The following is a 53,255-nucleotide window of genomic DNA, read 5'->3' as shown; positions in this document are numbered from 1 at the left end:
TCTCGGGCCAGGCACACGGATGACCTTGCGGATCGGCGACCGGCAGGCGCGTTGCGATTGGGAGGCGGCACCCCAAGATCAGGGCCTCACGGCCGGCGTCTCAAGCGGCAGCGGGGCGGCCCGGGTCGCGAGGTAAAGTTCGAGCGCGATGTATTCCGGCGCCCCGTACCCGAAGGGTTCGGCGCGCATGCCGGTGAGGCAGTTGCGCAGGCGTCGCTGTAATGAGCCGAGACCCTGCCATTCGAGGCGGTAGAGCGGATAGCCGGTCGGCTGTCCCTGTGGGATCACCGCCGCGCCGAGGCGGCGACCCCAATGATCGTCGTGACAGACCGCGCAGGACAGACCGAGCTGACCCTGACGCGCCTCGAAGAGCGCACGGCCTTCGGCCCGTGCGGGATCGAGCCGGACATCATCCGGTGGGGTCATCGGCAGCCCGCGGGACTGCGCGGCGATGAAGGCCGTGAGCGCCAACAGGTCGGGGTTCTCGTAGGCGAGAGGCTCTAAGCCCTGATGCTCGCCCCGGCAGGTGTTGACCCGGGCCTGAAGGTCGATGGGTTTCTGGGTCCGGGCGTCCCAGGCGGGGTAGCGTGTCGCGACGCCCCGCATCGTGGACAAGGCCTCGCCGTGGCAGCCGGCACAGGCGGGCCGGCCGGAAGGAGGCGCCTTCGCCCAGAGATCCTCCCCGTCCGCGACCGCGAGCATGCCGGGATTGGCCCCGTCGTCCCGCTGCATCGCCTGGATCTCGGGGCTCATCTGGTCGAAGCCCGAGTGTCGCTCGGCCGGTGGGATCGGCTCCGACCGCGCGACAGGGCTGGAGAGGAGCAGCCCCACGAGAGCCGTCGGCAGCAGGGAGACCGAGCGGCGCGGCACGGCGGTCTCAGGCCACGGTGATCGCCGCGGACTCGGTCTGATCGAAGCCGCCATCGCCGCGCCATGTGAAGCTGAAGCGGCCGCTGCGCGTCGCGATCCAGGTGAACGTCAGGTAGGGGTTGGCCGCCGAAGCGGGAAACAGCTCGGCCCGGAAGATCTCCTCGTCCTCGAAGCGGCAGACGAAGTCCGTCACGATATTGCGCGGCAGGATCCGGCCGTCGGCACCGGGGCGGAAGCCCGTCTCCATCGGGTGCGAGATCAAGGTCTTGATCGTGATCGTGTCGCCGGGCTTTGCGGTCTTCGGCAGGTTGATCAGCGTCCGGGCCATCGGGGTCAGCCCTCCAGGCAGGCGGCGAGGGTCACGATGGCATCCGCGCTCGCAGACCAGTAAGTCCCGTCGCTCATCTCGGCGATGGCGGTGATGCGCTGCGTGTCGGCGAGCCGGATGCGTGTCGAGACCTGCGCGCGGCCGGCGCCCGGCCGCAGGTGGACCGTGACGACGTTCGGCTGCGGATTCCTCTCGTTGAACACCCCGATCCGGCGCACGTGATCCTCGGGCGTCATCGCGCTCTCGACAGCGACAGACAGCGGCACCGTATTGCCGTTCTCCACCAGCGGCGGCAGGTCGAGGGTCACCCGGCCCGGCCGGATCGGGTTGTCACCCGCGAAGCGCCGGATGGCGGATTCGGTCGTTTCCGTGCGCGGCAGCGTCGCCGCGGCGGCGGGGCGCAGCGCGACGGCGAGCGCGGTGCCGACAGCCCCGGCGAGCACACCGCGCCGGTCCATCGAACGTGCGCTCCGTCTCCTGTGCCCGCTCATCGGCTTTCCTCGGGACCAGCCCCGCGCAACGTCGCCAGGAAGGCGACGATATCCTCGATCTCGGCCGCGCTCAGGATCGGGCGTCCCTGCCACGCCCGCCCCACGCGGGTGAGCCCTGTCAGGCTGTAATAGGGTGGCATGATCGTCTCCGGGTTCAAGGCCCGTCCGTCCACCAGCCGCAGGCGCAGTTGCCCCGAGCTCAGCCGCCCGCCGACGTCCGCGAGATCCGGGGCGAGGTTGCCCTGGAACCGCTCCTCCGGGAAGGGTCCGGTATGGCAGAGAAGACAGAGCCCGCGGGTCCGGTCCACGACGATGGCCCGGCCGCGCGCGGCATCGCCCGGCGCGCCCGTCAGGCTCTCAGGGATGGCGTCGCCGACGATCGTGATGGGTACAAGGCCCTCCCCGGCCCGTGCCGGCGGGGCGGCGACTGCCAGCACGAGCATGGCGGCCACGCGGCCTTCCCTCATCCGAACACGTCCCGGGTGATCGTCCGGTACCAGCTCTCGCCGCAGGCCGCCTCCTGCGCGCGCACCGTGTCGGGCGCGTCGAGGGGGCTGATGCCGCCGGCTCCCGGAACGTCCGCCAGGAGACCGTCGGTCGGGCGGAAGACGCCCGCGATCGAGATGCCGTTGCCCGGTGCGACGAGGCTCCAGCAGGTGTTGATGAGCTTCGGGCTCTCTGGCTCCCGTCCGGCCAGCAGGTCGATCACCGCCTGCGCGCAGACTTTGGCCTGCGCGTTCGCCGAGAAGGCGGATTTCGGCATTGCCCCCGCGATCGCCGCGTCGCCGATGACATGGATGCCCGGCACGAGGCGCGATTCGAAGGTCACCGGATCGATCGGGCACCAGCCGCTGCGGTCGGCGCAGCCGGCCTGCGCCGCGATGGGGCCGGCGCGCTGGGGCGGGATGATGCACGCCACATCGGCCCTGTACTCGGCGAAGTCCGTGCGAACGACCATCGCGGCGGCGTCGACGTCCGTGACCGCACCGCCCGAGGCGAGCGGCACGTATTCGAGCACGTCCGGGTACAGTTTCGCCCAGGCCGCCTCGAACAGTTTCTGCTTCGAGAACGTGTCCTTGGCGTCGAGCAGGACGAGCTTCGCCTTCGGCTTCCGGGTCTTCAGGAAATGGGCGATCAGGCTCGCGCGCTCGTACGGGCCGGGCGGGCAGCGATACGGGTTGGCGGGCGCCGAGATGACCACCGTGCCGCCCTCCGGCATGGCCTCGAGCTGGCGGGCGAGGAGCACCGTCTGCGCCCCGGCCTTCCAGGCATGGGGCATCACCTCTGCGGCCTTCGCGTCGTAGCCCGGCACCGCGTCGAAGCGCAGCGCGATGCCCGGCGAGAGGATCAGGCGGTCGTAGGTCAGTACTGTGCCGTCGCCGAGCGTCACCCGGCGCGCCACCGGGTCGACCGCATCCGCCATCCCCTGCACGAAGCGCAGTCCAGCTCGGCCGAGGGCCTCGTAACCGAAGGTCTGGGCCTCGATGCCGCGCAGGCCAACGACGACCGCGTTGCTGCCCGTGCAGGCGACATAGCGCTCGGCCGCCTCGATCAGGGTCACGTCGACGCCGCCCGCGGCGAGGCAGCGCGCCGCCGTGGCACCCCCGAACCCGGCGCCCACGACCACGACGCGCGGAGCTGTGCCACCGAGGGCCGGGCGCGCCAGCGCGGCGGCCGCGGCTCCGCCGATCAGGGCGCGGCGGGTCGGAGAGGGAGGAGCGCGCATCACCGCGATCCCTGCGCCGCGAACCAGGCGGCGATGGCCTGACTCTCCCGCGCGTCGAATCCCTTGGCGATGCGGTTCATGATCGTCGCCGGGCGCGCGCCGGTTCGGAAGGCATCGAGCGCGCCGACGATCTCGGCTTCCGGCCGTCCCGCGAGCACGCCCATCGCGGAGCCCTCGGCGTGGCAGCCGGTACAGGACGAGGCGCCGGGCGGCGGCCGCATCCCGGCGGCGCACGCGCCCGTTCCCCCCGCGAGGGCGGCGAGCAGCGCGAGCGTCGGCGTCATCGCCCTCATGCCCGGCGCAGATCCGTGTCCTTCAGTGGCAGCTGGCGAACGCGCTTGCCGGTCGCCGCGAAGATCGCGTTGAGCACGGCCGGCGCGGCGACCGCGATCGTCGGCTCGCCGACGCCCCCCCAGAAGCCGCCGGACGGCATCAGGATGGCCTCGACCGCCGGCATCGCGTCCATTCGCATCACGGGATAGCTGTCGAAGTTCGTCTGCTCGATGCGCCCGTCCTTGACCGTGCAGGCGCCGTAAAGCGCGGCCGAGAGACCGTACACGAAGGAGCCCGCCACCTGCGCGTCGATCTGCTGCGGGTTGACCGCGTGGCCGGGATCGGTGGCCGCCACGATACGGTGGATCTTCAGTTCGCCCTGGTCGGAGACCGAGACCTCGGCCGCGCCCGCCACGTAGCTGCCGAACCCCATCGTCTGGCAGATGCCGCGGTAGATGCCCTCCGGCGGCTTGTTGGCCCAGCCGATCCGGTCGGCCACCGCCCGCAGCACGGCCCGGTGCTTCGGGTGTTTGTCCATCAGCTTCAGCCGGAAAGCCAGCGGGTCCTGGCCGGCGGCGTGGGCCAGCTCGTCCATGAAGCATTCGAGATAGATGGCGTTCGGGTTCAGGTTCACGCCCCGCCAGAAGCCCGGCAGGATGTGCGGGTTGCGCATCGCGTGATCGACGAGGATGTTCGGGATCGTGTAGCCGATCGCGGCCTCCGGTCCTCCGGGGTTGAGACCTTGGAAAGTGACCGGGTCGCGACCCTCGACCATGCGTTGTGGCGCTATGGCGGCCAGGATCGACTGGCCGGAGATGCGCATGTGCAGGCCGGTCAGGTTGCCGTCCCCGTCGAGGGCGGCGCGCATCCGGCACTGGGTGACCGGGTGGTACCGGCCATGCGTCATGTCCTCCTCGCGGGTCCAGATCAGCTTGACCGGCGTGCCCGGCATCTCCCTCGCGATGAGCACCACCTGCCGCACCCAGTCGTGCGTGGCGCCCCGCCGGCCGAAGCCGCCGCCGAGATGGATCTTGTAGACCTCGCAGGAGGTGGCCGGCAGCCCGGCGGCGTCGGCCGTCGCGGCCAGTGCAGCCTCGCCGTTCTGCGTCGGTGTCCAGACCTCGCAGCGCTCCGGCGTCCAGAGCGCGGTCGCGTTCATCGGCTCCATCGTGGCGTGGTTCTGGAACGGCACGCCGTAGACGGCCTCCACCACTTTGGCAGCGCCCTTCAGCGCGCCGGCCACGTCGCCGGCCTTGTTGCCGACGAAGGCCTGCTCGGCGTCGAGCCCCTCGCGGAGGGTCGACGCGATGGTCTCGCTGGAAACCTGCGCGTTCGGTCCCTCGTCCCAGACGATCGGGAGGGCGTCGAGGGCGGTCTTGGCGCGCCAGAACGTGTCGGCCACCACCGCGACCGCGCTGTCGCCGACCTGGATGACTCGTTTTACGCCGGGCATGCCCGACACCGCCGCGGCGTCGAAGCTCTTCACGCTGCCGCCGGTGACTGGGCAGTCGCGGATCGCGGCGTTGAGCATGCCGGGCAGCTTGAGATCGATCCCGTAGACCTGGCTGCCGTCGAGCTTGGGCAGGGTGTCGAGCCGCTTCAGCGGCTTGCCCGCGATGGTCCAGTCCTTCGGATCCTTGAGCACCACGTCCTTCGGCGGCTCGATCCTGGCCGCCTCCGCGGCGACGGCGCCGTAAGTGATGCTGCGGCCGGAGGGGCCGTGGGTGATCACGCCCCGCTCGACGCGGCACTCGGCGGCGGGTACGCCCCAGCCCTTCGCGGCGGCGGCGACCAGCATGGTGCGGGCGGCGGCGCCGCCTCTTCGCACGTACTCGTGGGAATCGCGCACGCCGCGGCTGCCGCCGGTCGAGTAGTCGCCCCAGACGCGCTTGCGGGCGAGGTTCTGGCCCGGGCTCGGATACTCGGTGGTGACCCTGGCCCAGTCGCAGTCGAGTTCCTCGGCGACGAGCTGCGCGAGGCCGGTGAGCGTGCCCTGGCCCATCTCGGAACGGGCGATCCTGATCACCACGGTCTCGTCCGGCTTCACCACGACCCAGGCGTTCACCTCCGGCGCGGCGGGCGCCGCGTCGAGGGTTGCGGCCCGTGCGGGGAACGGGATGTGGAAGCCGAGGGTGAACAGACCGGCGCCGGCAAGCAGCGTGCGGCGGCTGGGGCGGGCGGCCTGCGGGGAGGCCTTGGATTCGCTCATCTGCTCTCCCCCCGTCAGCCGGACTGGCCGCGCTCGGCGGCGATCTTGATGCCCGCGAGGACGCGATTGTAGGTGCCGCAGCGACAGATGTTGGTGATCTCCTGACGGATCTGCTCCTCGCTCGGATGCGCGTTCTGCGCCAGCAGCGCCGCCGAGGCCATGATCATCCCGGGCTGGCAGAAGCCGCATTGCGGCACGTCGAGCTCGGCCCAGGCTTGCTGGACCGGATGGCGGGCATCCGGGGCCAGCCCCTCGATCGTGACGATTTTCTGCCCCGCCTCGATCGCCGAGAGCGGCACGGAGCAGGAGCGGACGGCCGCCCCGTCGATGTGCACGGTACAGGCGCCGCATTGGGCGATACCGCAGCCGTATTTGGTGCCGGTCAACCCGATCTGCTCGCGGATAACCCAGAGGAGAGGCGTATCGGGCTCGGCATCGACCTCACGCACGACGCCGTTGACGTTCAGTCGTGCCATCTGACCCCTCTCCCGAACGAGCATTATGTATCCAGTATCCCTAAAACGGGGGAGCTCTCAAGGGAGGGCTTGAGCGACCATCGGCTGCATCCATACGGCGCTCAGACATACCGCCTTCTGCGACCCAGATGCGCCAGTGTTCTCGAGGCCAAGGACGCGACCTCTCCTGCCATCGAACTGACTTCTGCTCCCTTGCAGAGGCCGCCCGCCAAGCGTGCAGCTCCAGAAAGGCGGCTTGATCAATCGCGTGACGTCTTGAACTTCTTGCAAAAGTCCCGGCCGCCTCTTGCGGGATCGGAACCGAGCACCGAGCCGCGCCCGCTGGCCTGAAGCTGTTCTCCGAACGGATAGCCGCAGACTCTCCCGGCCGCACGCCTCCGCACGACGGGGTCTTACGATGCTGCACGCACATCTGAAGCGCAGTATCCAACGTGAGACCAGATCCGCTTCCGGGATACCGGCGTTGATCGCCGAATGGTCGTGATGGGCGCCAAGCCGAATGTCTGGTCCTGCGTGTGCTGACGATCCGGCGTGACGCAGTCTGGCCGAGAGCCGCCGGTCCGCTTCGGAGAAGGTCGCCCGGAAAAGCGGACGGCCCCTATCGACCCAACTCGGACGCCTTCGATGACACAAGAGCTTCCCGGTAACGGATATGCTGCAACAGGCAGTTCCGGCTGCTCACGTCTCTCGCGGGATGAACTGGATCTCTGCCCCAAACGGGAAGTCGGCCCATGCAGTCTTCCTCATGGGCCGTCTCCGCCGTCTGTTCCTCCCCGGTTCTCCTCGCGACTGCGCGCGCAAGGCGGGTTTGCGGGCTCGGACAGGTGAGCGAGCAGGCGTTGGATGTTCGGGATGATGACGAACACCATCGCGCACACGATGATTGGAACGACGACTAGGTGTCGCTGCCAGATCTCCCAGTCGCGGGCGGCGGCCTGTGTCAGGTAGGCCAATCCGGTCACGATCGGATAGACGGCAGCGAAGACCAGCATGCAGAAGGTCAGGCGGCTCGCCTTGAAGGAGCGCGGCATGTCGGCTTCCACTCAGTAATCCGCGCTCGGCCGGGCCCGGAAGCGCTTATACCAGGCGTCCAGTCGCGGATGCCCTTGACCGAAAGGAAGGTCGAACCGTTCGCGCGCTGTCTGGAAGATCGTGAAGGCGGTGCAGTCCGCCACGGTTGGTCGGTCTCCGGCCAGGAATTGGTTCTCTTCGATCTCTCGCTCCAGAACGTCGAGCAGCTCCGACACGTAGCGATGCGCCCGATCGGCGGTCTCATTTGAGGGGTTCGGCTCCTTCGCGGGAAACGCGGCCGTCCGGTTCCAGAGCCAGAGCTGGCCACGGGCGACCAAGTCGCTTCCGAGCCGCTCCAGAGAGCGGACCCGCGCGCGCGACGCTCGGTCCGTGCCAATCATCGGCCTGTCCGGGTGGCACTCTTCCAGGTACTCGACGATGGCAGCGGAGTCCGTGATCGCAAGGCCGCTGTCGGTCACCAGGGTCGGCGCCCGGCCGGATGGATTGACGTTCAGGTAACTCGGCGAGCGATGCTCGTCATTCTCGTAATCGAGCTCGTAGCGCGGGACATCGATCCCCTTCTCCGCCAAGTAGATGATGACCCGGCGCGGGTTCGTGCCCTTTCGGAACTGGTACAGCAGCATTCTTCCGACCATCTCGCAGCGCAATGGTTACCCATGTATACCGCTAAGGTTTTCGCGAAAGACGGCACGCAGGTGTGCGTCAGGCACACGGAGGGTACCCATGGCCAAGACGCTGTACGGCCGCGACTATGAGGAGACAGAGCAAGGTCCACGACTGAAACCCTGCGCACCGCACGACGTACTGTCTCGGATGGGTGACAAGTGGACGATCCTGACGCTGTTGCTGCTGAGCATCGTTCCCGGCCATCGGCTGCGCTTCTCGGCCATCAAGAATGGCATCGAGGGCATCACGCAGCGCATGCTGACCGTGACCCTCCGGAACATGGAAAGAGACGGCCTTCTCGTGCGGCACTACTTCCCCGAGGTCCCGCCGCGCGTCGAGTATGAACTGACGCCCATGGGCACGAGCCTGCTACCGGCTTTGGAAGGCTTTACAGGTTGGATACGGGAGCATTGGCCCTTGATCGTCGACGCCCGTCGGTCCTTCGACAAAGCTCAAGGTTTGGAGCACCAGGCTGCACCAAAGGAGATGTTATAGCTCATAGGCTCGTCAAGCGTGCTCGGCCGGGAAGCATGTGGCCGGACATTCTGAGCTCTTGCGAAGGGTTGGAAGCGAGCACGGGAACCTTGCCCATTCCACGCGTCGCTGCCCGAAAGCGGGTCGGCTAAGATCCACCCCGAGCGGCCAGTCCGACACCGACCCACCGAAGTCATAGGCGTCGGTTGGGGGCCAGCTCGAGAGCGGACGCGCCGTGAATCTGCGCGGCACGCTGATCCGGATCGGTCGAGTAGGCTTGAGCCGTTCCCTTCTGCCTACGCTTCGCGGCGTAGAGTGCCGCATCAGCGTGGCGCAGGAGCAAGTCTCGATCTTGTCCAGCCTCTCGCGACCACGCGAGGCCGATCGTTCCCGTCACCCGCGCGATCTGACCCTGGCCGTCCACGACGATCTCGAGGTCGTGCAAGAGACGCTGCACCATCGCAGTCAGGTGCGCCCTGTCGCACGCGGCAGGTGCCAGGATCGCGAACTCGTCGCCACCCAGCCGCGCCGGAAAGCAGCCGGCGTAGCAAGGTGCACGCAACCGCTCGGCCACGCGGCGCAGAACGTCGTCGCCGGTAGCATGCCCGAGGCGATCGTTCACGCTCTTGAAGCCGTCGAGGTCGATCACGAGGACAGCCACGTCGACGTCCGAAGAGCGCGCCTCACGCAGCCGTCCGTCGAGGACACGATGAAACTCGGCCCTATTGGCCAGTTGTGTCAGGTCATCGGTGCGGGCCTGATGGCGGAGACGCTTCTCTAAGCCGTGCCGCTCGGTGATATCCTGGATCAGGCCGATGAGGGCGACGGGCCTGCCTTTGACCAGCTCGATCTCGCAGGAGCATCGCACGCGACGGGCATTGCCCTTGGCTGTCACGAAGTCGGCGTCCATCTCGAACGGCTCGCCCGTATCCAGCACGCGCCCGACGGCCGCGCGGAACAGGGCACGATCGGTCTCCGGAAAGAAGTTCATGATCTCGCCAGTCGGCACACCGCTGCTGACCGGCAGTTCATGAATGGCGAACACGCCGTCCGACCATGAGGTTGTCTGCTTCTCGATATCGTAGCGGTACGATCCCATGTCGGCCATGCGCTCCGCCTGCTTGAACTGCCGGCGTTCGCGCTCCAAGCCGTCCACGGCCAGACGGCGCTCCTCGGCCGCTTCAGCAGCGCGTAGGGCCACGGCACGAGCCTCGATCAGGGCCTCCGCGATGCAGGCCAACTCGGCGAGCACCTCGAGGTCGGTAGACGTCGGCTCGCGGGGCTGCTCGTCGAGGACGCAGAGCGTACCGATCGTGATCGCGTCGCCATCGGAGCGCCGGACGCGAACTGGCACACCGGCGTAGTAGCGGATCTTCGGAGCGCTCGTGACAAAAGGACTCGCGGCGAACCGGGGGTCGAGTCTCGCGTCCGCCACGGTGAGCGGCTCTTCGGTCTCGAACACGACGGGGCAAAAGGCCTGCGCACGCGGAGTCTCGGCTGCCAAAGGGCCGCACCGCGCCTTGAACCACTGGCGTTCCGGGTCGATCAGAGTGATCGACGACATGCCTGTACCGAGCATGCGCTGTGCGAGCTGGGCGAGCGCGTCGAACTCTCGCTCTGGCGGCGTGTCGAGGAGAGCAATCTCGGTCAGCGCCTGTTGGCGAAGCGCCTCGCGCTGCGCGTTCGACGTGTTCCCCTGCAGCACAATCGACCTCGTTGACGCCATGAGGCTGTCCTGCGGTACAACAAGAAGGTTTAATCGAGCGTAAGGCAACTCAACCTTTCACGAGGCCCGGGCGGACCAGTGGGACCGCCACAGTCCGGCTTGTACGAAGGGGGCGTCTCCCTCGTAGAACGGGCTGACAGCCTCCTGAACCGAAGCAGATGGGGTGGATGGCTCCCGCTCCAACTGAGGGCATCTGAGTGCCGAGATGTGGTCGCTGTCGAAGAAGCGGCCATGCAGATGCAGGAGCCACTCCCATGGAGATCACTACCGCCGGCATCGATCTGGCCAAGAGCGTCTTCCGAGTTCATGCCGTCGATGCAGTTGGGAATGTCGTCGCTCGCAGAGCCTCGAGGCGGGCGCAGGTCGTGCCGTTCTTCGCCAAGCTGCCGCGATGCTTGGCGACGATCCCCGGTGTCGGCATCGTCTCGGCGACGGCGCTGGCCGCCTCGGTGAGCGAGCCCGAGCGCTTCCGCTCCGGTCGGCAGTTCGCGGCCCTGCCGGGCCTGACACCTCTGCAGAACTGCAGCGGCGGCAAGGAGCGACTGGGTCGGATCTCGCGCATGGGCGACCGCTCCCTGCGCCGCCTGCTCGTAGTCGGCATGACCTCCCTGATCCGGCGCGAAGGCAATGCTGACCTCGGTCGACCCGCGGCTGCCGGCGCTGCTGCAGCGCGAGCCGGTGCGCGCGGTGACTGTCGCGGCGGCCGATCGCACGGCGCGGGTCGCCTGGGCGATCATGACCCGCGGCGGCGCCTACCGCGCACCAGCGGCTACGGCCGCCCGACAGCGCGCAGAGGAGACTTTTTCACGTTGCGAGGACGATGAGAGTTGATGGCGAACCGGACAGACCGGGAGCTGGGACATCCCGCCGAACGTCCAGGGCGTCATAGCCCGCAAAGCAGAGTGGGAACCCAGTTCGCGGATATCATCAGGGCCGGCACTCAACGTGAACGACTGTATCAACAGGCCGGACACAAGACTGCACACGGCCAACGCGTCAGAAGCTCGATTCGCCACTTGCAACGCGCGAGCCATCCACGCTCCTAGAGGGTTCAGGGCGCCCGAAAACTCGCGCTCAGCTTGGACCAGTCCGGTGAGTCAGGGATACTACGCCCGCAGATTGAGCCGATAGCGATAGGCATCGCCTCGGAACAGGCCTTCCACGTACTCGATCATCACCGAGTCCTGGTTGTAGCTGTGGCGCTTGATCAGCAGGCACGGGAGGGGCTGCTCGAAGGCAAAGGTCTCGCACTCGTCCGCCGTCGGCATGGTCGCCTCCACCGTCTGCTCGCAGCGCACAAGACGGCCGCCCGGGTGCTCGTTCAGGAAGGCGTAGACGGAACCGGAGAGGTCGCCGGTCTCGAGGGCGGGCACGGCGCGGATGTTGTACCAGGCGACCTCGCGCGACATCGGCACACCGTCGCCGGAGCGAACACGCGTCAGACGCAGGAACGGGGCCGTCGAGGGCAGGCCGAAGATCGATGCGATCGAGCGGTCCTCGGTGACCGCCCGATCGAGGATGCGCGAGGATGGGATCTTCCCCAGCTCCCGCATCTCCTCCGTGAAGCCCTTCAGCCGGTCCATACCCGGGCGCACGGGCTCGGGGGGACGGCGCACGAGGAAGCCGTAGCGCCCGCGCGGTACGAGCAGCTCGTTGTCGCTGAGCTCAGCATAGGCGCGTTGGACCGTGACGCGGCTGACTCCGAGGCCGTCGGCGAGTTGGCGCTCGGCCGGCAAAGTGACGCCCGGTGGCAGCGAGCCCGACAGGATGAGTTCGCGTAGCTGGCCCTCGATCTGCCGGTACAGCGGCATCGCCGTGTCGGCGCGCAGGCGGAGGAGAGAGAGCACCGAGGGACGCTCGCCTTCCACGAGGTCCGCCTCAACCACACCCTTTATCGTCCGATTTTTGGGGCGCACGTCCGATCGACCTCCGGTACAGATGCTTACATTGTACAGGTTCGGAGCGCTCCATGCGCCTCTTCGTCATTGGAAGCTTTGTGATTGCCTGCTCGGTCAAGGTCGCGCGGCTGCCGCAGGCGGGCGAGTCCCTCGATGGCTTGGCCTTCCTGGCCGAACCTGGCGGCAAGGGCTTCAACCTCGCGCTCGCTACGCACCAGCTCGGCATCACGGTGGACGGACTTTTCGCCGTCGGCACGGACGTGTTCTCCCCCATGGTCCGCGCCACCTTCGCGCAGGTCGGATTCTCCGAGGATATGCTGGTGCCGCATGCCGGCTCGACGGGCGCCGGCGTCGCGTTCGTCGACTCCGCCGGCGAGAACTGTCTAGCGGTCTGCCTCGGGGCCAACCTCGCCCTCGGTGCGGAGGACGTCCGAGCCGTCGCCGCCCGTCTCGGGCGAGCGGACCTCGTGGCGGCGACGTTCGAATCGCCGGACGTCTCCATCCGAGCGGCCTTCGCTCTCGCTCGGATGTCGGGCATCCCCACTCTGCTGAATCCGTCCCCGATGCGCCCCATCGACCCGGCAATCCTGGCCGATACCGCGATCCTTGTCGTCAATGCGGTCGAGGCCGCCGGCCTCGGCCTCGGAGCCCCCGACGCCATCTCTGACGCCACGGCCGCGACGCCGGCCATTGCCGCCCTGCTCTCCGGCGGCCTCAAACTGCTGGTGGTGACCCTGGGAGAGCGTGGCGCGATGGCGTTCCGGGCTGGACTGCCCCCCCTACGCCAGCCGGCCTTCGTGGTCACGGCGGTCGATACGGTCGGCGCAGGGGACGCTTTCACGGCCGGGCTGATCGCGGGCCTACTCGCAGGAGAGCCCCTCGACGCGACCCTGCGGCAGGCTGCGGCCTGCGGTGCGCTGACGGCCTGCCAGTTCGGGGCCTTCGAAGCCTTTCCAACCGCGCAGGTGTTGGCCGCCTTCCTCAACGACGTCGAAATGTGACTCACGCCGCACCGAGGCACTTCGTCGTCTGCCCACTGAAGAGCGCGAGCGACGTGACGATACTCAGCAATTCGGCCTGCCGCTTCGTCCCGGTCTTGTTGAAGATCGAGTTGAGTTGGGTGCGGACGGTGCTTGTCTGGACGCCAACGCTCTCGGCGTAGCTCTGCAGACGTAAGCCTCCGGCGAGCGCCTGGAGCAACCGCGCCTCCGCCGGGGTCAGGTCGAACAGCATGTTCAGCAGGCCGTCGTCTGGAACTGCCCGCGCGCCGACATGCACGAGAACGAGGAGCACCGCCGAGGCACCGAAGACGTCGCCGGGGCGCTGCTTCAGGCGCATGATATGAGCGATCTGAGGACGGTGATCAGAATAGCTGCGCACCGGCATTGTCTGCGCCGCGCACCGGCCGCCAACGACGTTGCCGATCGCGTCCTGCAACAGCTTGCTGTTGATCAGGCTCTTGAATAACTGGCCGCCGTGCTGGCCCGCGGGCAGGATCTCCTCCCGCTCCTGCAGACGGGCATTCATGGTCAGCACCCGACCCGAAGCCGACAGAACGGCGGCGGGGAGCCCGATCTGGCTGAGCGTCGTGGTCGTGACGCGGCCGCGCTCGCAGCTGAACTGGGCGCTGAGTTGGCAAGCACGCACGAGGTGGGGCCGCAAGGCGTCGAGTCCGGGTAGGACGGAGGCCTCATGGGGGCCGGTTTGAGCCCGCCGTTCGGCGGTGACGATCGCGATGTCGCCTGTCGAGAGGGGGATCGTTGTGCCCACCTGCCAGAACGGCCTGTCGCCTTCGCGGGTCCAGCCCTCGTAGGAGGCCGGCACGAGGTCGACGTCGCGCACGAAACCCGTATGGGCGTCGGTGCGCCATGGCGCCATGCGACCGCTGCTGCGTCCGGCGGTCGGGCCGCTATGAAGACTGAGGCGCTGCGCCAGGGCCGATGAGGCAATCCAGCGGGACATCCCAGCGGGGGGCAGCACCGTAAGCACAGCGCCGTCCGAGTTTGCCATATCGCCGATTGACTGGAGGACGTCAGGCCAGAGTTCCGGCGTGCCCGCAGCCTCGTAAATCCGGTCGATAAGCGCTTCCCGCATTGGCACGTCCCGCGACGATTTTTCTGACCGCGATAAGACCAATATCAGTCCAAAACCGACACCTGCATCCTTCAAACAGATGATGCCGTCTGCGAGGGACGGCGCGCCGGGGGCGTTTCCGACGGATTCACCGTTCTAGAGCCCCGGAGACGCGGCGACGACAGAGCCTCCCGGATCAACGGCGCCGCGGCGTAAACACTTGGAGCCACTGTGCTTTCTCGCTCGGCTGGGACGCAGGCGGCGAGCTTGGCGCAGCGCCGGCGGCGCCATCCGCCGAACAGAGGATGATAGGGTTCCAGCTATCCCTAGTGTGTCAACGCAAGGGAGGAACAGCCATGAAAACAATCGTCACCACCGTCGTGGTCGTCTTGTTCTGCACGGGTGCCCGGGCCGACGAGCTGAACGACATGCCGGACATCGCGTGTGCCCAAGCTTCTTCGGCCGTGGAGCGCGATCACATTGGGTGCCCGGGCACCGACAAGGCGGCGGCGGGGTCCCGGGCGGCTGCCTCGCCCCTCGAACGCGCGGAAGACGACTAGGTGAAGTCTCGGTGTCATGAACGTCATCGCCACGGCTCTGCTCACCGGCGCGAGTCTTGGTCTGTCCATCGCCGCGCCGATCGGGCCGACGAGCTTACTCTGCGTTCAGCGAACACTGTCAGGGGGCTTATCTACCGGCCTCGCTACCGGGCTCGGTGTCGCCACCGTGCATCTGACATACGGAAGTCTCATAATGCGCTGGGGCGCGGACCTAGCGGAGGTGTGGTCGAACGGAGCCGTGCTCTCCCTGATCTCAGGGGCAGTGCTACTCGCCCTCGCGGTCCGGGTGCTTATCAGCGTCTCGGTGCTGCATGAGCGCAGTGAGTGCCGCGACACCCTGGCGGTGAGCTACGGAAGTGCGGTCGTGCTGGCCGTGGCGAATCCAGTCACCCCCGTGCTGTTCCTGGCCGCGATGCCGGCATTCCTCGAGCGCGGGACCGCACCATTCCCGGTTCTGGCGGCTGGCGTCTTCTTCGGCTCGTTCGGCTGGTGGGTGGTGCTCAACACCGCAGTGTCCCTGTTCCGGCGCTGTGTGACCAGCCAGGTTCTAAACCAGATGAACAAGGCCGCCGGCGTTCTTCTCGTCCTTCTGGCGTTGAGCTTGCTCGTTCGGGGACTGGATGGCGCCGCGGCAGACCGTTCGAACAGCGCGAGCATGAGCGGAGTGTCAGGTGCGGACGGCCGAGCGCCGGGTTCGCCTGCCGGGAGACATCGGACGTCTGGACGCCGGTGAACTGCAGCGTGATCAACCACCTCGTGCCTGAACTCGCCACGGCGCGTTGACGGCGAGATCGAGCTGGCCGGGTAACTGGTCTGCCCGACCGGCTGAGGCTGGACAGGCATCAGTCCCGGTACTGCCCGTACTCGACCCGTTCGAGCCAATCGACCACCTTGCCATCGACGGCCTCCTGGATGGCGATGTGGCTCATGCCGTCGGTCGCGGTCGCGTTGTGCCAGTGCTCGACGCTCGGCGGGATCCACACCACTCGCCGGGACGGATCTCCCGCTTCTGGCCGCCGCGTTCCTGAACCCAGCCGACGCCGGCGGTGACAATCAGGGACTGGTCGAGCGGGTGCGTGTGCCAGGCCGTGCGAGCGCCCGGCTCGAAGGTGACCAGGGCACCCGCCGCGCGGGTGCTCTCGGTCGAGGAGAACAGTCGATCGACGCGTACGGACCCGGAGAAGCTCACCGGGTTGCCTGACCTGCCCCTGTGCGGGGGTCCGAGTTCAAAGTTAGTTCAGGGTCAAGGAGACGTTCTGCGTGGATGTCGGCATCTCGAAAAGCGGCCGTCTCACGCAGCCCTGACATCGTTCAGACGCCGAACGCGGAAGCGGTGTGGCCGCAGGCGACTAACCTTTGAGGCACGTGCTCATGAACGCTTTGCGTTCGGTACCCTTGAGGCTCTTGGCCGACGCATCTGCGTTGCAGTTCTTCATCTTCGCCTGTTGCGGCGTCAGCTCCTTGGCCGGCGCGGCGCTCTTTCCCGCGAGGCAATCCGCCATGAAGCTCTTGCGAGCGGCGCCCGACAGCCGTTGCGTCCCAGCGTCCACGTTGCAGGATTTCATCCGATCCCGCTGAGCGGTCTGAGCCGCCGAGGGTGCGGGGGCTTGAGCTCGGACGGACACCGTGCAGGCGAGGACGAGGGCCGAGGCGAGAGCGAGCGTACGCACGGTGGAGGACCTCCAGTGATGCAGCCGAACGTAGCGACTTGCGGTTGCACCAGCCAGAACCAGCGCCGAGTCTGTCCCATCAATTCGCGGCGAGGACTCGTCACCGCCGTCGTCGAATGGTCACGGGGCTATGCCTTCGTTCGACGAGCCCGATGTCTCCTGAGGTCCTTGTGCGCTCTGTCATCTGCGCAATCGCCGGCATCGCGCTCGTTCTCACCGCACCGGTCAGCCCCGCTACGGCCGAGCCGGCCGCGGATCCGCTGGCGACGGCCGCGCGGGTCGCCGCGGAGGGCCTCGCCATCGGTTCACCTTCCGGCGCAGGCGGCGATCCGCAGACCTCGGTCGCTCAGCCCGTGTTCTCGGCCGGTCGCGCGGCGGAGGTCACGACCTCGTTCCAGCCCCTGCTCGGGGCTGCCGGCGATCCCGGCGGGTACCGCGCCTTCCTGGAGAGCCGCGGGATCACCTTCGGCCTGATCACTGTGGCCGAGACCTACCGCAACCTGCGCGGCGGCCTGCGGCGGGGCTCCACGGGTCTGACGCTGCTCGATCTCGACGTCGATGTCGACCTCGACACTGTCGCCGGGTGGAAGGGAGCCACGGCCCACGCCACCGTCTACCAGATCCAGGGGAGCGGAGCCTCCCGCACCCGCGTCGGCAACCTCATGACGGTCAGCGAGATCGAAGCCCTGCCGGCGTCGCGGCTCTCGGAGCTGTGGCTGGAGCAGAGCCTGTTCGACGACAGGCTGTTCCTCCGTGTCGGCCAGCTCTCCGCCGACACCGAGTACATGGTCAGCCAGACCAGCATCCTGTTCACCAACGGCACCTTCGGCTGGCCGGAGATCTTCGCCGCGAACATGGTGGATGGAGGGCCGGCCTATCCGCTCTCCGCGCCGACCGTCCGCCTGAAGTACGTGCCCACGCCGGATCTCTCGTTCCAGGCGAGCGTGATCGACGGCACGCCCGGCGGTGGCCATCCCCGCTCGGGGATAGACCCGCAGCGCCGCAATCCGAACGGTATCCGCTTCCCCGTCTCCGGCCCACCGCTTGTCATCGCGGAGGTCGCCTACGCCTACAACACCCGTCCGGGTTCCGAAGGCCGGCCGGGCACCGTCACGCTGGGAGGTTGGCACCGCTTCGGCCGCGTCGACGCCCTCACGCCGGATCCGATCAGTGGCCTCGACCGGAGGGTCTCGGGCAATTCAGGCATCTACGGGCTCATCGACCAGACGATCTACCAGGAGCCGGATGATCCCAACGACGGCGCCAGCGTCTTCCTGCGTGCCTCAGCCTCGCCGGGGGACCGCAATCTCGTGGATCTCTACATCGACGGTGGCATCGCCTATCGCGGCCTGATCCCCGGCCGGTCTGACGACACGCTCGGCCTCGCCGTCGGCATCACCCGCATTTCCCCGGCGGCACGGCGGCTCGATGCGATCGCCGCCCTCCAGAGCATGACACCCGCACCCCGCCGGAGCGCCGAGATCTTGCTCGAAGCGACCTATCAGGCCGTGCTCGCTCCCGGCATCGCCCTGCAGCCGACGGTGCAGTACGTCGCCCATCCGGGTGGCGGGATCGCCAATCCTCGCGATCCCGACGGCAAGCGGGTGCGCGGCGCCGCGGTGTTCGGCCTGCGTGCCATCACCCGCTATTGAGGTGAACGCGGCCCGCGTGCTCGCTCACACAGGGCGTCGGACGACAGGCGCCCCGCGTCGCGGGCGTCCCCCGATGCGTTCCGGTCCGAGGAGGAACGCGGCGGTTCGGTGCGAGCTCACGTCCGCGGGAACGACGCGTCGCGCGCAGGAACCGCCGGTGTGGCCGTGGCATCGGAACGTCCCATCGTCTGACGGGTTTGTGAGCCGGCCGAACGGGTGAGGTGAAGGTAGCGGTATGGCATCGATCAGGGAGATCGCAGACACGCTCAGGAAGATCGCGGCGCCAGGCATGAAGCCTAAGGCGATCCGGTCCGCCATCCGTGAACGACATCCGGAGGCGAGCAAGAAGGAGATCGTTCGCGCCGCGTTTCACGCCGTGACAGAAGCGCCGGCCACTGCGGAAGGCGCGACCGCGGAGCTTCACGACTTCGCGCTGGCTGAGCGCATTGCGGAGGACAACGCGGACGTGGTTTTGAAAGTGAGCAAGCGCAAAAGGAAGAAGCGCTCGTCGGCCGCATCGGAGCGATCGCAGGCGCATTGAGCGCTGGATCCGCCTCGTGCCATTCCCTGCGCGAACATCGGCCGCTCAGCGCGCCGGACGTGCAGGTAACGGAAGCGTCCAGCTCCCGGAGCCCCCAGAGATGAGCCCCGATGAATGTGGCCGCCGTGTCCGGACCACGCGGCACCCGCTGGCGACCACGGCTCCGTCGAGCCGGTGTCGTCGAGGAACGCGCATCCGCGCTGGCCAACTCGGGCTTCGATGACGGCGACCATTCCAAGGCCACTGGTTTCGACGTCAAAGATTGCGCGACGGCCACCGAGATCGGTCCGCACCCATCTCGGGCCCATGTGAACGACGACCCGTCGCGCTCCGGAACGCTGGCCCGCGAAGGACCGTGCCAGGGTGTTCAGGGCCGCTTACGTTCGCCCTGTAGCTCCCCCACCCTTCACCGCGGTTCTCCGGAAGCGACTGACCGCTATTCTTCTGTTCCTGCAGCGTCTCGTCGAGAAGCTTAGCCGCATCCTTGTGGTGGAATTGCGTGGCGCAGGTTTCAGGGTGCCGTCGCGGGCAATCTCGTAGTGCTCGACGGCCTGCGCACAGGGCGCCAGCACAGCATCGGCAGTCGGGCCATCGCCGCTGGGGCGACAATCCTCCCAGTGGTAGCCCTGTATTCGGATCGATGTCGAGAGATGCCCCTTCACAAGTCCGCTCAAGTCATGTGCCACCGGGCAAAATCCCTTGAGGAACCAGTTGAAGGCAGGCGCCGATCGTGTTTTCCCTCCAAATTTGTCTATTTTCTATCGGACGCGGCGCTGAGCCAAAGTTGCCTCAGAGCAATGGTTCGGAATTAACCAATAATGGGCTGAACATATGGACGCAACGATCCGCCGGATGACCGCGGGGCCCGTTCAGGACATCGAGCCCATCGTCTCGCGCATCAATCCGGGCACGACGCCCGAGATCTCTCGGGCGAGAAATCCTACCGGGCCGATCGTGCTGGACAAGCGCCGGCCAGCCTCACCGTGCAGGAACACGCCCCACAGCGCGGCGGTGACCGGATCGACCCCGCGGGCAAGGAGTCCGACGACCAGGCCGGCGAGAACGTCACCCGAACCCGAAGTCGCCAAGCCGACGCCGCCTCCCTCGTAGAGCCAGTGCCCGCCCTGCGGGTCCACGATCCACGTCGTGGCCCCCTTCATCACCACTACCGCCCCGAGCAGGTCGGCGGCCGCGCGGGCCGCGTTGAGGGGGTCGACCTCGACCTCGTCCCGGCTCCGGTCCAGAAGCTGCGCCATCTCGCCGGCATGGGGCGTGATCACCGCGCGCTTGCCGCTCGCCTTGACCTCCTCGGCACGGGCCGCCAGCCCGCACACTGCAGCCGCGTCGAGAACGAAGGACGAGGATCCCTCCGCGCCGAGCAACCGGACCGTGAGCGACGTGGTGGGTTCGTCGCCGATCATGCCGGGCCCGATCAGGACAGCTCCGCAGCCGCCGGCCATCTGCAGCAGGTCGTCAGATGCCCGCTTCGCATTCACGCCGCCATCCGCTGCTTCCGGCAATCCGACAACCATCGCCTCCGGTACCATCAGCCCCATTCCGGTAGCGGCGCTCTGGACGGTGGCGATCTTCAGTTTGCCGGCGCCCGCGCGCAGGGCGGCAACACCGGCAAGCAGAGCCGCGCCCGGAACCGACGCCGAGCCGCCGATGACGAACGCGCTGCCGCGCGCCTCTTTGCTGCCTTCCTCGGGTACCGGGAGCGGGCGCTCCCGGAGCAGGCCGGGTGTGAGTATCTGCTGGATCATCGGGCCGCCACGTTCGCGTCGGGCTCGGAGGTCACCGTCGCGCCGCCTTCGGCGATGGGGGCGACGAAGTTGTAGCGCTCCAGCGCGAGCTTGCCGGTGCCGTGGTCGGACGGGCGAAAGGCGTACTCCGTCACCGAGCAGTTTGCGACGTCGCCCTCGGCGTCGATCGCCAGGATCTGCGCTTCGGTCATATCCTCGATCAGATAGCGCAGGCAGAGGACGACGACCTGATGCGCCACGATGAGAACCCGCCGCTCGCCGTGGTGCAGGGAGATGGTGTCCAGCGCGCTCCTGAGGCGCAGGATCACGTCGCACCAGCTCTCGCCGGAGGGTGGCCGATGATAGAACTTGCCGAGGCGTCGGCGCATGGCGGCCTGATCGGGATGCAACTGCTCGACACCGGCCCGTGTCAGCCTGTCCAGGATCCCGAGTTCCCTTTCGCGCAGTCGCTCGTCCACGGAGTGGTCCGCCGTGTCGCTTGTCAGACCGCCCGCGGCGCGGATGCGCTCCGAGGTCTGCCGAGCACGAAGGTAAGGCGAGGTTAGCACGACCTCGGGGCGATCCTCGGCCGGCCGATCCGCAAACCAGGCCCCGACGGTATCGGCTTGGCGCTCACCGCGCGCGCTGAGGGGAACATCAACGTCGCGCTCGGCGATGTCGATCCGCGCGAGGCTCGCGCCGTGCGCGGCATCCGCCGCGACGTTGCCGGCGCTCTCACCATGTCGCACGATCCACAACCGGCTCGGCCAGCGCTGATGCATGGAGTTTCGCCCTTTGGTTGCGTTCGGCAACTCCCGTCTGGCCTGGGAGTTCGCGGACGCAGCGCGCATTCCTGATCGGACGCGGGTTCGGTGAAGTGTGCCGTTCGCGAGGACCTTGCCCAGCGGAAGGCGCGTGCGAACGAACGCCCATTGTGCGCGTTTAAGGCCATGCTTGCGCGATCCCCGAACAGACGGTCCGACTTCAGAGCTGTCGACACGGCCAACCGGTTCGAGGCGGCCGATGTTGCCCTCGGCCTCGGGCTGGCGCGCGCGAAAGATCACCCTCTCGTTCGAACTGTGGGGCTGGCGAGCGAGATCGGGAGCTGGAAATCCCTGCTCTCGCTGTCTGCTGGCACCCTCGTCCTGGGGCTTATGGTGCGCGATCGCCGAATGGCGGAAGCGGGACGGCATATGCTGCAAGCCGGTGTCCTGGCCGGTGTCGTCAAGACCAGCTTGAAGCGGACTGTGCATCGGACCCGCCCGAACGTCCTCATGGAGGAGGGGTTCTACGTACGGGGATGGCCGGGAACGGGCGTCGGTCCATGGCAATCCTTCCCATCGGGTCATTCCGCCCTGAGCACCGCCGTCGCGTGCGCCGCCGCTCGCGCCTATCCGGAGATCAAGGGACCAGCTTACGCCGCTGCCGCCGGCGTTGTCGCGGCACAGGTTCTGCGTGGGGCCCACTTCCCCGCCGACGTGCTGACGGGTGCCGTCATCGGCATTGCCGCGGAATTCACCGTCGACCGCCTGACGCGCGACCGCCGAAGGTCACCGCGCTGGCGTCGCTGAGAGTTGCGGACGACCTGACACCGCCCGAGCGGGACGACATGGCTGCCGAATGCCCGGCCGCGCCCTCGCCGCGGAGGCGGTCCGCCAAGCGCGACAGGGTCGTGAGACGGTGACGGAGCTGGCCGACACGCGCATGGCGCTCAACGACCGCGCATGAGCCGCGACCGGCGGGCGTTCGGTCGCGCGCCGATCGTGTCGTGAGCCTCGGAGGCTGCGGCTCCGGTCCGAGCCGGATCGCCGGCTTCCCCAGGGTCCCGTGCGCTTGACAACGGCTTCGATCCAGTCTGTTATTTCTGTTATGACAGAAATAACAGACACAATGCGCCCCCTGCCCGCCGCGGTCGAGCGCTTCGTGCTGCACTGGGGCGACCTGGGCGGCCAGTGGGGCGTCAACCGCTCCGTCGCGCAGATCCACGCGCTCCTCTACCTCTCCGAGCGTCCCCTCACTGCCGAGGATATCGCCGGCCTGCTCGGCATCGCGCGCTCGAACGTCTCGAACTCGCTGCGCGAGTTGCTCGGCTGGAACCTGATCCGCCGCGTGCCGGTGATGGGCGAGCGCCGCGACCACTTCGTCGCCGAGACCGACCTCTGGGAGATGGTCACGCGCATCGCCGCCGGCCGCAAGGAGCGGGAGATCGATCCCGCCATCGCGGCCCTGCGCGCCTGCGTCGCCGAGGCGGACGCGGACCCGGCGCTCGGGGCGGTCGCCAAGCGGCGCCTGCACGCGATGCTCGCCTTCACCGAGTCGATGGAGCGCTGGTACGGCCAGATGCTCAACGTGCCCCGCGGGACGCTGGCCAAGCTGATCCGGCTGGGCGCCCGGATCGTGAAGTTCCTGCCGGCCAAGACCGAGTGACGATCCCAGGGGACGTGCTCGGACAGCCCGAACGATCGAGGAGCCCAAGTGACCGCGATGGGAAGCGTCCGTCGAGCCGATGCGGGGCCGTCCCGCGAAACACGCCCCGCCCGGTCGTTCGACGGACCGGGCGACCTCCTCGACCTGCGCTTCAGGACGCTGATCCCGGAACGCGAATGGGTGAGCCTGTCGCCGGCGGTGCGCCGACGCTTCGGTAAGCGCCTCGCGCAGGGCGCGAGCGCGGTCTATGTCGGCCACGTCGCCGCGATGCGCGTCAGCCGCCTCGGCTGGCTCGTCGCGCAGGCGACGCGCCTCGTCGGTGCCCCTCTCCCCCTGGAACGCGGGACCGGCCGTGCCGGCGTCGTCACCGTCACCGAGGACCCGGACGGGGGCGGTCAGATCTGGACGCGGCTGTACGCGCGCGCCTCCGGCTTCCCGCAGGTGATCCACTCGGCCAAGCGCTTCGCCGGCCCCACCGGCCTCGAGGAGCACGTCGGCGCCGGCGTCGGCATGACCTTGACCGTCGCGGTCGCGAACGGAACGCTGGTGTTTCGCAGCCACCGCTACTTCATCGATTGCCTCGGGCTCCGCCTGCACCTGCCGGGCTGGCTCACCCCCGGTACGCTCACCGTCACACACGCCGATGCCGCCGCGGACGCGACGGCGGGCGCCTTCCGCTTCATCCTCGACATCGTCCACCCCTGGTTCGGGCAGCTGATCCGCCAGGAAGCGATCTTCCAGGACGCTGAGCCGGCAGCGCAGGATGGCGTGGCGTGAGCACGATCCTGGTCTTCGGCGGCTATGGCGGCTTCGGTGCGCGCCTGTCGCGCCGCCTCGCGGCCGCCGGTCACGCGGTGGTCGTCGCCGGCCGGCGCCTCGCGCGCGCCGAGGCGTTCTGCGCGGCCCATCCTCCGTGCCGCCCTCTCCTGGCCGACCGCAACGGGGCTGTCGCGCCCGTACTGGAACGCGTCCGTCCCGACCTCGTGATCGATGCCGCCGGCCCGTTTCAGGGCAGCGGCTACGACCTGCCCCGGGCCTGCATCGCCGCGGCGATTCCTTACCTCGATCTCGCGGACGGCCGCGCGTTCGTGGCCGGCATCGGCGAGCTCGACGCCCCCGCGCGAGCGGCCGGCGTCGCGATCCTGGCCGGCGCGTCGAGCGTCCCGGCCCTGTCCGGCGCCGTCGCCCGGCGTTTGGCGCAGGGGATGGACGCGGTCAGCGCGGTCGAGATCGCGATCAGCGCCTCGAACCGCGCGACCGCCGGGACGTCGGTCGCCGCGGCCATCCTGAGCTACGTGGGCAAGCCGATCCGGCTCTGGCGCGGGCAGCGCTGGTCGGTGGGCGTCGGCTGGCAAGAGTTGCGGCGCGAGCGCTTCGCCCTGTCCGACGGCTCATCCCTCGGCCGCCGCTGGCTGGCGCTGGCAGACGTCCCGGACCTCGAATTCCTGCCCGGTCGGCTTCCGGGCCGGCCGGCGGTCAGCTTCAGGGCCGGGACCGACCGCGCGGTCCAGACGATCGGCCTCTGGTGTGCGAGCTGGCCTGTGCGCTGGCGCTGGATCCCCTCCTTGCAGCGGCTCGCGGGCGGGCTCCTCCTGGCGCAGCGGCTGACCGCGCGCTGGGGCTCGGATCGGTCCGGCATGGTCGTCCGGATGTTCGGCTCGGCCGACGGGCGCCGCGTCGAGCGGTGCTGGACCCTGCTCGCGGACGAGGGTCACGGCCCGGAGATCCCGGTGCTACCGGCGGCGATCCTGGCCGAGCGGATCCTGGCCGGCTCGATCGCCCCCGGCGCGCGCGACGCCGGGACCCTGCTCGATCTGGCAGATTTCGAGCCGAGCTTCGCGGGCCTGTCGATCCGTCACGAGGTGCGGGAGTCGGTCCGGGCCGATTCGCTCTACGCGAGCGTCATGGGTCCGCGCTTTGCCGAACTCGCCCCGCGCGTCGCGGCCCTGCACGGCGTCCTGCGCGAGGCAGGGGCGCACGGTCGCGCCGTCGTGACGCGCGGCCGTCACCCCGTCGCGCGAGGCCTCGCCGCGCTCCTCGGATTCCCGGTCGCGGGCGAACATACCCTTCACGTCGGCTTCAGCGAGCGGCACGGGGTCGAACGCTGGACGCGGACGTTCTCCGGTCGCCGGTTCGCGAGCGCGTTCTCCGAGGAGCGCGGCTGCGTGGTCGAGCGGTTCGGTCTGTTCCGCTTCAGGTTCGATCTCGCGAGCGACGGCGATGGGCTGCGCATGGTGCTGCGCGGCTGGTCGGTTGCGCGGCTGCCGCTTCCGCTGGCCTTCGCTCCCCGCGCCTCCGCCCGCGAGTGGGAAGAGGCCGAGCTGTTCCGCTTCGACGTGTCGATCATCCTGCCACTCGTCGGGCTGATGGTGCACTACGGGGGCTGGTTGGGCACCGACGACCGCGCGACCGAGCGATCCGGCTTCGCGTCATGAGCCGACACTCGCGCTTCGTCCCGCAATCTGCGGGCCGCACGTCATGTTCGCGGCAACAATCGGATCGTTGGCCGTCATCCGCGTGCGGACAATCCAGATCGGACTTGAGCCGATCGGGCGGCATCGGGATCCCGACGGTTCGGACGCAGACCTTCGACGCACGTCGGGCCTGATCGCGATCCCGAGATCGCGCGCCTGTATAGACCAAGCATGATCGATGCGGATCGGTCACGCGAGAAGATCAATGGCAGCCGCGATGACGCGGTCGAGCGCATTCGAGCCGGCAGACGGCCCCGTCTGCCAGAACTTCAGGTTACAACCGTAACCAAGACCTCTTCCGGGCGACACGAAATCGATCGATTGCCGAATTTAATATGCATCTCGGACAGACAAGAGGTCTGAGAATGAACGTTGTAGCACCCTCGATTGCCCCTGACGCGGGGGCCGGAAATCCGGACGCGGCGCTCCTCGCGACCATCGAGACGCTTCGGCCCGTGATCGCGGAGCACGGATCGGCCCTGGCCGTCGGACCGGACCTGCCGGAGCCGGTTGCAGAGGCGCTCATCGACGCCGGTCTCACGCAGCTCTGGCTTCCGCAGGGTCTGGGCGGTCCTGAGACCCATCCCTTGCGCGTTCTAGCAGCCATCGAGGCTTTGGCGGAACTCGACGGTTCGGTTGCCTGGTGCGCCGCGATCTCGTCCGGGGGCGCGTCACGCTTCGCCGACCTCATCGATCAGGACGTGATGCGTTCGCTCATCCCCGCCGGCAAGAAGTTCGCGGGCAGCGGCAGCGGCCAGCCGACGGGAACGGCGGTTCGCGACGGAACCGGCTGGCGGATCAACGGACGCTGGTCCTGGGCAAGCTTCTGCCGCTTCAGCTCGGTTTCGGCACTGATGTGTCTCGAGATCGAAGAAGGGCAGCCGAGGCTCGACGCGCAGGGGCGACCATCTGTGCGAGGCGCCTTCATCGCCTCGAAGGACGTCGAGGTCGTCGGCAACTGGAACGCCGGTGGGCTGCGGTCCAGCGGGAGTCACGACGTCGTCTGCACCGATATCTGGGTGCCGGACGCGCAGACCGTCGACGGCGCGCGCATCATGATGCCGCGCGATAGGAAACCGCTCTACATGCTGCCGATGGCGTCGGCTGCCGCGATCGCCGCCGCTGGTGTTCCGCTGGGACTCGCCCGGGCCTCGATCGACGCGTTCATCAATCTCGCACAGACGAAGACGCCGCACGGCGGCAAGGTGCCCTTGCGACTTCGCGAGGACGTGCAGGTCGAGATCGCGCGCGCCGAGACGAGTCTCGGCGCCGCCCGCGCCTTCGCCCGCGATACGGTCTCCGGCTTCTGGTCGGAAGCCGAGAACGGCCGCCCAGTCACCCCCGCGTGGCAGGCCAACCTTCGGCGGGCCTGCTGGTACGCGGGCCACGTCGGGAAGAAGGTCGTCACGAGCATGTACGAAGCGGCGGGCAGTTCCGCGGTTCTCGAAGAGTTGCCGTTCGCGCGCCAGCTGCGCGACGTGTACGCGGCCTGCCAGCACATGCAATATCAGGACCGCATGCTGGTATCGCCTGGCCGTATCCTTCTGGGCCTCGAATCCGACGCACCTTTCATCTAGATAGAAGTGACAGATCTCTTCTGAGTGGCATGGAACACATGTGGCTTCCGGCGGCGGCGCCGGGAGCGCCTCGTCCCCGTTCTCCGTCGCGGCATGCGCGCCGGCCAGACACCGGGGTCGTCGCTGAGTGAGGTCGGCGCGTTCAACGGAAGGCGCAGCCTACCTTCATCGCAGCCAGGGGGCGCATGGGGAATGGCAGGGGCGCGCCTACGACGCTGTCGGCCTTCCGCGCGTCTTCAAGTTGAAGAGCCACGGCTACCGCCTGTTCTTTCCCCTGTTTGCCCTATCGCGTCTCCATAACCTCCAGCGCGGCAACAGTCGGCAGCTGAACCTCGGTTTATGAGGGCTCCTCTGACGGCGAACGGGGGCGGCGCCCAATCTGAGAGCAGACGATCACGGCTGCTCGGTGCCTCTACCGCTTCGCACTCTGAGCCGCGCCTGCCCGCCTGCCCACTGATGGCTGCTTCCGGGTTCTGCCTATAGCGCCTCCTACGGCCGCCTCGGGCCGGAAGCAGGATGGCTGCTCAGGGTGGATAGAGCGGACCCGAGTGGCTGCAGCGATGCCTGCAGCGGCTGCACGACGGTGCGGTGTTGGCAGGGCCGCCTTCGATGCGGCCCTGCCGAGAACTTACAGAGCGTATGGTGCGGGCACGCCCGCGGGCTCTACCGTGCGGGTGCGGTGGTGCTCCCGCCCGCACCGACGCCAGGACGCGCGGTGCCGGTTCCGGGCACCGCTGCGGCGCCAGCTGCGGGTGAGCGGGTGCTGGTGCCCGTCGTCTCCTCGGTCGCCTTTTGCCCCTCGCTCTTCACGGAACCCGGGTTGTTCATGTTGCCCGTAGCGCTACCGCCACCGGCGGGCTGCTGGGCATAGGCTGTGCCGGTCAGAGCAACAGCAAGCGCGGCCGCGAAGCCGTACATCTTCATGCGCATAGGCGTTTCCTCAATCGTCCCAAGTTTGGGTCGGTACATCAACGCCACCCGCGCACACTTTGTTCAGTAGAGACCGACGGATGGCGGCGTGGACGGGGAAGAGTTCGGGTATTGTCGAGGGTGAGGGTCCGGTGGCAGCCACCGGCCGGCGGTGCTGGTGCACGCAGGCGGTCGGCAGGACGGGGGGACCCTACGGAGAGTCCTGGTCGGTTTGGGTCGGCAGAAGGCCGTCCGCTTATCCGGCGGGTCGACTCCGAAGCGGGCCGCCCGTTTTCGGCCAGCTTCAGCCAGTCTCCGAACGTCCGCTTCCTTCGGACCTGCGCCCGAAACCGGAACGCAGAAGTTCACCCGCTTGAGACGTTCGCCCTCTCCGGTTGCAGCGGAATCTGGAGGCGCGCGACCTCACCGCTTTCGGGTATGTTGCGCCGCTCAGTGCGTGCGGCCTCCTTCGGCGGGAAGGGCCCGGGCGGCTTCGCGTCGATACCGTCCCTGCTCGCCGCCAGATCCTGGAATCGCTGCCGATGCCGAAACGAGTCCAGTCGGCCTTCCGCGCGGCCGCCGAGGTCGGCGTTGGCCTGTTGGCGGCCTGCAACCGGCTGCGCCTGCCCGGAACGGCCAACCCCTTCGTCGTCGGTGTCCACGAACCGATGCGCGCGGAGCTGACGCTGGAGAACCTGCCCGTCACCGGAGCGATCCCACCTGGCCTCGACGGCCTCTATCTCAAGATGGGGGCCAACCCCGTCCGCGCGACGACGCGGGGCCACGACTGGTTCCTCGGCGACGGCATGGTGCACGGGCTCGCGCTCGAGGCCGGCCGGGCACTGTGGTATCGCAACCGCTGGATCAACTCGCGCACGGCCGCCACGGCGCTCGGGCGGCCAGCGGCGCCCGGGCCGCGGCGGGGCGGCAACGACACCGTCAACACCAACGTCGTCGAGATCGGCGGCCGGATCTTCGCGGTGGTGGAGGCCGGCAGCTTCCCGGTCGAACTCGCGCCCACCCTGGAGGCGCAGCGCTACAACCCGTTCGACGGGACGCTGGCCGGCTCCTTCAGCGGGCACCCGCACCGCGACCCGCTGACCGGCGAGACGCACGCCGTCGCGTACGACGGCCGCGTCTGGGACAGCGTGCGCCACGTCGTCCTCGCCCCGAGCGGGCAGGTCGTGCGTGACGTGCCGGTCCCGGTCGCGCACGGCCCCTGCATCCACGATTGCGCGATCACGGCGCGCTTCGTGATCGTGCTGGACCTGCCCGTCACGTTCTCGTTCCGGGCCCTGCTCGCCGGGTACCGCTTCCCGTTCCGCTGGAACCCCGACCACGGGGCCCGCGTGGGCCTCCTCCCACGCCAGGGCGACGGCGCCGACATCCTCTGGTGCGCCGTCGAGCCCTGCTTCGTGTTCCACACCGCCAACGCCTACGACGACGCGGACGGGCGGGTGATCCTCGATGTCGTCGCCTACGGGACCGTGTTCGCCTCGCCCCGGGGCGGGCTCGACGCGCCGGGCCGACTCGAGCGCTGGATCATCGATCCGTCGACGGGTCGGGTCGAGCGACGCGTGATCGACCCCGCGGCGCAGGAATTCCCCCGCATCGATGAGCGGCGCCTCGGGCAGCGCCACCGCTACGTCTACACGGTCAGCGTACCGGCCGACGGCAACACGCAGCTCGCCGGTGCGACGCAGCTCTACAAGCACGACCTCGAGACGGGCGCGCGCCACGTGCACGATTTCGGTCCCGATCACGTCCCGGGGGAGTTCGTCTTCGTCCCGGCGCATGCCGGGGCCGACGAGGACGAGGGCTGGCTCGTCGGGCTCGTCATCGACACCGCCGGCGACACGACCGACTTCACCGTCCTCGACGCGCGCGCGTTCGACGCCCCTCCCCTCGCCCGGATCCGCCTCGGGCACCGGATCCCGCCGGGCTTCCACGGCAACTGGTTCCCGGCGCGCGCGCCGGCCTGAGAGACCGGGTGCGGTCCCGGTGACGGCCGAATCCGGACCGATCAGGCCGCGGCGGTCCAGCCGACCACCGCAGTCACGGGGTCGCCGGGACCTCCCGCGGGCTTGAGGACGCGCCGCTCGACGCGGGCGAAGCCGGCGCGCTGGAGGTACAGACCGACGAGCTGGGCATGGCCGACGCCGTCGAGGGCACTCCAGATGGCGACCGCCTTGGTCGGGAAGCAGCGGTTCGAGAAGCTGATCACCGCCGGGGTACCGGGGCGCAGCACGCGCGCGATCTCGGACAGGACGGAAACGGGGCGCTGGAGATACTGGACCGAGACACAGATCAGCGCGGCGTCGACGCAGGCCGTGTCGAGCGGCAGGCGCGGCTCGGCGTTGAGGTCCTGCACGAGATGCCGGGTCAGGCGCGGGTTGGCGGCGAGTTCGGCCGCGTTCAGGCCGTGACCGGTGACGCTGGCATACGCGACCTCGTCGGGCAGGTGGCTGACCCAACTCGACATCAGGTCGAGGACGTCGCCGCCCGCCGGGACGATCTCCCTGTAGAGGTCGGTGACCGCCGCGATCGCGGCGGCATCGATATGGGTCACGAAGCGCGGTCGCGCGTAGAACGCGGGATCGGGATCGCGGTCGCGCTTGGCGAACGCCTCCGGGGGAAAGTCCGGCAGATCCTGAGTCATCGGCGAGCGCGCTTCCGGATCGAGCGGCGCGCCGACCCCGACGGCCGGCGCGCAAACCGTGCGTTGGGTGCGCGTGTAGAGAGAGCCCGGCCGCCCCCGGCCAAGTGTCCACGTCGCCGCATCCGCGCCGGGGCGCGGACGGCGTCACGGGTCGGAGCCGATATTGCCGCCTGTCCGCCCCGCTGGCGCGGCCCTCCTCATCACGCGCGACCGGCGGTCGACACTGTCGGAGATCGGGCGGCCGGACGCGGGACCGCACGGGAACCGGCAAGCCGCTTCGTCCGAGCCGTTCACGGGAAACGCCACGCGAAGTTTCAGGATAAATAATCGCCGCGCAAATCGGCGTGAATCGCGCAATTTCTCAATGTACTTGTCATCGCCACGTCGATGGCGTACAGATATGGCATCGATTTTTGGCCAGGTATCCGGCCGTATCGCCTCAACAGGGCGAGCGTTCTGCATCTCTCCCATTTTCGACATCCGGCGACCGGGCGCGTGTGATCCATGCGCCCGCCCTATCTATTTGCCTTCACTGACATGGAATACCTATGACCATCGGCACCGTTAAATGGTTCAACGACACCAAGGGCTTCGGCTTCATCCAGCCGGATGACGGCGGCAAGGACGTGTTCGTCCACATCTCGGCCGTCGAGCGCGCCGGCATGCAAGGCCTGAACGAGGGCCAGAAGGTCTCCTACGAGATGGAGACCGACCGGAGGACCGGCAAGCAGTCGGCCGGCAGCCTTCAGGCCGCCTGAGTCTCACGCGTCCACTCGTGACGCGCTTCGAAGCCGTTCCTACCGCGGAGCGGCTTCATCCATGTCTCGCCACCGGGGCTGACGTCCGGTGCACCCACGGAGAGTTCGTGAAGCCTTTGAAAACCGATCACCTCGTCGACCGTCTCGCGGAGACGGCCAGAGCGCGGCAGGCCACACTGGCCCGGTTCCGGGCACGCCCGGCGGCCGATGATCCCGTCGTCCTCGCTCGGCAAGCCGCGCGGCGCGCGGTCGTCCAGGCCCGGGACCTGCGGGCGACCGAACGGGAAGCCGTTCGTCTGGCCGCCGAGATCGAGCGTGAGGCTGAGATCCAGGCCGCGCAGGCCCGCGCCGAGGCCGAGTCCGACCGTCTGGCCGCCGAGAAGGCGGAGCAGCAGGTTGCCCGCGCCGCCGAACAGAAGGCGGCACGCGACGCGCGATTCGCGGCCCGCAAGGCGCGTGCACGCCGCTAGGTCGAACCCAGCCCGCGCGCGCCATCACTCCGGAGGACGACCCATGTCTCACAAGTTCAAGATCGGCCAGCATGTCCGGCAGCTGGGGATCAGCTACGCTGGCAGTAAGAGCACCGTCGACGGCCTCTTCGAGGTGGTCCGCCTGACGCCGGACGACCGTTCCGGCGAGCCGACTTACCGCATCAAGTCCGCGAGCGGCGAGCGCGCCGTGCGGGAAGGCGAACTCACGCCCGCCTGAACCGTCTCGGGCGGTCGGGCCCGCGGGGGACGACGCGGCGTCCCGTGACGCGCATCCGCCATGGTGCACCGGCCCGGCGGAAGGCGTCCGGCTGGACCGAGATCGAGGCCTTTGCGATCCATGACGACGACGAAGGACACCCACCCGGCCGACGCGGCGATGATCGAACCCAATCAGACGGCCTTCATCCTCAAGGTGACGCGGCCCGACGACGCGGAGCTGTCGGGCCGACTGGTCATGTTCTACGCCGCGATTACCACCTCGGAGGACGAGGCGCTGGCCATCGTGCGCCGCGCGGTGAAGGCCGATGCGGAGGTCGAGCCGACGGGCGTCCGCCTCTCTCAGCAGACCGCCAGCGCACTGGATCTGGAAGCGGGCCTCGCGCGGGCTCTCTGACACGACGGCCCCTGGCCCGGCCACACCGCGGGACCGCGCGGAGACGCCGAAGTGCGACCCTCGTAACCCACGAGGTCTTCCAGCCGCGCCGATCCCCCGAGCCGATCCGCGGCCGCGACCGGGGTCACGGCCGCGTTGGACCTCCGGGCAGGACAGCGCGTTGTGGCAGGCGGCGGTGAGCGGAGGACGTCTGCCATGAACATCGAACGCTTCGCGGAAACAGAGACGACGCTCGCCGTCGCGGACCGCCTCTGGCGCGCCGAGATGCGTCGCGTCTTCGGACCCGATGCGGTCCTGCTCCACGGCTTCGGCGCGGAGCGTCAGGGCGCACCGGGCACGCGGTTGCGCACGGCCTTCGAGGCGAGACGGAGCGCGATCGCGGCGTGGCGGCACGCGCGGCGCCCGGCCGCCTGAGCCACCCGCCTGTCGGATCGGGCGCCGCTTGGCACCCCCGTCGTCGAAGCGCCTGGCACGCGCCGCCCTCTCGGTCCGGCCCGATCGCGGAGCGGCATCCTGGACGGGGGCGTGAACAGCGGCCGCCGGCACGGTATGAGGGCGCTGCGGCTCCGCGGGCTGTGCAGCGACCGACGGTTGCGCAGCCCCCTCGCCTCTCCGAGATCAGCACCATCGCCGCCGCACGGCGGCAATCGAGGACAGACCGATCGCAAGCGAAGCACGAGCCCGCGGCGTCCCGAGCCGGGATGCCCCGCGCGCCCCCGAGCGCACCGTCCCCGGCCGGTCATGCGGCTCCTGCACGGTGTGCTGCCGTGTTCTGGCGATCCCTGCCCTCGACAAGCCGGCAGGGATCGTGTGCCGGCACAACACCGGAACGGGCTGCGGGATCTACAGCGAGCGCCCGGAGGCCTGTGCCCGGTGGTACTGCCTCTGGCGCAAGATCGACGTCCTGCCCGACGCGCTCAGGCCCGATCGATCGGGCGTGATGTTCTCACTGGATATCCGCTCGCCCGCGGCCGATGTGGCGGATGCGGCCTGCATCGTCGGGCGCGCAGTCGAGGGCGTGCACGCCTTCGACCGGCCGGACGTGATCGAGGCGTTCGCCATGTTCGTGCGCGAGGGCTCCTGGCCCGTGTGGCAGGCGACCGAATACGACACGACCCTGGTGCATCCGGGTCCGCAGATTTATCCGCCGTGACCGTCGGCGCTGCGGGCACGGCCGGGTGCCGGGACGCGCGACGACTCGGTGGGCGCGCGGCGTCCGGGCCCTCGTCCCGGCAGGCCGCGGCGGTAGGCCGGGGCCTTCAATTGTCTCCGAGATCGTATTTTTAAGCTCAGGGCGCGCCGCGATGTGCTATGTATCCGCACGGGCACGCATTCGCCGCCCGCTCAGGAGATTCCGATGACCATCGTCCGGTGGCTGATCTCCAGAACGATCCAGTTTTTTCTTGGCAGCGCGCAGGAGCGCAGGTCCGATGCGATCGCCAAGCGAAAGGAAGCCGGGACCTTCGAGGGGGCATCGGCGAGCAGGGGCCGGGATTTCGAAGCCAACTACGCCGCGGCAGCTCAGCTCCTCAGAACGCGGATCGATCGGGAATTCCCCGACGCCTACTACGCGCGGCTGAGTTCCGGGAGAAACAGCTCCTACGATTACGGGCAGGATCGCGCGCTCGCCATCGACACCATGTCGATCGCCATAGCGATGGCGTTGCGGAACGGCGCCACCGTTCCGCAGGCGGCCGCGGCCGGGGCGGCGAGCATCGGCATCTGACGGGAGACGCGGGACATTCGTTCCGCGGAGGACCGGGTCGCGCTTCCGCGGTCGTTGGGCCAGCGGCGGCGCGTCACGCCGTCGTGGCACCGGCCATGTCGCGGGTCCGCTCGATCATCGCGAGGAGGACCGTGTGAAAGGCCTCCTGCTCGCGCGAGCGGGAGCCCGCCCGCGTCGCGCACGCGAGTTCGGCACGGAGTCCGTCGAGGGCCGCCGCGCGTCGCGCCGCACCGTCTTCACGCAGGACGAGTCGCAGCAGGATATCTTGGGCGGCCGCGAGATCGGCCGGGTCCGCCCGGACGATGAGCGCTCCCAGCGCGTCCAAGCACGTCTCACGATCAGTCATGCGCACATCCATCAGGGAGCGAGCGGCAGAGACGACGTCGGCATCAGGCCCTCGACGCGCAGCTTCAATCGAGTGGCCCTGATCGTCTCGATGGACCGCCACGAAATATTCCGGGCCAGGCCCTCGGCTTCCAGATCCGTGAGCTGATCGATCAGCCGCCCGCTCTCGAGGAGGCCGGGTCGCTGCGCCATACGGACGACCAACCTGGTCAGCTTCCGCATCACCGGGCACGGCCGGGGTCGGCCGGGCTCTACCACGCGGCTTGGCCGTGACGTGCGAACATCGCGTCAGGCCTTCCGGGGCGGCTTCGTGGCCGCCGCGACGGAGCCCTTGACGGAGGGCGCCGACGCGTTGGTCTTGGGCACAGACTTCTTCGGCTTCTTGGCTTCGCGATTTCCGCGCTTCTGTTCCGCTGCCATGATCTCGCTCCTGGATACGATGACAGCCCCGACGACGTCGTCCTCACCGTTCGGGCGTCGGCTGATCTGGAAGCAACCGGATCGCGGTCGCGATCGGGGTCTCGAACAGGCCGAAGACGGCAACGAGGCGGTCGCTTGCCCAGAGTTCGGCATGATGCCCCGCGATCAGACCCGTTGCCTGCCGCCTGGCGTCGCCGTCGTTGCGCGCTGTGATGACGCAAGTCGTGAGCACGCCACCGGTCGGGGCGAGCCGATGGACCTGATAGGCGCGGCGCGCGTGTCGTGAGCGCGGCCTGGCGGGAAACGTGATGAGGTCTGCCACGCGCGCCTGTCCGTTGCAGGCGGGGGCATGGACCCTCAGCCACCGGAGCCTGGATCAACCGATCCGGTGATGGCAACACTCTGCGCTCTCAGGGCCGACAAAGATAGCCCTGACCGGACGGGCGTCGCGCCCGGCGCGCGACGCGGCGGATCCGGTCGAGATTCGCGCCCAACGCCCGTTGGATGATTCGTCCGGGCCGATGCGGCCGACGGGCCGGCAGCATTCAGGGTCTGGCACCGGCGGCGCGCGCGTGCTCCAGGAAGAAGCGGATCATCTCCTGGCTCGCGTCCGGTCCGCGCGGGTCGGTGAACGAGCCGGCCGGGCTGCCGCCCGACCACGCGTGCCCGGCTCCGTGCAGAACCCACTGCTCCACCATGGTGCGGCCGGACGCGTCCGAACGGACGGTGCGGGTGTAGTCCACCCCGTCCGGTGTCCGGCCCTGGGTCACCGCTGTGCGGAGTTCCGGGTCCGACGGCCCCTGCGCGGCCACGCGATCGCCGTTGGCCGCGTGGACCGTGCGGTCGCGGTCGCCGTGGAACACGATCAGCGGCACGGCGTGGCGTTTCCCCGTCGCGCGCGCGCCGTCCCCCTTCATGGCCGCGAAGGCCGAGGGCACGTCCCGCGCGGAGCCGCAGGCCAGGCCGGAATGGACGCCGATCGCCGCGAACAGGTCGGGGTAGGTCATCGCCAGGATCGCGGCGGCGGCCCCGCCTGCCGACAGGCCTGCCGCGTAGACCCGCCTGTCGTCGGCCGAGAACTCCGCGATCACCTGCCGGACGATGCCGGCGATCAGGGCGGGCTCGCCGCCCTCCCGCTGCTGGTCACCGGGCTCGTACCAGTTCCAGCACCGCTGCATGTTGGCCGAGCGCGGCTGCTCCGGATAGACCACGAGGACGTCACGCGCCTCGGCGACCGCGTTCATCCGCGTGCCTGCGGCGAAGTCGTCCGGGTTCTGCGTGCAGCCGTGCAGCATCACCACGACGGGCAGCGCCTGGCCGGTGTAGCCGCTCGGTACGTAGACCTTGTAGTTCCGGGTCCCGGCCGCGCCGGTGAATGTGCGGGCCTCGAAGCGTGCCCCCTCCGGAAGCCGAGCCGGGGCCGGCGTCGCGCCGCCCTGCCCGTCGCGATCCGTGCCCACGCCGGCCTTCGCCAGCGCCTCCTGGACGGTGCGCATCACGGTGCCGGCGATGTCGCCCCCGGATTCGGCGTGGGGATGCCGGCCCGAGCGTCCTCCGGTCGTCTCCGGCGCGACCCAGGCTCCGCCGGGAGCGGAGGGCGCGACCATGTCGAGGATGTCGGCCGCGTCCGCGGTCCGCGCACCCGCCTCGACCGCGCTCCGGCTCGCCTCCGACCACAGTTTGAAGGCCGCGGCCTGCCGCTCCTGAAGCCTGGCCATCGCCTCCGCGGCACGGGCCGGGTCGACCTTCGGGAACGCGAAGCGCGAGAAGGCGGTCTTCGTGGTGTGATCCATCGGACAGGTCCTGGGTGAGGGAGAGCGGGCGCGGCGGAATCTCCGGTCGCGTCGGCGGGAAGACGTGGGGCCGTCAGGTCGTCCGGTCGGCGAGCGCCGCCTTGACCGCGGGACTGGCCTGGAAGGCGCCGAGCACCTCGACCGAGGCGATGGCGGCGCGCGCCAGTTCAGGCGTGACGTCGAGGGCGATGCTGGCCAGCCCGAGCACCTGGATATGCAGCGGCGCGCCCGCGTCGCGCGCCGCCTCGAGCGCCTGCTTCGTGTAGTGCGACAGGCCGAGGCTGAGCTGCTTCCGGCTGACGGACTGCCTGACGGCCTCGCCCTGGCGCTCGATCTGATTGCGCACGGCGGTTCGAATGAAATCGGCACGGTTGGCGTAGAAGCCGTCGCGGACCATCAGGTCGATGTGGCCGAGGTCGACGAAGCCGAGGTTGAGCGTGATCTTCTCGCTGTCGGGCAGCTTCGGTCGCAGATCGGGCACCTTGTCCGCCATTCTCGCCATCCCTGGACCATCTCGTTGGATGGTCTAGAGATGGTTAGCGTTTGCGACGGCGCAAGGGCGCACCTCGGGCACTCGACCCGGGATGGGCCGATCAGGCCCGCTTCAAGGGTCGTTCGCCGGGTCTTCGACGAAGCGCTGGGCCGCACCGCAAGGACACGAACAGGCCCGCGTCGGACCGAGCCACGACGTCTCGAGGGCGCGTGGCAGCCCGCGGTCCGGCTCGATCAGGCTCGACCTCGGATCCGGAAGGGTGGTCAACTCCGAGGCCGGCTCTCGGTCGGTGCGGCCGCGTCCCATTCGCGATCCCGCTCCGACAGCAGAGCGGCGCGACGGGCCGCCAGGGCCGCGGCGTCGCCCGCCGGTGCCGCCCCGGCCTCGTCCAGGGGACGCGGCGGGATCGGATCGGCCGCTCGAGCGAGGTGGGTGAGCGTCGCGACAACGTGGTCCACGTCACCGGATGTCACGGCACCTGTCCGGAGGAGGCCGAGACGCGAACACGTGGCTATGTCGGCGCAGGATCCGTCCTCGAAGCGGAGCGCCGCGATCTGACCCGCCGCGAGGGGCAGGCATCCGGCTGACAGCCCGCGCAGCCGGCCGAGCCTCCGGTCCCGCGTGGCTTCGGAGGTGTGCATCTCCCGCGCGCGTGGGAGCCAGCGCGCCAGCGCGTCGAGGATGAAGTGCCGGACGCGCTCGACGCGGACGGGGCCGAACTTTCTGGTCGCGGCGATCGCGACCGGTGACGACTGGGCGAGATGACCGAGATCTGGAAATCCGGCCTTGCGCAGGCGGGCTCGCAAGGACGCCGTCAGCAAGCCGCGTCCGAAGCCCTCGGCCGACAGGCGCTGGATCGCGTCCGGAGAAAGGCCATCGAAGAGGGGGAGGCGCGCGCCGACCTCGGCCATGAGACTGTCGGACCAGACGGCGCGGAGGGATCGGTCGGGCATCATCGCGGCCGATAGGGCACTTGCAGGGTGTCCGCAACGGCCGGTCACCGCCGGCCTGGGCGATGTCCGGTCGCCGCGCACTGGCTCGGTTCGGCACGGGACCGGTCGAGAGCCGCGGACGCGCGTCGAGACATCGCGCCCGAACAGCGGGCAGGCACGCATCGAGGCGCCCGATCTCGAGACAACGGCCCGACGCGATCTTGAGAGTGGCCGAGAATGACGAACATCTTCGCGCCAGGCTCGCGCTTCGGCGCAGCCGTCAACGCGAGGGCCCGCTCGGCGAAGCCTGCGGGCGGACATTCAATTGGATCGTCGATCGCGGGCGTCGCTGGTTGCGCGCAGGCAGCCCTACCCTGTTCGTGCCGCGGTACGGTCCGGTGCGCCTACGATTTTACCGCGGTCAGCTCGTGGTGAGCGCAGTCGATCGCCCGGATGAGCTGCTCACTGGCGCGAACCACGGCAGGGTCTCGCGATAGAGCGACGACCGCTTGCTGCAGCGCCCGAAACTGATCGAGCCGAATGGCCGGATCGACGCCTCGTGCCACGGCCGACTGTACGAGGCCGCGGACGAATTCTCGCGCCAATTGCTCGTCGAACTCCTGCAAATCCTGGATCTCTGCCTCTCAACCGCGAAACCTTTAACACCGTCCGGATGAGAAGAGATCCGCGCAGCGCCGGTTCGCCGGATCCGGCGCCTGGCCGCACGACGTCATCGCGCGAAGGTGGCCTCGGCGATCTTGACGGCCGATTGCGCGTCCGCGGCAACGGCATCTGCGCCCACGAAGCTGGCGCAGGCAGGCTCGCGCACGAACAGCGGGCCACCGACGATGACGCGCAAGTCCCGATTGCACGACGCGGCGCGCAACTTCGCCACGGACTCCGCCATCGCGGGCAGGAGAATGTCGCAAGACAGCGAGATGCCGACCAGATCGAACTGTTGGGCGCGAACCAGGCTGGCGGGATCCTCGTCCGCTCCATCGGTCAGGACCACATCCCACCCCGCCTCGCGGAAGAAGCTCGCCACGAGCGCGAGGCTGAAGAGATGGGTCTCGCCGGGACAGGGCATCAGCAGGACGCGGCGCCCGTTCGCCCTCACGTCCACGCCCTCCAGATCCGCACACAGAGCGCGGGTCAGGTTCTGAAGACGACCGAGCGCGACCGCCACGTCGAGGAAATCCGCGGCATCCTCTTCCCACAGGGCGCCCAGATACCGCGCCGCGGGTGCGAACAGGTCGAGCAGCAGCGCATCCAGCGACAGCCCCTCTTCCAGAAGCGCGCGGACCCACTCGCCGTGCGAATCGCCCTCCATCAGCGCCTGAGCCAGAGAGGCGACGCGCTCAGGCATCGGTGATCGGGTCGTCGATGCAGGCGACGGCGAATCCGCCTGATGCGCGAGCGCGAGGCGCGGCAGGATCTCGTCCTCGACGATCCGGGCGAGACCGGCCTGGATGACGGCCGTGTTGCGTGCGGCCGCTCCGCGAGCGGACCAAGTCTGTCGGTCGACGCAGGTCCGCGCGACACCGATCCCAGCCATCTCAGGCATTGGCCCCCCCGCCGATGCAGCACTATATGTTTTGACCGGGCAATAGGCAACTCGATAGATGAACTATAATTCCGAGAACTCGGGAACCACTTCGGCTACAGCCTGATGAGGCTCCTGCTCGGTGACGCCGTTGCCGGCTGTACGGATCGGTGTCGGCACAGAACTGCCGCCTCGGATGCAGGTTCCCGCCGGGCTGGCGACGCGAAGGGGCCCTCCGCGGCGCACGATGCCTTCGGTGTCCGTGACGGTCGGCGGCAACGCGAGGTGGACGGCACCGGGTGCCGCGCGTTCGGCGCCGCGCGGAGCGTCGCTGTTCCCGATCCCCGAGCGAGACAGGTCACCCTTCCGACGCTGCACGGCGACCCGCACCGGTCCGAGGTTGGACGAAGCGGCGGGACAGCTCCGGAGCGCGCTGCGCATCGTGCGCACGATCCCCGTGGTCGGCCCCCGTTCCGCGCCGCCGCCCCCCGCGCGCCGCAGCGACTGATCCAGGTGAATGCCCGCGAGCCGCCTCTGTGCGAGCGTAGACGATTGCGGCCGGGGCGACCGGGGCCCCGGTGACCGCGCGTTGTGCGCTGCTATGTCAGTCGGCGGAGAGCCCGATGCCGAGATACTTCATCGTCACATCCGATCGCATCACGATCAGGGACGACGAAGGGGTGCAACTGTCCGGCCGGGACGCGCTGCGGGATACCCTTCGCCGGTTGCTGACCGACATCCTGCGCGATGAGGGGTATCGCACCGAGGTGAACGCTTTCACCGCCCAGGCCTATGACGAAGCGGGCATGCTCGTGATGAGCGCGAGCGCCAACTTCTCAGCGACAGATCTGTAGGTCGCGTCGCCGTTCCCCGTTGAGCGCTCGAACGCTCCCTGGTCCCGAAGCCGGAACGGAGTGGAGCGAGGAAGCGGCGATTGCTTCGCCGCGGATGACGGCAGCCTGGCCGCGCGCGACCGGCCTCATCGGCGGTTCCGGCCACCCCTGCCCCTGACTGAGCCGAGAGGAGTCTGAGGCTCTTTGACTCGGGATGCCGTTATCGACGGCCGCGATCACGGGCCGAACATCCTCGAGACGAAACCTGCCCGGACAGACCGTGCGCAGCTCTCCGAGGCGTGCCGCCGCGCGATCACCGTCTACAAGGCCGCTGGCAGGTACATCTGCGGAGCGCCTCAATCACGCGCCGCCTCGACGTTGGCGCGATCGACCACGGCTCGCAGCGCTTCGCCGCCTTCCATGGCGAACCAGGCCCGCAGCATGTCCGTCGTCTCGGGCGTATCGCCGGGCCGCTCACGGAACAGGTCGGCGCAGCGGGCCAGCTCGCGCGCCACGAAGATCTCCAGGAAGGCAGCACCGCGGGTTCTCGCGAGTTCGGCGAGAGCGTCCTCCAGGACGCGCCGCATCATCTCGCCGACCATGGCCGAGATGTAGACGGCCTCCGCACTGCCCTGTTCGGGCTCGTTCAAGCGACGCTCCGATCTGCCCAGCCGCGACCCTGAACCTGAAACGGGCAGACGATAAAGGCGGGTCCCGAGGCCGAAGCCTCGGGTTCTGTTGCTAGGCGTACCCACGCCCCGGAAGATTACGCCGCGAGGCGCATCTCCATGCCGACGTTGTCGTTGGCATTTAGAGTTTTGGTCAGGTGCTCGGAACGGGGGTTGCCCGCGCCGAACCGGTCGAGTCCTTACCGAAAGCCGCATCTTACCCTGCCGAAGCAGGACAGAACTCGCGATCCCTTTACCGCCCAGTCGAACCTGTTTCACCCCCAGCAGAAGCACCCTGGCAGCGCGCGGTCCGCAACGTCGGACGCTCGCCCTCGTCCCCGCGCGGTAACCGGGGCAGGGTGCTTCTGGTGGAGGCGCCGGGTACCGCCCCCGGGTCCTGAAGCGTTATTACGAACCGGTCATCAACCTCGCAGCGAGCCTATCCCATCCCGGCCCGCGGGTCCATCGCGGGCGAACGGCTATCCTGGCCTGAAGTTGGTGGCGCCGTGCCGGACGAGTGCCCATATGAGTCCGATCCCTCCGCGCAATCCCGTGCTCTGGGCCACGAAGCGGAGGCCGAGATGGCACGCGAACTCAAGACCGGCAAAGCCCAGGGCGTCACGCCCGAGGACTTCAACGAGCGCGTGAAGCGCCTGCTCGCCGACAAGCCGGATCCCCGCAAGGCCGAGCCGGCGCGGAAGAATTTCAAGGCCAACAAGCCCCTCGCGGGGAGCTAGGAGGCCGCTCCGGAGACGTTCGCTCAGGAGCGGACGTCTCGCCCGGTCCCCGGCCAGGCCCGCGCCGTCGGTGACCGGGCCGTCCGGCACGTGTCAGCCGCGCGTCAGCCGCGCGTCAGCCGCGCGCGACGCTCACCCTCGACGCTCGGCCAGTCGGTGAACTTCCGGACAGGGCGGGCCTCAGCCCGCGCCTGCATCCCGCGCCTGCCGCGCGAGATCGAGACTGGGATCGCCGCTGGCGAGATCTCTGGCGGCCCGCGGGCGTCGTAGCCCGCGGTCCCGCATCGCGGGCGTCGGTGGCTGACGCCGAGGCGGACGCGAGACCGCCCGCCGCCTCGATCGCGACGGCGGGCTAGGACGTCGCAGCACGCGGGGCCCGAGGGATCCCTATATCTGCGCAGTCAGTGGAACGGCTCAGGAGGAGCTACGATGAGAACCGAGAGGGCGGTGCTAGCCGGTGGTTGCTTCTGGGGCATGCAGGACCTCATCCGGCGCCAGGAGGGCGTGATATCGACCCGCGTCGGCTACACGGGCGGCGACGTGCCGGACGCGACCTACCGCAACCACGGCACCCACGCCGAGGCCATCGAGATCGTCTACGACCCGGATCGGACGAGCTTCCGGCGCATGCTGGAGTTCTTCTTCCAGATTCACGACCCGACGACGCCGAACCGCCAGGGCAACGACCGGGGCCTCAGCTACCGTTCGGCCATCTTCTACACCGACGACGACCAGCGCCGCGTCGCCGAAGAGACCATCGCCGACGTCGACGCCTCCGGCCTGTGGCCCGGCAAGGTCGTGACCGAAGTGGCGCCCGCCGGTCCGTTCTGGGAGGCCGAGCCGGAGCATCAGGACTACCTGGAACGGCGTCCCGACGGGTACACCTGCCACTTCATCAGGCCGGGCTGGGTGCTGCCCGCGCGCTCCCCCGCCACGCAGGGCGCCTAGGCTCACCGGGCCGGGGCCCGCCGGACTCCCGGCTGTCCCGGGTCCCTACGGTCACGGCGGAGCCGCCGGCGACGACGCCGGCAGGCTCGGAAGCGGGGGAACGTCGCGGCCGCGGTGATCACCGCGGCCGCGCCGCACTGATCGGCGACGATGCCGGGACGCTCCTCCGCCGACCTTTGCCGGACCGCCGCGTCGAAGACACCGGTCCCTCCGGCCACGCGCGTACGATCCGCGCCGGGCATCGACTCCGTCCGGCGGCGCAGCGAGGTCGTCGCCGAGGCACGGTCGGGTCAGACCGCGGGTTCGGGCCTCGTCCGCCCGCCGAGATACGCCGACCGGATCTCGTCGTTGGCCCACAAGGCGTCGGGCGCGCCCTGCAGGACGAGCCGGCCCGTCTCCAGCACGTAGCCCCGATCGGCGACCGAGAGCCCCATCCGGGCATTCTGCTCCACCAGCAGCACGGTGGTCCCGCGGCGGCGCACCTCGGCGATGATCGCGAACACCGCCTGGACGATCACCGGGGCCAGCCCGAGCGAGGGCTCGTCGAGCAGCAGGATCCGCGGCTTGGCCATCAGCCCCCGCGCGAGGGCCACCATCTGGAGCTGGCCGCCCGACAGCGTCCAGCCCAGGGCGTCGCCGAAGCGGCGGATGTCCGGGAAGAGGTCGAACATCGCCTCGACCTCGTCGCGCAGCGCGCGCTTGCCGAGGCCGGAGCGGTTGGACGCGCCCAGCATGATGTTCTCGCGCACCGTGAGCCCCGGGAAGACCCGGCGCCCCTCCGGGACGTGGGCGACGCCGAGCCGCACGATCGCCTCGGGCTTCAGTCCCTCCAGCGGCCGCCCCTCCAGCAGGATCGTGCCGGCGGCGGGCCGCACCAGCCCGGAGATCGCCTTGAGGGTCGTGGACTTGCCGGCACCGTTGGAACCCAGCAGCGTCACCACCTCCCCGGCGCCGACCGAGAAGGACAGGCCGCGCACGGCCTCGATCTCCCCGTACCGGACGGCGAGGTCGCGGATCTCGAGAAGGGGTGTGGCGGGCGTCGTCATCGCGGGGGTCACGCCGGAGCGAGGTCGGTCTTGAGGCTCGCCGCCGGACCGGCGGCGGCGTCCTCGCCGAGATAGGCCTGGATCACCGCCGGCTCGCGCAGCACGGTCGCCGTGACGCCGTCGGCGATGCGGCGGCCGAAGTTCAGCACGGTGATGTGGCTCGCCACGTCGCTCACCAGCGTCATGTCGTGGTCGATGATCAGGATGGTCAGGCCCTTGGCGGCCATCCGGCGCAGGAGCGCCGTCAGGGCGTTCTTCTCGCTGGAATTGAGCCCCGCGGCGGGCTCGTCGAGGAGCAGCAGCACGGGGTTGCCGGCCAGCGCCCGCGCGATCTCGATCAGGCGCTGGTGGCCGTACGAGAAGCCGGAGATCGGCTCCTGCGCCCGCCCCTCCAGCCCCACGAAGGCCAGCGCCGCCCGGGCGCGGGCCTCCAGCCCCGCCCGGTCGCGCGCGCCGAGGGGGTTGTTGGGGCGCTCGGCGCCGATGACAACGTTCTCCAGGGCGCTCATGGAGCGGAACAGGCGGATGTTCTGGAAGGTGCGGCCGATCCCGGCCGCCGCCCGCCGGTGCGGGGACAGGCGCGTGACGTCCTGCCCGGCCAGCCGCACGGTGCCGCCCGTGGGGCTGTAGAGGCCCGAGAGGACGTTCAGCGTCGTGGTCTTGCCGGAGCCGTTCGGGCCGATCAGCGCGTGGATGCCGCCCCGCGCCACCGTGAAGCTCACGGCGTCCACGGCCTTGAGGCCGCCGAAGTGCTTGGACAGGTCCGACACCTCCAGCATCGGCGCCGCGGAGGCCTCGCCCTGGCTCAGGGTCAGCTCGGCGGCGGGCGGCGGGGCCGGGCGGGCCCGGCGCAGGCGCCGGACCTGGTCGCCGAGGAAGCCCCAGATCCCGTCGGGCATGAACACCACGATCAGGATCACCGCGAGCCCGTAGATCGCGAGGTAGAGCCCGGGGATCTCCTTGAGGAAGCGCAGCCATTCCGGGATCAGGATCAGCAGGGCCGTGCCGATCACGGCGCCCACCGGCGAGCCGACGCCGCCGAGCAGCGCCATCGTCAGGAAGACGATCGACTCGGCGAAGGAGAACTGGTCCGGGCTGATATAGGTGAAGCTGCCGGCGAACAGGCCGCCGCCGAGCCCCGCCAGCAGCGCCCCGAGGGCGAAGGCCGCGACCTTGGTGCGGTAGATGTCGATGCCCGACACGCCCGCCGCCAGCTCGTTGTCGCGCACCGCCCGCATGGCGCGCCCGAGCCGCGTCCGCGGCATGTGCCAGACGAGCCAGCCGACGATCGCCAGCACGAGCACGCACAGGGCGAGATAGCTCTGCCCGTCGGCGAACAGGGCCGGGCGGCGGATGTTCGGCACGCCGTCGGGCCCGTGCGTGACAGGGATCCAGTTGGTGAGGACCAGCGTCAGGATCTGCTGGAACGAGATCGTCACCATGGCGAGGTAGTGGCCGCCGAGCCGCAGCGTGGAGGCGCCGAGCGCGGCGCCCAGCACGAGCGCGAGACCGAGGCCGGTGATCAGGCAGATCCAGAAGTTCAGGCCCCCGTCGACCGTGCCGAGCCCGACAGCGTAGGCACCGATCCCGAAGAAGGCGGCCTGGGCGAGGTTGATCTGCCCGCACAGGCCGAGCACCACGGTGAGCCCGATCACCGCGATGGCGTAGGTCGCCGCCTGCATCAGGATGTTGAGGGCGTAGCCGCTGAGCGGCGTCGTCGCGGCCAGCGTCACCAGGGCGGCGGCCAGGACCGCGTAGGCGAGGCTTCCGAGGGGCAGCCGGCGCGGCGCGGGGGCTGGAGCCGCGCCGGCCGGGCCGGCGAGTGTGGAAGGGCGACCGCTCATGCCTTCTCCGCCACGCGCTCGCCGAACAGGCCCTGCGGGCGCACGACCAGGAAGACCACCAGCACCAGGAACGCGAAGGCGTCCTTGTAGGGGACCGAGATGTAGGCCGCCCCGAAGGTCTCGATGATGCCGAGCGCGAGGCCACCGATGATCGCCCCGGTGACGTCGCCGAAGCCGCCGATGATCGTCGCCGCGAAGGCCTTGAGGGCGATCGTGGCCCCCATCTGGATCGACACGAACAGCACCGGCGCCACCAGGATGCCGGCGATGCCGCCGAGCACCGCGCTGTACACGAAGGTCAGCATGATCATGCCCGCCACCGGGATGCCCAGGAGGGCGGCCATCTCCTTGTCCTGGGACGTCGCCTGCAGCTTCTTGCCGACCAGAGTGTGCTCGAAGAACCAGTACTGGAACGCCACCAGGGCCGCCGTCACCGCGATGATCAGCAGGTACTGGCTGTCGAGGAAGACCGGCCCGAGCAGGAAGCCCTGGGTCTCGAAGACGGGCGGGAGCACCTGCGGCTGCGGCCCGTAGAGGGCGAGCGTGGTGTTGGCCAGGAAGATCGAGGCGCCGATGGTCGAGATGATCACCGGCAGGTAGCTGCGGTGCCGCAGCGGGTAGTAGACGCCGAGATTGAACAGGGCGCCGAGCAGCGCCATCCCGCCGAGGGTCAGGAGGAGGGAGAGCCAGTAGGGCCACTGGAGATCGACGGCGAAGACCACCATCAGGAAGGCCGCCACCATCGAGAACTCGCCCTGCGCGAAGTTCACCACGTTGGTGGCACGGAAGATCAGCACGAAGCCGAGCGCCACCAGGGCGTAGACGGAGCCGATGCCGATCCCGGTGAAGAGGAGCTGCAGGATCAGGTCCATGCGGTCCGCACTCTCAACGTCCCCTCGGGAAACACGGCGGGAAACACGGCGGGCAACACGGTCTGCGACAGCCCCGTCGACGGAGGAGGCGCAGGTCCCCTCTCCCGCGCGGGAGAGGGACAGGGTGAGGGGTCCGCGCCTTCCGGAGGAGGCTCGCCCGCGACGCGCCGCGAAGGCGCGCGCGATCCCGACGCGTCTCGTCCCTCACCCCAGCCCTCTCCCGCACGGGCGAGGGGGCGCGGTGCGCTCGCCGAGGGCGTCGGCCCTCGACGGACATGGACCGCGCTTCCGTGATCGTTCACGGCTCTGAGTCTCCGTCCCGCACGCGCGCCTCAGCCCTGGTAGAAGTCGATCCGCCGGTCGAAGACGATGTTGCCCTTGTCGTTGCGCACGACGTTGTAGCCGTGCAGGCCGTCGCCGTTCTTGTCGAAGTTGTAGGTGCCCTCGGCCCCCTCGTGGCCGCGCACCGCGAGCAGGGCCTCGCGGATCGCCTGCGGATCGGTCTTGCCCGCCGCGTTGATCGCCTTGGCCAGCACCGTGACCGCGTCGAAGGTCCAGGACGACTGGTTGTCGGGGGCGACCTTCATCGCGGCGCGGTAGGCCTTGCCGAAGGCCCGGGCGGCGTCGCTCGATTCCTCGGCGTAGTCGGCCACGCCGTAGGTGCCGTAGAGCGACGGCCCGGCGAGCTTCAGGGCGGTCACGTTGGTGATCGAGGGCGAGCCGACCCAGGGCGCGGTGACGCCGAGCTGGCGCAATTGCCGGGCGAAGATGCCGATGTCGTTCTCGAAGGTGAAGTACGAGCCGATGACGTCGGCGCCCGATTGCCGGATCGCCAGCACGACCGGCGTGAAGTCCTGGCTCTGGTTGGTGTAGCCCTGGTCGAGGGCGACCGTGGCGCCGCCCTTGGCGAGGCTCTCGGTCAGCGCCTTGGCGCCGCTGGTGCCGAAGGCGTCGGTGGAGTGGATGATCGCCCACTTCTTCTTCCCCAACCCGTTGACGCCGTGCTCGGCGATCACCCGGGCCGAGAAGCTGTCGTTGGGGCGGAAGCGGAACAGCCAGGGATTGCCGAGCTGCGTCAGTACCGGGTCGGTGCCGCCGAAACAGACAGGCTTCCCGGTCTTCAGGATGTCGGGCGCCATGGCGTGGTTCTGGGTCGAGCGGATCGAACCGAGGAAGCCGACGAGGTCGCTCTGCGAAGCCAGTTTCGAGAAGGCGAAGACCGCGCCGGGATTGGTGGTCTGATCGTCCTCCGTGACGATCTCCAGGGGCTTGCCGAGCACCCCGCCGGCCTTGTTGACCGCCTCCAGGGCGATCTTGGCGCCGGCGAGGGCGTAACGGCCGGCATCCGCGCCGGGTCCCGTCACCGGAAGCACCATGCCGATCCGGACGGTCGACCCGGCGCCCTGAGCGCAGGCCGACCGGATCACGCCCGGCGCCAGGCCGCTCGCGACTGCGGATGCGGCACCCGTCAAGAAAACGCGGCGCGTCGTCCTCATTGGCGTATCCGTCCCATCGCCGATGCTCAGGCCCGGCGTTGGCAACGATGGTCCCTATTCCGCGCGCCGATGTCTATCCTGCAAACCTTCGCCGGTCAGCTTCGATGAGAAGAAGCCTTCGGATCGTCACTCGACCGTTTTCGCCGCGGTGCGGTGCAGCGAAGAGTGATCGCGACAAAACACCGACGCCGTAAACCGGTCCCGATGCCCGGCCGGAACGCGAAGATCCGAGTAGGCGCGAACTGAAATGTGTACTTTCAGGCGGAAACCCGGCCGTCCTCTGCCGCGCGGACGAGCGCCACCGGCCCAATAGGGTCGGTTTACGCTGGCGGGTGAAGCCGGGCGCGACACGACGGCGTCGCCTGGGCGCGGCCCACCGCGCGTCTCAGGCGCGCGGCGTCCGGGTGCCCGCGGCCCGTGCTCCGATGCGGGCGGGTCGCGTGCCGCGGGATCGGAGTTCATGAAGCTGGGGCCGATCCGGCCGGCGGTCTCCCGGGCCGACCCGTCAAGGCCGACGGGCGGGCCGTGCATCCCGGCCCTCGTCCCGCCGCGACGGATCATCCCGGCCGGTGCGCTTTCGTTTTCCAGCGAACCGTTGCACCGTCGCGCTTCCACAACACGGGGCCTCGCGACCCGAAGCGCGTGCGGCGTTCGGGACAGCGGGCGCGAGCCCGCCTCCCCCGCGACCGGTCCCCTCACACAGTCGCGAGGCCGAACATCGCATGGCGCCCATCATCACGACGGTCGAGGACCTGCGGCGGGTCGCGAAGCGGCGGGTGCCGCGGATGTTCTACGATTACTGCGATTCCGGTTCGTGGACGGAGTCGACCTACCGCGCGAACGCGGCCGATTTCGCCGGCATCAGGCTCCGCCAGCGCGTCGCGGTCGACATGACCGACCGCACCCTCGCGACGACGATGGCTGGCCAAGCCGTCGCGATGCCCGTCGCCCTGGCGCCGACGGGGCTCACGGGCATGCAGCACGCCGACGGCGAGATCCTGGCCGCGCGGGCGGCGGAGGCGGCGGGGGTGCCGTTCACGCTGTCGACGATGAGCATCTGCAGCATCGAGGATGTCGCGGAGAACGTGAGCAAGCCGTTCTGGTTTCAGCTGTACTTCATGCGCGACCGCAGCTTCAACGACCGCCTCATCGACCGCGCGCAGGCGGCGGGCTGCTCGGCCCTGGTCCTGACGCTGGACCTCCAGATCCTCGGGCAGCGCCACAAGGACATCCGCAACGGCCTGTCGGCCCCGCCGAGGCTGACGCCGGGCACGGCCCTCGATCTCCTGACCAAGCCGCGCTGGTGCTGGTCCATGCTGCGCACGAAGCGCCGGACCTTCCGCAACATCGTGGGGCACGTGGACGGCGTGCGGGATACCCGCTCCATCTCGGCCTGGACGGCGGACCAGTTCGACCCGCGCCTGGACTGGGACGACGTGCGGCGGATCCGCGACCGGTGGCAGGGTCCTCTGATCCTGAAGGGCATTCTGGACGTCGAGGATGCCGAGAAGGCGGCCGCGACCGGGGCCGATGCGCTCATCGTCTCGAACCACGGCGGGCGGCAGCTCGACGGCGCCCCCTCGTCCATCGCCGCGCTTCCCGGGATCGCGGACGCGGTCGGCTCGCGCATCGAGGTGCTGATGGACGGCGGGATCCGCTCGGGCCAGGACGTGCTGAAGGCCGTCGCCCTGGGTGCGAAGGGCGTGTTCATCGGCCGCGCCTTCCTCTACGGGCTCGGCGCCTACGGCCAGGCGGGCGTCGCCCGCTCCCTGGAGATCATCCGCACGGAGCTCGACATGACGATGGCCCTGTGCGGCCATCGCGACATCCGCGCGGTCGACCGGTCGATCCTCTGGACGCCCCCCGCGCAGGAGAACCGGGACGATGCGCCGGCCGCGCGGCGCGTCGCGTCCTGACGGCGCGACGCGCCGCTCCGTTGCAGAGCCTCACTGCACCGAGCGCTACGATCCAGAATCCTTCGCGGATCTTGCTTCCCGGCGGAGCGCTCGCTGCCGAGAAGCTTCGGCGCGGCACAGAAACGAACCGGGCGATCGCGCCGAGCCTGATCCACAACGACAACGGCGCAGCAACCCGTGGGGTCACTGCGCCGATGGATCGGGCCGCCGAGGGGGGAAAGACGACCCGAGGAACTTGGTATACCAGATGGGCGGTCCGCGAGGTGCGCTCGAGCACATCCGAAAGGATGTGGCGCGGCAGCGACAGGGATCGGCCATCACCTGTGGACAGCGCGCAGCGCCCTCGATCCGTCAAGGTTCAGGAGCGAGCGTGATGACCTCTCCACCGATCCGACCGTGCCATGTTCGCCAGCCCTCACGCCTTCGTCCTGCACCATCGCGAGCGCCTCGCCGTGCTCGTCTCCTCGGCCCTGTTCCTCGCGGGCGCGCTGCCGCTGTTCTGGGCCATCGGCTGACCGTTCAGGCTCTCCGCACGGCCTGAGCGTTCGGGCGCGCTGTCCCGGCGCCGCGCGTCGGGACTGGCCTATCAACGCCTTCGAAGCAGGGCGCCGCTCTGCTTCGAAGACGTCGCGGCTCGCGGCGAGGCTCAACGCGGCTTCGCCGCTCCGCCCGGCGCCCAGCCGTGGGCCTGGATGGCCGTCGTCAGCTTGCCCTGCATCTCGGGCATCACGGACTGGATCCATTGCTGCATGCCCGCGAGCTGAATCTGGGCGAGTTGCGGCTGGGCTGCCGCGAGGCGCTTCCCGGCGGGCGTCGCGTAGAAGGCCGCGATGGCCTGCAACTCGTCCTTGTTCAGGACGGTGGCGAAACCGCGCGCCTGGATGTCGAGCAGCTCGTCGTAGTGCGCGGTCAGGGTCGGCATGACGACCTCCTGCACCAGCACCTGCGCCTTGTCGGGCTCCTTGATCCCGATCTGCTGCATCATGCCGATCATGGGGGCCGCCATCGAGCCGAGCGTCGCGGTGCGGTCGCCCTGCATCTGCGCGACGGTCTCCCGGGCAACCTTCAGCAAGGCCGGATCCGGCGCCGTCGTGGGAGCAGGCTTCGGAGCCGGTTGTGCCCGCGCCGCGCCGAGCGGCGTGGAGGCCAGGCACAAGCCGACGACAAGTGCAGAGACGCGCATGGTGACCCCGTTCACGAGCGCCGCGCGCTTCAGAAGGCCGCGCGGCCGGTCCGGGTTGCTACCACAGCCCTGAACAGGATCGATGACAGCGCGGGATCGCCCGGCGCCCCGGCAGCCGTCAGACCTGTCCGGGCTGGCAGCCGTAGGGTGGCACGGCGCGGGGGAAGCGCTCCTTGATGCGCTGGCAGCCCCACGCGCGGAGCGGCTCCGGCAGGCGGCGGTTCACCTCGATGCCGACCTCGTCGTAGGGCGAGGCGCCGGCCGTGACGTAGTTGTACCAGCGCCAGCCGATCGTACCGGCCCCCGCCAAGGCGATGCCGACGGCGACGAACACGGCCATCGCGGCTCGCGATTGCGGGTGTCGCGCTTCACTTCCCATCCCGGATGCCCCCTCTCAACGTTGACTGAACGGCACGCCCCGGGCCGACATGGACCGCTCCGGCCGCGACCGACCGAGTGGCAGCTGGCGCGCTCCCGTCGGTCGGTCGATCGCCGCGGCGCCCGATCCTGACACGAAGACGCGCCCCGGGGCGCGAGTTCGCGAGTGCGCCGCCGAACCGGACGATCGGCGGCGGTGCTGGTGCACGCCGGTCCGGAAGGCGCTCCGGGACCTGTCGGGCGCCCTCCCGCGTCGAGCACGGTGCGCGCCGGACTCGGTGTGCCGATCAGCACCGAGAACCGGCGGTTACGGGCTCATGGTAGCCGCATCGAGGGATGGGAGGACACCATGCGTCAAACGTTTCTGCGGACCGGCGGTGCGGCTGCCCTGGTCGCTCTGGCACTCTGCGCCACTCCGCCGGCCGCTCAGGCGCGCGGCATCGGCGTCGGCGGCGCCGTGGCGCTGGGCATTCTCGGCGGCGTCGTGGCTGGCAGCGCCATCGCGTCGGCCAACAGCGGGTACTACCCGGGTCGCCCCGTCTACGCCGCGCCCGATCCGTACGGCGCCTGCCACTTCGAGCGACGCGCCTACGTCGACCCGTACGGGTACGAGCACGTTCGGCGGGTCGAGGTCTGCGAGTAGGCCGGGCCCCGAAGGTCACGGAACGGCCACGAGCTATCCGAGCGTGACCCTTGACGGGCTGTCGCCTGCTGCCTCGCCCGGACGCGGACGTGTCGAAGCCACAGCCCGGTCGGTTGTCCGGGTGGCCTTCGGCTTCATCCAGGAGAGCCGGGAGCGGGTCGACGCGCTGAACGCTCGCCTCGGAGCCGACGGCGGGGCGGTGCCCGAGCCGCGCGAGTACCTCGGGGCCTGGACGCTCTACTTCAAGGCCAGAGGCGGCTACTTCATCGAGGTTGCGACGGCGACCCAGATCCGGCGTGCGGAGCCCGCAATCGCCTCGCACGGTATCGTGGCACGAACTCAGCGGCGCCACCCCGACGGCCGCTTCTGCCGCGTCGCGCGACGGGTGCGGTCGGTGGGAAGACCGCCCGGAGCGCCCACTCGGCGCCCGAACCATCTCGGTCAAGCGGAGCGCCACCGAGAGTTTCTCGATCGCCGTCGTTTATCGCGCGTCCAGCAAATCACCACCGGGTGGCATCGTCTTTCTCAGCTCTGCGAAATATCCACGGACGTCTTGATGCCGCGCGACAATCTAAACGTTCAGATACGGCTTTTTTTTCGTGACCCATCTGTCGAAGCCTGTCAGCGTCTCGCGCCACAGAGCCGCGTCCCTCTGTTTTGCAGAGAGATCCGAAACCAAATCTTCCATTTTATGAGCTGAGAAGGGTGGATTTGGGCAAAAATACGGGGTCAGAGGCTTGTTGCCGTAGTAATTAAAAAAGAGCGCCCTTCGGTTTTGCCCTGTCGCGGGCTTGCCCCTGTGGAAATATTTGAATGTATCGCAGAGTATTACGGTTCCTTTGGAGCCTACGAAGGACGTTATTTTGAATTTGATTTTACCTTCGCTCTCGAGTTTTTCGAGTTTTTGATGCATAAATCCGCGGAATCTCTTCGATTCAGCGGAGACGTGCTGCAGATGAAGGATTTCCAGGGGGCCGCCACTCTCGTCAACGTCGTTGAGATAGACGGCAACTTTCACCATGGGATTATCTTCACTGTCCCTATGCCAGGTTCTCGCGCCCCTTTCGGACCCGTCGGCTATAGTAAAAAATACATCGACGCCCCCGTAAGCAACGGGAAGCTTC

Annotated in this window: 60 protein-coding genes, 1 other RNA gene and 3 pseudogenes (1 of these 64 cut by a window edge); 26 read left to right on the top strand and 38 right to left on the bottom strand. The window is 69.1% G+C overall.

The genetic code is table 11. The annotated features are described in order from the left end of the window. Positions 1-78: 78 nt before the first annotated feature. The 10 genes from soxA to LOK46_RS32140 form a co-directional block, all read right to left on the bottom strand. Positions 79-870 carry a sulfur oxidation c-type cytochrome SoxA gene (gene soxA, locus LOK46_RS32185; RefSeq protein WP_273564936.1) on the bottom strand — a complete coding sequence of 264 codons (792 nt, stop codon included), beginning with the start codon at positions 868-870 and terminating at the stop codon, positions 79-81. Between the two features lie 7 nt (positions 871-877). Next, positions 878-1,198, bottom strand: a complete 321-nt coding sequence (locus LOK46_RS32180) for a thiosulfate oxidation carrier complex protein SoxZ (RefSeq protein ID WP_273564935.1) — start codon at positions 1,196-1,198, stop codon at positions 878-880. Between the two features lie 5 nt (positions 1,199-1,203). Continuing rightward, positions 1,204-1,656 carry a SoxY-related AACIE arm protein gene (locus tag LOK46_RS32175; protein WP_273564934.1) on the bottom strand — a complete coding sequence of 151 codons (453 nt, stop codon included), beginning with the start codon at positions 1,654-1,656 and terminating at the stop codon, positions 1,204-1,206. Between the two features lie 29 nt (positions 1,657-1,685). Then, the gene (gene soxX, locus LOK46_RS32170) at positions 1,686-2,132 is read right to left on the bottom strand and encodes a sulfur oxidation c-type cytochrome SoxX (RefSeq protein WP_273565210.1); all 447 of its coding nucleotides are present in this window, start codon (positions 2,130-2,132) and stop codon (positions 1,686-1,688) included. A 20-nt stretch (positions 2,133-2,152) separates the two neighbouring features. Further along, positions 2,153-3,415 carry an NAD(P)/FAD-dependent oxidoreductase gene (locus LOK46_RS32165; RefSeq protein ID WP_273564933.1) on the bottom strand — a complete coding sequence of 421 codons (1,263 nt, stop codon included), beginning with the start codon at positions 3,413-3,415 and terminating at the stop codon, positions 2,153-2,155. Beyond that, positions 3,415-3,708, bottom strand: a complete 294-nt coding sequence (locus LOK46_RS32160) for a c-type cytochrome (RefSeq protein WP_273564932.1) — start codon at positions 3,706-3,708, stop codon at positions 3,415-3,417. The genes LOK46_RS32165 and LOK46_RS32160 overlap by 1 nt, the downstream gene beginning before the upstream one ends. Then, the gene (locus LOK46_RS32155; RefSeq protein WP_273564931.1) at positions 3,705-5,897 is read right to left on the bottom strand and encodes a xanthine dehydrogenase family protein molybdopterin-binding subunit; all 2,193 of its coding nucleotides are present in this window, start codon (positions 5,895-5,897) and stop codon (positions 3,705-3,707) included. The genes LOK46_RS32160 and LOK46_RS32155 overlap by 4 nt, the downstream gene beginning before the upstream one ends. A 14-nt stretch (positions 5,898-5,911) precedes the next feature. Beyond that, positions 5,912-6,373 carry a (2Fe-2S)-binding protein gene (locus LOK46_RS32150; RefSeq protein ID WP_273565209.1) on the bottom strand — a complete coding sequence of 154 codons (462 nt, stop codon included), beginning with the start codon at positions 6,371-6,373 and terminating at the stop codon, positions 5,912-5,914. Between the two features lie 743 nt (positions 6,374-7,116). After that, complete coding sequence (locus LOK46_RS32145) at positions 7,117-7,416, bottom strand: hypothetical protein (protein ID WP_273564930.1); 300 nt, start codon at positions 7,414-7,416, stop codon at positions 7,117-7,119. Then, the gene (locus LOK46_RS32140) at positions 7,417-8,028 is read right to left on the bottom strand and encodes a glutathione S-transferase family protein (RefSeq protein WP_273564929.1); all 612 of its coding nucleotides are present in this window, start codon (positions 8,026-8,028) and stop codon (positions 7,417-7,419) included. Between the two features lie 100 nt (positions 8,029-8,128). On the opposite strand from LOK46_RS32140, the gene LOK46_RS32135 reads away from it, so the two are divergent. Further along, a complete protein-coding gene (locus LOK46_RS32135; protein ID WP_273564928.1) occupies positions 8,129-8,566 on the top strand; it encodes a winged helix-turn-helix transcriptional regulator in 438 nt (145 codons plus the stop codon). Positions 8,567-8,738: 172 nt separating this feature from the next. On the opposite strand, the gene LOK46_RS32130 is transcribed toward LOK46_RS32135, so the two are convergent. Continuing rightward, the gene (locus LOK46_RS32130) at positions 8,739-10,271 is read right to left on the bottom strand and encodes a diguanylate cyclase domain-containing protein (protein ID WP_273564927.1); all 1,533 of its coding nucleotides are present in this window, start codon (positions 10,269-10,271) and stop codon (positions 8,739-8,741) included. Between the two features lie 383 nt (positions 10,272-10,654). Here LOK46_RS32130 and LOK46_RS32125 point away from each other — a divergent pair. Then, positions 10,655-11,102: pseudogene (locus LOK46_RS32125) on the top strand (transposase); the annotation flags it as partial. Between the two features lie 275 nt (positions 11,103-11,377). Here LOK46_RS32125 and LOK46_RS32120 read toward each other — a convergent pair. Next, positions 11,378-12,187 (bottom strand): GntR family transcriptional regulator, encoded by an 810-nt coding sequence (locus LOK46_RS32120; protein ID WP_273564926.1) that lies wholly within the window; start codon positions 12,185-12,187, stop codon positions 11,378-11,380. A 53-nt stretch (positions 12,188-12,240) separates the two neighbouring features. Here LOK46_RS32120 and LOK46_RS32115 point away from each other — a divergent pair, with 53 nt between their 5' ends. After that, positions 12,241-13,170, top strand: a complete 930-nt coding sequence (locus LOK46_RS32115) for a PfkB family carbohydrate kinase (protein ID WP_273564925.1) — start codon at positions 12,241-12,243, stop codon at positions 13,168-13,170. 1 nt (position 13,171) lies between these two features. Here LOK46_RS32115 and LOK46_RS32110 read toward each other — a convergent pair whose 3' ends face one another. Then, positions 13,172-14,263 (bottom strand): helix-turn-helix transcriptional regulator, encoded by a 1,092-nt coding sequence (locus tag LOK46_RS32110; RefSeq protein WP_273564924.1) that lies wholly within the window; start codon positions 14,261-14,263, stop codon positions 13,172-13,174. 335 nt (positions 14,264-14,598) lie between these two features. Between LOK46_RS32110 and LOK46_RS32105 the strand changes: the two genes are divergently transcribed. After that, positions 14,599-14,802 (top strand): hypothetical protein, encoded by a 204-nt coding sequence (locus LOK46_RS32105; RefSeq protein WP_273564923.1) that lies wholly within the window; start codon positions 14,599-14,601, stop codon positions 14,800-14,802. A 16-nt stretch (positions 14,803-14,818) separates the two neighbouring features. Next, positions 14,819-15,535 carry a LysE family translocator gene (locus LOK46_RS32100; RefSeq protein ID WP_273564922.1) on the top strand — a complete coding sequence of 239 codons (717 nt, stop codon included), beginning with the start codon at positions 14,819-14,821 and terminating at the stop codon, positions 15,533-15,535. A gap of 109 nt (positions 15,536-15,644) precedes the next feature. Here LOK46_RS32100 and LOK46_RS32095 read toward each other — a convergent pair. Together LOK46_RS32095 and LOK46_RS32090 are read right to left on the bottom strand one after the other, a co-directional pair. Further along, positions 15,645-15,991: pseudogene (locus LOK46_RS32095) on the bottom strand ((R)-mandelonitrile lyase). A gap of 160 nt (positions 15,992-16,151) precedes the next feature. Further along, entirely contained in the window at positions 16,152-16,472 is a 321-nt protein-coding gene (locus LOK46_RS32090) for a PsiF family protein (protein ID WP_441011882.1), read from the bottom strand. A 152-nt stretch (positions 16,473-16,624) separates the two neighbouring features. On the opposite strand from LOK46_RS32090, the gene LOK46_RS32085 reads away from it, so the two are divergent. Then, positions 16,625-18,124 carry a carbohydrate porin gene (locus LOK46_RS32085; RefSeq protein WP_273565207.1) on the top strand — a complete coding sequence of 500 codons (1,500 nt, stop codon included), beginning with the start codon at positions 16,625-16,627 and terminating at the stop codon, positions 18,122-18,124. A gap of 235 nt (positions 18,125-18,359) precedes the next feature. After that, entirely contained in the window at positions 18,360-18,665 is a 306-nt protein-coding gene (locus LOK46_RS32080; RefSeq protein WP_273564921.1) for a hypothetical protein, read from the top strand. A gap of 255 nt (positions 18,666-18,920) precedes the next feature. Here LOK46_RS32080 and LOK46_RS33000 read toward each other — a convergent pair. From LOK46_RS33000 to LOK46_RS32065, 3 genes and pseudogenes are all read right to left on the bottom strand, one after another. After that, positions 18,921-19,279: pseudogene (locus LOK46_RS33000) on the bottom strand (DUF892 family protein); the annotation flags it as partial. Positions 19,280-19,534: 255 nt separating this feature from the next. Then, entirely contained in the window at positions 19,535-20,428 is an 894-nt protein-coding gene (locus tag LOK46_RS32070) for an NAD(P)H-hydrate dehydratase (protein WP_273564920.1), read from the bottom strand. Further along, positions 20,425-21,189: a histidine phosphatase family protein gene (locus LOK46_RS32065; RefSeq protein WP_273564919.1), complete on the bottom strand. Its 765-nt coding sequence runs from the start codon at positions 21,187-21,189 to the stop codon at positions 20,425-20,427. The genes LOK46_RS32070 and LOK46_RS32065 overlap by 4 nt, the downstream gene beginning before the upstream one ends. A 168-nt stretch (positions 21,190-21,357) precedes the next feature. Here LOK46_RS32065 and LOK46_RS32060 point away from each other — a divergent pair, with 168 nt between their 5' ends. From LOK46_RS32060 to LOK46_RS32035, 6 genes are all read left to right on the top strand, one after another. Further along, positions 21,358-21,978: a phosphatase PAP2 family protein gene (locus LOK46_RS32060; RefSeq protein ID WP_273564918.1), complete on the top strand. Its 621-nt coding sequence runs from the start codon at positions 21,358-21,360 to the stop codon at positions 21,976-21,978. Positions 21,979-22,276: 298 nt separating this feature from the next. After that, positions 22,277-22,834, top strand: coding sequence for a GbsR/MarR family transcriptional regulator (locus LOK46_RS32055; RefSeq protein WP_273564917.1), 558 nt, complete (start codon positions 22,277-22,279; stop codon positions 22,832-22,834). A 57-nt stretch (positions 22,835-22,891) separates the two neighbouring features. Next, on the top strand, positions 22,892-23,611 hold the full coding sequence (locus LOK46_RS32050) for a DUF4166 domain-containing protein (RefSeq protein WP_273565206.1): 720 nt from the start codon (positions 22,892-22,894) through the stop codon (positions 23,609-23,611). Beyond that, complete coding sequence (locus tag LOK46_RS32045; RefSeq protein ID WP_273564916.1) at positions 23,608-25,269, top strand: SDR family oxidoreductase; 1,662 nt, start codon at positions 23,608-23,610, stop codon at positions 25,267-25,269. Before LOK46_RS32050 ends, LOK46_RS32045 begins: the two co-directional genes overlap by 4 nt. Positions 25,270-25,673: 404 nt before the next feature. Further along, positions 25,674-26,885 (top strand): acyl-CoA dehydrogenase family protein, encoded by a 1,212-nt coding sequence (locus LOK46_RS32040; protein ID WP_273564915.1) that lies wholly within the window; start codon positions 25,674-25,676, stop codon positions 26,883-26,885. A gap of 127 nt (positions 26,886-27,012) precedes the next feature. Next, a complete protein-coding gene (locus LOK46_RS32035; protein ID WP_273564914.1) occupies positions 27,013-27,228 on the top strand; it encodes a hypothetical protein in 216 nt (71 codons plus the stop codon). Positions 27,229-27,548: 320 nt separating this feature from the next. Here the strand turns inward: LOK46_RS32035 and LOK46_RS32030 are convergent, their stop codons facing one another. Then, complete coding sequence (locus tag LOK46_RS32030; RefSeq protein WP_273564913.1) at positions 27,549-27,815, bottom strand: hypothetical protein; 267 nt, start codon at positions 27,813-27,815, stop codon at positions 27,549-27,551. Between the two features lie 521 nt (positions 27,816-28,336). On the opposite strand from LOK46_RS32030, the gene LOK46_RS32025 reads away from it, so the two are divergent. Continuing rightward, entirely contained in the window at positions 28,337-29,776 is a 1,440-nt protein-coding gene (locus LOK46_RS32025; protein ID WP_273564912.1) for an 8'-apo-carotenoid 13,14-cleaving dioxygenase, read from the top strand. 41 nt (positions 29,777-29,817) lie between these two features. Here LOK46_RS32025 and LOK46_RS32020 read toward each other — a convergent pair whose 3' ends face one another. Beyond that, positions 29,818-30,453: a class I SAM-dependent methyltransferase gene (locus tag LOK46_RS32020; protein ID WP_273564911.1), complete on the bottom strand. Its 636-nt coding sequence runs from the start codon at positions 30,451-30,453 to the stop codon at positions 29,818-29,820. Between the two features lie 548 nt (positions 30,454-31,001). Here LOK46_RS32020 and LOK46_RS32015 point away from each other — a divergent pair. The 7 genes from LOK46_RS32015 to LOK46_RS31985 all read left to right on the top strand — a co-directional run bounded on the left by LOK46_RS32015 (position 31,002) and on the right by LOK46_RS31985 (position 34,041). Continuing rightward, positions 31,002-31,211, top strand: a complete 210-nt coding sequence (locus LOK46_RS32015) for a cold-shock protein (RefSeq protein ID WP_012329763.1) — start codon at positions 31,002-31,004, stop codon at positions 31,209-31,211. A 116-nt stretch (positions 31,212-31,327) separates the two neighbouring features. After that, positions 31,328-31,681 (top strand): DUF6481 family protein, encoded by a 354-nt coding sequence (locus LOK46_RS32010; RefSeq protein ID WP_273565205.1) that lies wholly within the window; start codon positions 31,328-31,330, stop codon positions 31,679-31,681. A gap of 43 nt (positions 31,682-31,724) precedes the next feature. Continuing rightward, the gene (locus LOK46_RS32005; protein ID WP_020094878.1) at positions 31,725-31,919 is read left to right on the top strand and encodes a hypothetical protein; all 195 of its coding nucleotides are present in this window, start codon (positions 31,725-31,727) and stop codon (positions 31,917-31,919) included. A gap of 120 nt (positions 31,920-32,039) precedes the next feature. After that, positions 32,040-32,315 carry a hypothetical protein gene (locus LOK46_RS32000; protein WP_273564910.1) on the top strand — a complete coding sequence of 92 codons (276 nt, stop codon included), beginning with the start codon at positions 32,040-32,042 and terminating at the stop codon, positions 32,313-32,315. A 195-nt stretch (positions 32,316-32,510) separates the two neighbouring features. Next, on the top strand, positions 32,511-32,729 hold the full coding sequence (locus LOK46_RS31995) for a hypothetical protein (RefSeq protein ID WP_056530514.1): 219 nt from the start codon (positions 32,511-32,513) through the stop codon (positions 32,727-32,729). A gap of 394 nt (positions 32,730-33,123) precedes the next feature. After that, entirely contained in the window at positions 33,124-33,468 is a 345-nt protein-coding gene (locus tag LOK46_RS31990; RefSeq protein ID WP_273564909.1) for a hypothetical protein, read from the top strand. Between the two features lie 204 nt (positions 33,469-33,672). Next, the gene (locus tag LOK46_RS31985) at positions 33,673-34,041 is read left to right on the top strand and encodes a hypothetical protein (RefSeq protein WP_273564908.1); all 369 of its coding nucleotides are present in this window, start codon (positions 33,673-33,675) and stop codon (positions 34,039-34,041) included. 73 nt (positions 34,042-34,114) lie between these two features. On the opposite strand, the gene LOK46_RS31980 is transcribed toward LOK46_RS31985, so the two are convergent. From LOK46_RS31980 to LOK46_RS31940, 9 genes are all read right to left on the bottom strand, one after another. Beyond that, complete coding sequence (locus LOK46_RS31980; protein WP_273564907.1) at positions 34,115-34,399, bottom strand: hypothetical protein; 285 nt, start codon at positions 34,397-34,399, stop codon at positions 34,115-34,117. Then, the gene (locus tag LOK46_RS31975; protein WP_273564906.1) at positions 34,399-34,608 is read right to left on the bottom strand and encodes a hypothetical protein; all 210 of its coding nucleotides are present in this window, start codon (positions 34,606-34,608) and stop codon (positions 34,399-34,401) included. The genes LOK46_RS31980 and LOK46_RS31975 overlap by 1 nt, the downstream gene beginning before the upstream one ends. Positions 34,609-34,674: 66 nt before the next feature. Next, positions 34,675-34,806: a hypothetical protein gene (locus LOK46_RS31970; protein ID WP_273564905.1), complete on the bottom strand. Its 132-nt coding sequence runs from the start codon at positions 34,804-34,806 to the stop codon at positions 34,675-34,677. Positions 34,807-34,849: 43 nt separating this feature from the next. Further along, positions 34,850-35,128: a hypothetical protein gene (locus LOK46_RS31965; RefSeq protein ID WP_273564904.1), complete on the bottom strand. Its 279-nt coding sequence runs from the start codon at positions 35,126-35,128 to the stop codon at positions 34,850-34,852. Between the two features lie 223 nt (positions 35,129-35,351). Then, positions 35,352-36,599 (bottom strand): extracellular catalytic domain type 1 short-chain-length polyhydroxyalkanoate depolymerase, encoded by a 1,248-nt coding sequence (locus LOK46_RS31960; RefSeq protein ID WP_273564903.1) that lies wholly within the window; start codon positions 36,597-36,599, stop codon positions 35,352-35,354. Positions 36,600-36,672: 73 nt separating this feature from the next. Continuing rightward, positions 36,673-37,092 (bottom strand): CopG family transcriptional regulator, encoded by a 420-nt coding sequence (locus LOK46_RS31955; RefSeq protein WP_273564902.1) that lies wholly within the window; start codon positions 37,090-37,092, stop codon positions 36,673-36,675. A 263-nt stretch (positions 37,093-37,355) separates the two neighbouring features. Beyond that, the gene (locus LOK46_RS31950) at positions 37,356-38,045 is read right to left on the bottom strand and encodes a hypothetical protein (RefSeq protein WP_273565204.1); all 690 of its coding nucleotides are present in this window, start codon (positions 38,043-38,045) and stop codon (positions 37,356-37,358) included. Between the two features lie 383 nt (positions 38,046-38,428). Beyond that, the gene (locus LOK46_RS31945; RefSeq protein WP_273564901.1) at positions 38,429-38,650 is read right to left on the bottom strand and encodes a hypothetical protein; all 222 of its coding nucleotides are present in this window, start codon (positions 38,648-38,650) and stop codon (positions 38,429-38,431) included. Between the two features lie 104 nt (positions 38,651-38,754). After that, positions 38,755-39,579 carry a cobalamin B12-binding domain-containing protein gene (locus LOK46_RS31940; RefSeq protein WP_273564900.1) on the bottom strand — a complete coding sequence of 275 codons (825 nt, stop codon included), beginning with the start codon at positions 39,577-39,579 and terminating at the stop codon, positions 38,755-38,757. A gap of 611 nt (positions 39,580-40,190) precedes the next feature. On the opposite strand from LOK46_RS31940, the gene LOK46_RS31935 reads away from it, so the two are divergent. Then, positions 40,191-40,421 carry a DUF6894 family protein gene (locus LOK46_RS31935; protein WP_273564899.1) on the top strand — a complete coding sequence of 77 codons (231 nt, stop codon included), beginning with the start codon at positions 40,191-40,193 and terminating at the stop codon, positions 40,419-40,421. A gap of 335 nt (positions 40,422-40,756) precedes the next feature. Here the strand turns inward: LOK46_RS31935 and LOK46_RS31930 are convergent, their stop codons facing one another. Together LOK46_RS31930 and ssrA are read right to left on the bottom strand one after the other, a co-directional pair. Next, on the bottom strand, positions 40,757-41,050 hold the full coding sequence (locus LOK46_RS31930; protein WP_273564898.1) for a hypothetical protein: 294 nt from the start codon (positions 41,048-41,050) through the stop codon (positions 40,757-40,759). Between the two features lie 263 nt (positions 41,051-41,313). After that, positions 41,314-41,486, bottom strand: a transfer-messenger RNA (tmRNA) gene (gene ssrA, locus LOK46_RS32995). 163 nt (positions 41,487-41,649) lie between these two features. On the opposite strand from ssrA, the gene LOK46_RS31920 reads away from it, so the two are divergent. Continuing rightward, positions 41,650-41,805 carry a hypothetical protein gene (locus tag LOK46_RS31920; protein WP_273564897.1) on the top strand — a complete coding sequence of 52 codons (156 nt, stop codon included), beginning with the start codon at positions 41,650-41,652 and terminating at the stop codon, positions 41,803-41,805. Between the two features lie 429 nt (positions 41,806-42,234). Next, positions 42,235-42,753: a peptide-methionine (S)-S-oxide reductase MsrA gene (gene msrA / locus LOK46_RS31915; protein ID WP_273564896.1), complete on the top strand. Its 519-nt coding sequence runs from the start codon at positions 42,235-42,237 to the stop codon at positions 42,751-42,753. Positions 42,754-43,043: 290 nt separating this feature from the next. Here msrA and LOK46_RS31910 read toward each other — a convergent pair whose 3' ends face one another. The 4 genes from LOK46_RS31910 to LOK46_RS31895 form a co-directional block, all read right to left on the bottom strand. Beyond that, positions 43,044-43,799: an ABC transporter ATP-binding protein gene (locus LOK46_RS31910; RefSeq protein WP_273564895.1), complete on the bottom strand. Its 756-nt coding sequence runs from the start codon at positions 43,797-43,799 to the stop codon at positions 43,044-43,046. Between the two features lie 8 nt (positions 43,800-43,807). Next, positions 43,808-45,643: a branched-chain amino acid ABC transporter ATP-binding protein/permease gene (locus LOK46_RS31905; protein ID WP_273564894.1), complete on the bottom strand. Its 1,836-nt coding sequence runs from the start codon at positions 45,641-45,643 to the stop codon at positions 43,808-43,810. After that, on the bottom strand, positions 45,640-46,515 hold the full coding sequence (locus tag LOK46_RS31900) for a branched-chain amino acid ABC transporter permease (RefSeq protein ID WP_012329745.1): 876 nt from the start codon (positions 46,513-46,515) through the stop codon (positions 45,640-45,642). The genes LOK46_RS31905 and LOK46_RS31900 overlap by 4 nt, the downstream gene beginning before the upstream one ends. 332 nt (positions 46,516-46,847) lie before the next feature. Then, entirely contained in the window at positions 46,848-48,011 is a 1,164-nt protein-coding gene (locus LOK46_RS31895) for an ABC transporter substrate-binding protein (protein ID WP_273564893.1), read from the bottom strand. Positions 48,012-48,733: 722 nt separating this feature from the next. On the opposite strand from LOK46_RS31895, the gene LOK46_RS31890 reads away from it, so the two are divergent. After that, positions 48,734-49,927, top strand: coding sequence for an alpha-hydroxy acid oxidase (locus LOK46_RS31890; RefSeq protein WP_273564892.1), 1,194 nt, complete (start codon positions 48,734-48,736; stop codon positions 49,925-49,927). Between the two features lie 646 nt (positions 49,928-50,573). On the opposite strand, the gene LOK46_RS31885 is transcribed toward LOK46_RS31890, so the two are convergent. Together LOK46_RS31885 and LOK46_RS31880 are read right to left on the bottom strand one after the other, a co-directional pair. Then, positions 50,574-50,999, bottom strand: coding sequence for a DUF2059 domain-containing protein (locus tag LOK46_RS31885; protein WP_273564891.1), 426 nt, complete (start codon positions 50,997-50,999; stop codon positions 50,574-50,576). A gap of 229 nt (positions 51,000-51,228) precedes the next feature. Beyond that, the gene (locus LOK46_RS31880; protein WP_273564890.1) at positions 51,229-51,450 is read right to left on the bottom strand and encodes a hypothetical protein; all 222 of its coding nucleotides are present in this window, start codon (positions 51,448-51,450) and stop codon (positions 51,229-51,231) included. Positions 51,451-51,837: 387 nt separating this feature from the next. Here LOK46_RS31880 and LOK46_RS31875 point away from each other — a divergent pair, with 387 nt between their 5' ends. After that, entirely contained in the window at positions 51,838-52,131 is a 294-nt protein-coding gene (locus LOK46_RS31875; protein ID WP_273564889.1) for a hypothetical protein, read from the top strand. 571 nt (positions 52,132-52,702) lie between these two features. Here LOK46_RS31875 and LOK46_RS31870 read toward each other — a convergent pair. Beyond that, positions 52,703-53,255, bottom strand: partial view of a hypothetical protein gene (locus LOK46_RS31870; RefSeq protein ID WP_273564888.1) — the 3' portion only. Its footprint extends 440 nt past the window's final position; 553 of the gene's 993 nt are visible here — the last part of the coding sequence; the start codon falls outside the window, past its right edge; it ends in the stop codon at positions 52,703-52,705.

The sequence above is a fragment of the Methylobacterium sp. NMS14P genome, from assembly GCF_028583545.1.
Lineage (GTDB): Bacteria > Pseudomonadota > Alphaproteobacteria > Rhizobiales > Beijerinckiaceae > Methylobacterium.
Note: the sequence above shows the minus strand (reverse complement) of the source record. Positions and strands in the feature narration are given on the sequence as shown.

What these genes read in the sequence shown, in the direction of transcription:
- LOK46_RS32175 (WP_273564934.1), bottom strand. Translation starts at nt 1,656, where the DNA reads ATGGACCGGCGCGGTGTGCTCGCCGGGGCTGTCGGCACCGCGCTCGCC.
- msrA (WP_273564896.1), top strand. Translation starts at nt 42,235, where the DNA reads ATGAGAACCGAGAGGGCGGTGCTAGCCGGTGGTTGCTTCTGGGGCATG.
- LOK46_RS32115 (WP_273564925.1), top strand. Translation starts at nt 12,241, where the DNA reads ATGCGCCTCTTCGTCATTGGAAGCTTTGTGATTGCCTGCTCGGTCAAG.
- LOK46_RS32135 (WP_273564928.1), top strand. Translation starts at nt 8,129, where the DNA reads ATGGCCAAGACGCTGTACGGCCGCGACTATGAGGAGACAGAGCAAGGT.
- LOK46_RS31905 (WP_273564894.1), bottom strand. Translation starts at nt 45,643, where the DNA reads ATGAGCGGTCGCCCTTCCACACTCGCCGGCCCGGCCGGCGCGGCTCCA.
- LOK46_RS31875 (WP_273564889.1), top strand. Translation starts at nt 51,838, where the DNA reads ATGCGTCAAACGTTTCTGCGGACCGGCGGTGCGGCTGCCCTGGTCGCT.
- LOK46_RS31900 (WP_012329745.1), bottom strand. Translation starts at nt 46,515, where the DNA reads ATGGACCTGATCCTGCAGCTCCTCTTCACCGGGATCGGCATCGGCTCC.
- LOK46_RS32055 (WP_273564917.1), top strand. Translation starts at nt 22,277, where the DNA reads ATGACAGAAATAACAGACACAATGCGCCCCCTGCCCGCCGCGGTCGAG.
- LOK46_RS32080 (WP_273564921.1), top strand. Translation starts at nt 18,360, where the DNA reads ATGGCATCGATCAGGGAGATCGCAGACACGCTCAGGAAGATCGCGGCG.
- LOK46_RS31910 (WP_273564895.1), bottom strand. Translation starts at nt 43,799, where the DNA reads ATGACGACGCCCGCCACACCCCTTCTCGAGATCCGCGACCTCGCCGTC.
- LOK46_RS32160 (WP_273564932.1), bottom strand. Translation starts at nt 3,708, where the DNA reads ATGAGGGCGATGACGCCGACGCTCGCGCTGCTCGCCGCCCTCGCGGGG.
- LOK46_RS31940 (WP_273564900.1), bottom strand. Translation starts at nt 39,579, where the DNA reads ATGGCTGGGATCGGTGTCGCGCGGACCTGCGTCGACCGACAGACTTGG.
- LOK46_RS32040 (WP_273564915.1), top strand. Translation starts at nt 25,674, where the DNA reads ATGAACGTTGTAGCACCCTCGATTGCCCCTGACGCGGGGGCCGGAAAT.
- LOK46_RS31895 (WP_273564893.1), bottom strand. Translation starts at nt 48,011, where the DNA reads ATGAGGACGACGCGCCGCGTTTTCTTGACGGGTGCCGCATCCGCAGTC.
- LOK46_RS31995 (WP_056530514.1), top strand. Translation starts at nt 32,511, where the DNA reads ATGAACATCGAACGCTTCGCGGAAACAGAGACGACGCTCGCCGTCGCG.
- LOK46_RS32155 (WP_273564931.1), bottom strand. Translation starts at nt 5,897, where the DNA reads ATGAGCGAATCCAAGGCCTCCCCGCAGGCCGCCCGCCCCAGCCGCCGC.
- LOK46_RS32165 (WP_273564933.1), bottom strand. Translation starts at nt 3,415, where the DNA reads ATGCGCGCTCCTCCCTCTCCGACCCGCCGCGCCCTGATCGGCGGAGCC.
- LOK46_RS32130 (WP_273564927.1), bottom strand. Translation starts at nt 10,271, where the DNA reads ATGGCGTCAACGAGGTCGATTGTGCTGCAGGGGAACACGTCGAACGCG.
- soxX (WP_273565210.1), bottom strand. Translation starts at nt 2,132, where the DNA reads ATGCTCGTGCTGGCAGTCGCCGCCCCGCCGGCACGGGCCGGGGAGGGC.
- LOK46_RS31950 (WP_273565204.1), bottom strand. Translation starts at nt 38,045, where the DNA reads ATGCCCGACCGATCCCTCCGCGCCGTCTGGTCCGACAGTCTCATGGCC.
- LOK46_RS32065 (WP_273564919.1), bottom strand. Translation starts at nt 21,189, where the DNA reads ATGCATCAGCGCTGGCCGAGCCGGTTGTGGATCGTGCGACATGGTGAG.
- LOK46_RS32025 (WP_273564912.1), top strand. Translation starts at nt 28,337, where the DNA reads ATGCCGAAACGAGTCCAGTCGGCCTTCCGCGCGGCCGCCGAGGTCGGC.
- LOK46_RS32180 (WP_273564935.1), bottom strand. Translation starts at nt 1,198, where the DNA reads ATGGCCCGGACGCTGATCAACCTGCCGAAGACCGCAAAGCCCGGCGAC.
- LOK46_RS32150 (WP_273565209.1), bottom strand. Translation starts at nt 6,373, where the DNA reads ATGGCACGACTGAACGTCAACGGCGTCGTGCGTGAGGTCGATGCCGAG.
- LOK46_RS32005 (WP_020094878.1), top strand. Translation starts at nt 31,725, where the DNA reads ATGTCTCACAAGTTCAAGATCGGCCAGCATGTCCGGCAGCTGGGGATC.
- LOK46_RS31935 (WP_273564899.1), top strand. Translation starts at nt 40,191, where the DNA reads ATGCCGAGATACTTCATCGTCACATCCGATCGCATCACGATCAGGGAC.
- LOK46_RS32100 (WP_273564922.1), top strand. Translation starts at nt 14,819, where the DNA reads ATGAACGTCATCGCCACGGCTCTGCTCACCGGCGCGAGTCTTGGTCTG.
- LOK46_RS32020 (WP_273564911.1), bottom strand. Translation starts at nt 30,453, where the DNA reads ATGACTCAGGATCTGCCGGACTTTCCCCCGGAGGCGTTCGCCAAGCGC.
- LOK46_RS32105 (WP_273564923.1), top strand. Translation starts at nt 14,599, where the DNA reads ATGAAAACAATCGTCACCACCGTCGTGGTCGTCTTGTTCTGCACGGGT.
- LOK46_RS31960 (WP_273564903.1), bottom strand. Translation starts at nt 36,599, where the DNA reads ATGGATCACACCACGAAGACCGCCTTCTCGCGCTTCGCGTTCCCGAAG.
- LOK46_RS31955 (WP_273564902.1), bottom strand. Translation starts at nt 37,092, where the DNA reads ATGGCGGACAAGGTGCCCGATCTGCGACCGAAGCTGCCCGACAGCGAG.
- LOK46_RS32085 (WP_273565207.1), top strand. Translation starts at nt 16,625, where the DNA reads ATGTCTCCTGAGGTCCTTGTGCGCTCTGTCATCTGCGCAATCGCCGGC.
- LOK46_RS31980 (WP_273564907.1), bottom strand. Translation starts at nt 34,399, where the DNA reads ATGGATGTGCGCATGACTGATCGTGAGACGTGCTTGGACGCGCTGGGA.
- LOK46_RS32050 (WP_273565206.1), top strand. Translation starts at nt 22,892, where the DNA reads ATGGGAAGCGTCCGTCGAGCCGATGCGGGGCCGTCCCGCGAAACACGC.
- LOK46_RS32000 (WP_273564910.1), top strand. Translation starts at nt 32,040, where the DNA reads ATGACGACGACGAAGGACACCCACCCGGCCGACGCGGCGATGATCGAA.
- LOK46_RS31890 (WP_273564892.1), top strand. Translation starts at nt 48,734, where the DNA reads ATGGCGCCCATCATCACGACGGTCGAGGACCTGCGGCGGGTCGCGAAG.
- LOK46_RS31975 (WP_273564906.1), bottom strand. Translation starts at nt 34,608, where the DNA reads ATGCGGAAGCTGACCAGGTTGGTCGTCCGTATGGCGCAGCGACCCGGC.
- LOK46_RS32030 (WP_273564913.1), bottom strand. Translation starts at nt 27,815, where the DNA reads ATGCGCATGAAGATGTACGGCTTCGCGGCCGCGCTTGCTGTTGCTCTG.
- LOK46_RS32140 (WP_273564929.1), bottom strand. Translation starts at nt 8,028, where the DNA reads ATGCTGCTGTACCAGTTCCGAAAGGGCACGAACCCGCGCCGGGTCATC.
- LOK46_RS31985 (WP_273564908.1), top strand. Translation starts at nt 33,673, where the DNA reads ATGACCATCGTCCGGTGGCTGATCTCCAGAACGATCCAGTTTTTTCTT.
- LOK46_RS32015 (WP_012329763.1), top strand. Translation starts at nt 31,002, where the DNA reads ATGACCATCGGCACCGTTAAATGGTTCAACGACACCAAGGGCTTCGGC.
- LOK46_RS32110 (WP_273564924.1), bottom strand. Translation starts at nt 14,263, where the DNA reads ATGCGGGAAGCGCTTATCGACCGGATTTACGAGGCTGCGGGCACGCCG.
- LOK46_RS32060 (WP_273564918.1), top strand. Translation starts at nt 21,358, where the DNA reads ATGCTTGCGCGATCCCCGAACAGACGGTCCGACTTCAGAGCTGTCGAC.
- LOK46_RS31970 (WP_273564905.1), bottom strand. Translation starts at nt 34,806, where the DNA reads ATGGCAGCGGAACAGAAGCGCGGAAATCGCGAAGCCAAGAAGCCGAAG.
- LOK46_RS31880 (WP_273564890.1), bottom strand. Translation starts at nt 51,450, where the DNA reads ATGGCCGTGTTCGTCGCCGTCGGCATCGCCTTGGCGGGGGCCGGTACG.
- LOK46_RS31920 (WP_273564897.1), top strand. Translation starts at nt 41,650, where the DNA reads ATGGCACGCGAACTCAAGACCGGCAAAGCCCAGGGCGTCACGCCCGAG.
- LOK46_RS32070 (WP_273564920.1), bottom strand. Translation starts at nt 20,428, where the DNA reads ATGATCCAGCAGATACTCACACCCGGCCTGCTCCGGGAGCGCCCGCTC.